Genomic DNA, 57,408 nt, shown 5'->3' with positions numbered 1-57,408 from the left:
GTTGTCGGCGGTCGCGGAGGCGTTGCGATAGGCGGAGATCTGCTCGGCGGCCGCGACGCCGAGCAGAGCGAGCAGGACCGCGAGGGCGAGGACCAGAATCCTCAGCAGCCTGGTGCGGATGCTGGTGGTCGCTTTTGTTGTGACGTCCACTGAAGTGCCTTAAATGGGTGGCGAAATGGTTCTTCTGCCACCCAACGAGGCTCACAGCACGCCGGTCACCGGATCATGTTTTTGTTTTACCGCGCCGAAACACGGGCTGACCGGACGTGCGGGTCGGCGCCGCTCCTCAAGGCGCCCGTATACAACGATGGTGACCGACCGTCACAGCCCGCAGTCGCAGCACGACAGACATTCACAGCACTCGCAGCACTCACAGGCGTCACAGCACGAGCAGTCACAACCGGAACAGCACCCCTCGCGCCGCCGCCGCGACCACGGCCCCTCGAACTCGTCGGCGCAGCACACCTTGCAGGTGCAGCACAGCCCGAGGGCGACGGCGCATCCGGCCCAGAAGCCGCGCTTGTCGGGTCGCGGGGGCTCCCCGCCGTAGGGATTGCCGCCGTGCTGCGGATCGCCCGGCAGGTACGGAGTCTGCGGCGGTCCGAAGGCGGCCTCAGGTCCGGAGCCGTGTCCGGGTCCGTGTCCGCAGGACTGGGTGCCGAAGGCCCGGTCCACCGAGCGGCCGAGTTCGTGCGCGAGGAGCAGATGCGCGAGCTTCCCGTCCGCGAACTCTGCCTCCCGCAGCGCGAGCCGTATCCCGTGCAGCGCGTCGTCGGCCAGTCGCCGGGCCTCCGTCAGCGAGGTGCCGGTCGCGGTGAGCGGGTTCCAGGCGCCCGCCGCGGCGTCGGACTCCCGATCCTCCACGGCGTCCAGGAGATGCGCGAGCCGCCCGAAGAGGCGTCCGGCCTCGGCGAGTGGTGCCGCGTTGCCGGGGCGGCCGGCCAGGATCGCGGTGTGCGCGAAGGCGGCGGCGGTGGCGGTCTCGGTCGGTTCGGTGACGGTCAGGATCGGTGTGCCGAGCCCGGCGAGTGTCTCGATGCCGAGCTGCCGGTCCACCGCGTCGACGAGTATCCCCGCGTCGAACCCGACGGCGGAACCCGTCCGCGCCCCGGCCCGCCCCCAACTCCCCGCGACCCGCCGCGCGGCCAGCGCCACCGGCCTGCGGGCCAGCAGCCCGTCCCGGTCGGCGACATGGTCACGCACCTTGGCCGAGGCGAGCACCAGCGAGACGGCCGCCGCGAGCCGCGCGCCCTCGCCCTGTGCGACGGACGCGGTCCGCATCCCGCGCAGGGGGCAGGGCCCGGCCGTACGCCGCCATCCGCCGCCCGCCGACTCGACCTGAGCCTCCGTCAGGACCGAGAGCAGCAGCCCGTCGTAATTGGTGACAATCCTCGCGAACTGCCCATGATCCCCGCGCAGTGCGAGACACAGCCCGCACAGATGCGCCATCCACTGGCTCTTGAGGCTCTCACCGAGCCTGTGACTGCAAGGCCGAACCATTCCGAACACGACAACCCCCCGTGGCGTGAACGACAACTGACAGGGCATTCGGAGTTCGACATGGCATCTGACCGGGCGTTGAGCAGCCGCGTTCCATCGACCACCCCGTTCACCCGTACGCACCAGCCGTCACCCGGACGCCGGGAAGAATCATATTTCACTCTCAGTCAGCAGCCGTGTCCAGCAACACCCTTGATACACGGGGGCCCTCGACGTATTGGCTGTGCACCAGTAGCGTCACAAACCCCCCGCGCGGCGTCTATCCACTTGGCGCGCGATCCGCATCATGGATGACCATAGGGATGCGGATAGCAATAAAGACCGCTGTGAGAGGAGGCGTCCATGGGATCGGTACGCAAGGCGAGTGCCTGGCTTGGGCTCGTTGACGACAACGATGACGAGCGCTACTACGACGACGACTACTCCGAAGGGACCGAGCAGCCCGGGGATGCCTGGGTGACGGACCCGCGAGTGAAGGTGGCCTCGGACGTCGCCGAGGTGAAGGGCCGTCGGATCGGCACGGTCACCCCGGACAGCTTCCGGGACGCCCGGGCCATCGGCGAGCTGTTCCGGGAAGGGGTTCCGGTGATCGTGAACCTCACGGCGATGGAGGCGACCGACGCCAAGCGCGTGGTCGACTTCGCGGCCGGCCTGACCTTCGGCCTGCGCGGCACGATCGAGCGGGTCGCCAACCGTGTCTTCCTGCTGACCCCCGCCAACACCGAGATCGTCAGCGGCGACCCGGCCGCACGCCGTGAGGACGGCTTCTTCAACCAGAGCTGAGGCAGGGCTGCTTACCGGCCCTGCCTCCCGCAGGGTTGAACAGAGGTCTTCCTACCGGAAGGCGTCGAGTCCGGTGAGCGCCTTGCCCAGCACGAGCTGGTGCATCTCGACGGTGCCCTCGTACGTGAGCACCGACTCCAGGTTCGTCGCGTGCCGCATCACCGGGTACTCCAGCGAGATCCCGTTGGCACCGAGGATCGTCCGTGCCGTACGGCAGATCTCGATGGCCTCTCGTACGTTGTTCAGCTTGCCGAAGCTGACCTGCTCGGGACGCAGGCGCCCGGCGTCCATGCGCCGCCCCAGATGGTGGGCGAGCAGAATCCCCTTGTGCAGTTCGACCGCCATGTCGGCGAGCTTGGCCTGGGTGAGCTGGAAGCCACCGATGGGCCGCCCGAACTGCTCCCGCGTCTTCGCGTACTCGACGGCCGACTCGAAGGATGCGCGTGCCGCGCCCATCGCGCCCCACACGATTCCGTAACGGGCGTGCGACAGACAGCTCAGCGGCCCCTTCAGTCCGACGACCTCCGGCAGCACGGCATCGGCCGGCAACCGTACGTCGTCGAGGACGAGTTCACTGGTGACGGATGCCCGCAGTGACCACTTGTGCTTGATCTCCGGCGCGGAGAACCCGGCGCCGGCGGTGGGTACGACGAACCCGCGGATCCCGTCGTCGGTCTGCGCCCACACGACGGCGACCCCGGCCACCGACCCGTTCGTGATCCACATCTTCCGCCCGTTGAGGACCCAGTCCCCGCCGTCGCGCTTGGCGTAGGTCCGCATGGCGCCGGGGTCGGACCCGTGGTCGGGTTCGGTGAGCCCGAAGCAGCCGATGACGTCACCGGAGGCCATGCGCGGCAGCCAGGTCTGCTTCTGCTCCTCGCTCCCGAAGCGGTGGATGGCGTACATGGCCAGGGAGCCCTGCACGGACACGAGCGACCGAATCCCCGAGTCGGCGGCCTCCAACTCCAGGCAGGCGAGCCCGTATTGCACGGCCGAGGCACCGGCACACCCGTACCCGTCGAGCGACATACCAAGGGCCCCGATGCCACCGAGTTCACGAGCGAGCTCCCGGATCCCGGGCAACTCGCCCTTCTCGTACCACTCGGCGACATACGGCAGCACCCGATCCGCCGCCCAGTCCCGCACGGTGTCCCGGATCGCCAGGTCCTCGGGGTCGAGCAGGTCGTCGATGCCGAGGGGGTCGGCGGGGTCGAAGGGGGGCAACTTCGAGGACATGGGCAGGGCCTCCGGGATCCAAGAAAACTACCAGCGCTAGTTACGATAACGCGGACGGATAGCCGCCGACGGCGAAGTACCCGGTACGGACAACGCCCACTTCCCAGCCGACCGCCACGGGCGGTGCGTGGGTGGGAGAGCGTGGTTCAGGCGGAGACGCGGGACTGTGTGACTTCCCTAGGGGCAGGCACCGCAGCCAGCGGAGCCTCGCCGCACTGCATGATGCGCGGCAACCGCAACGCCATCACCGCCCCCAGCAACAGCAACCCCGCGCTGACGAGCAAGGTGACATGCAGCCCGTGCACGAAGGCATGCCGAGCCGCGTCGCGCAGGGCGGCACCACGCACCCCGCCGAGCCGCGCGGCGACGTCATAGGCCTCCCCCAGCGAATGCCCCGCCGAGGCCGACGCGGACGCCGGTACACCGGGAACGGAGGACAGCCCGGGCGCGTAGGCCGCGTTCATGACGCTGCCGAGGAGCGCGATGCCGATGCCGGCGCCGAGTTGGTAGGAGGTCTCGCCGATCGCCGCCGCGCCGCCAGCCTGGGCCGGTGGTGCCTCGCTCAGCATCGACTCGTAGGCCCCGAAGAGCGTCATCTCCAGGCCGAAGCCCAGCAGCAGGAACCCGAAGAGCAGCAGCCCGGTGTTGTCCCGCCCGCCCATCGCGGTCAGCGTCAGCACCGAGAGCGCGGTCAGGCAGAAGCCGGTGCACACCATCCGGCGCGGGCCGAAACGCCGGAGCATCCGCGCCCCGAACAGCCCGGCTGCCATCGCCGCGAACGTCAGCGGCAGCAGCCGTAGACCGGTCTGCAGCGGCGAGAGCCCCAGTACCAGTTGCAGATACTGGGCCGCGATCAGCTCCAGGCCGACCAGTGCCAGCATCGCCAGCACGATGCAGCCGACGGAGGTGCTGAACGCCGGCCTGCGGAACATCCCCAGGTCCACCAGCGGATGCGTACGGCGCCGCTGCCGTCGTACGAAAAGAACCATCAGCACCGCGCCCACGAGCAACGGGACCACGGTCCACGCGCTCTCCACCGGCTCCCCGCCGCCGAGCCGCTTCACGCCCAGGACGACGCCGAAGAGTCCGCCGGCGGCCATCAGCGCGCCGACGACGTCCCACGGGCCGTCGCGGTCGCCGCGGGACTCGGGGAGCAGGAGGCGGCCGATCGGCAGGCTGATCAGCATCAGGGGGATGTTGACGAGGAAGACCGAGCCCCACCAGAAGTGTTCGAGGAGGAAGCCGCCGAGGAGGGGGCCCACCGCCGCGCCGACCGCCGCCACCGCGCTCCACACGCCGATCGCCACCGCGCGCTCGCGCCGGTCGGGGAAGACCTGGCGGAGGATCGACAGGGTCGCGGGCATGATCATCGCGCCGCCGACGCCGAGCAGCGCCCGCGCGAGGATCAGGACCTGCGCGTCATGGGCGAGGGCGGCCAGACCGGAGGCGATGCCGAACAGGCCGTAGCCGAGGAGCAGGATTCGTCTGCGGCCCACCCGGTCGCCGAGCGTGCCGAAGAGGATCAGGAGCGAGGCGCAGACCAGCGGATAGACGTCGACGATCCAGAGCAGCTCTATCGCGCCGGGTTTGAGGTCCTCGGTGACGGCGGGCACCGCGACATGGAGCACGGTGGCGTCGAGCGCGACGAGGAGCAGGCTCACGCAGAGGACGACGAGGACGACCCAGCGGTTCGCACCGGCCCCGGCCGCCCGACGGCGCAGCGCTGCGGCGGCCGTGGTCGTCCCGGACATGTACTACCTCCCAGATGTTCCCTCGCGTTCGGCGGGCTCACGGGGTGGGGGACTCCCCGTGACTGCGGCCGGAGAGGAGCGGTGTCTCCGACCCGCGCAAACGAAGGCGAGTGAGCGGCCAGCGTACGCGAATTCACGCCAATGCCACGTGGCGGACCTCTCACACTCTCCGGAGAACACGTGTGGCGTACACCACTCGCCCTCCTGTCGCCCCTGTCCGGACCACGCCCCGCCGGGGATACCGGTTCCGCGCGCCCTCGATAATCGAGCCCGTGACCGATCTTGAAGCACCTCTGCGCCGGGCGGCCCCGGCCCTCCTCGGGTACGCCGCCGTCCGGGCCCTGGGGCTGGTGGTGCTCGCGGTGTGGAGCGCGGCGCGCGGGAAGAGCGCGCACACCCTGCTGACGGCCCGCTGGGACGCCCTCTGGTACACCCGGGTCGCCGACCTCGGTTACGGCTACGAGATACGTCTCCCGAACGGCGACGTCCACTCGAATCTCGCCTTCTTCCCGCTGCTGCCCTGGCTGGAAAGGCTCATGCACGCGGTTACCCCGCTGCCGTACGCCGACGGCGGTCTCGCGGTGAGCCTGCTCGCCTCGCTCGCCGCGGCCTGGGGGATCTTCGCGGTCGCGGAGCAGGTGTACGGGCGCAGGGCGGGCGTGTGTGCCGTCCTGCTGTGGGCCGTGCTGCCGGTGGGGATCGTGCAGTCGATGGCGTACAGCGAGTCCCTCTTCACCGCGCTCGCCGCCTGGTCGCTGTACGCCGTGCTGACCGGTCGCTGGGTGACGGCGGGCGCCCTCGCCCTGCTGGCCGGGCTGACGCGACCCGTGGGGCTCGCGGTGGTCGCCGCGGTGTGGGTCGCGGCGATCGCCTCTCTCGTGCGGGAGCGCACCTCTTTCACGGGGGACGGCACCTCTTCCGTGCGGGACGGCACCTCTTTCGTGCGGGATCGCAGCACGGCGCCCGCGCCCGGCGCGCGGATATGGCCGCGCGCCCTCGGCATGGCGCTCGCGCCCTTGGGTGCCGCCGGGTACGTCCTGTGGGTCGGCCACCGCACCGGCAAGGGCCCGCTGGGCTATCTCGACGTCCAGGCCGGCTGGCGCAACGGTTTCGACGGGGGCGCGGCCTTCGCCCGTTTCATCGGCGAAAAGTTCACTTCGTTCCCCTCGGCCCTGGCCGGGGTGGGGCTGATCGTCGGGGTCGGGCTGGTGGTCTGGCTGTACGTCGTGGGGGTGCGGCAGGGGCAGCCGCTCCCTCTGCTGGTGTACACGGGGGTCGTCACCGCGCTGGCGCTGTGCGCGTCGAGCTACTTCGGCTCGAAACCGCGCCTGCTGACGCCCGCCTTCCCCCTGTTGCTCCCCCTCGCACTCGCCCTGGCGAGGCTGCGTACCTCCAGGTCAGCGTGGGTGGTGGGCGGTGTCGCGGTGGCCTCGGCGGTGTACGGCGCGTTCTGGCTGAACGGCTCCGGTCCACCATGATCCGCACGGAGACACTCGGTGAGCGTCCGGCCAATTCCACCCCAGCATTTGGTGAACTAATTCATAAGCGCCATAAAACTCGACCCGGCATGATCAAAGGAATTGAAGGACGGAGCCACGCTGGATTGCGGAATCCTCGGAAATAAACCTGCCCCTGAGAGCTTTCCCACATCACATCGTCATCACAAAGCCGCTGATTCGCCGGGGATCCACACTCACTCGCTGTAACGTCGATTGGGTGCGTACCGAACGAAACCTCACCCGTCTGGACCGGGTGTTCGCGAGGCTGGACCGTGAACCCGAACGGCCGGCCAACATCGATGTGCCGAAGATGAGCCGGCACAGGGTCGTGCTGTTGGCGGCGACCCTGGCCTTCTATCTCGCCATCGTGTGGCTTGTCGTGACCACTTCCTGGCTGGTCCGGTTCGACTGGCAGGTCATGTTCTTCCGGCCGTACCAGCAGTGGGCGGGCATCCACTGGTTCGTCGACTACTACGTGGTGCTGGGCCAGCGCGGCCCGACCGCGGTGATGGTCGCGGCCTGGCTGGCCTGGCGCTCGTGGCGGCAGCACACCCTGCGCCCGCTGCTGACCCTGGGCACCTTGCTGCTGCTGCTGAACATCACGGTCGGCGCCGCCAAGCTCGGCATGGGCCGCCTCGGCCCGCACTACGCGACCGTCATCGGCTCGAACGAGATGGGCCTGGGCGGCGATATATTTCCCAGCGGCCACACCGCCAACGCGGTCGTGACCTGGGGAATCCTGGCATATCTGGCCTCCACTCCGGCCGCCCGCCGCTGGCTGTCCGCCGCGTCCGCGGTGACCTCGCTCGGCGTCGGTCTCGCCACGGTCTACCTGGGCACGCACTGGCTGAGCGACGTACTGCTCGGCTGGGCCGCCGGTCTGCTGGTGCTGCTCGCCCTCCCCTGGTGCGAGCCGCTGATCGCCCGCGCCGAGACCTGGATCTTCGACCTGCGCGACCGCTGGCGCGCCCGCCGCAAGGCTCCCGCGACCGCGACTGCGCCCGTGCCGGCCCCGGTCACCGCACCCGTGCGGCTCAAGCCGCGCACCTCCTCCTCGGGCGACGAGGTCCCGGCGGCCCGCGAGACGGTCACCGCGAGCCGCTCGGCCCGGCCGCCCGCCCATCTCGCGCCGGGCCCGCACACGACCCGCTCGGAGCGCACCCCGGTCACCCCGATCGGCAGCCGCCGCCCGCCCCACCCGGAGCGGGTGGCACGTGGCACCGCCTCGTCGGCGGCCCGCCCGGCGACGGGCGGCTGACCCCCACAAGACCGCGGGGCCGGTACGCACACTCCCGCCCCGCACCGAGAAGGCCCCGGTTCCACTGACGGAACCGGGGCCTTCGTCATGTATGCGTCCGGCCCGTCAGCCCTTCCAGGCGCGCGCCACCGTGCCGTCCCTGACCTCGAAGTTGATCCGTCCCGCGCGGAACTCCATGGTGATGATCGCCCCCGGCGGCAGCGCCCGCACGGTCGACCATCCGCGCTCCCGCGCGAGCCGCTCGGCCTGGGCGGCGTCGAGGCCGACATAGGCGTTCGGACTGTCCTGGGGCTCTGCCGGTGGAGTCGGAATGGATGCCATGCCGCCACGCTAGGCCCCATCCCGCGGGCACGGAAGTCCGGCCCTCTCACCGACTCACTCATCCGTCCGCGGTCACACTTCTGTCACAGGATCACGACGGGCGACATTTTCCGGCCGCGTCACACGTATGAGCGGTTCCGTACGCCTTCCGCAGGCATTCGAACGTAATTCCCGCATGTCGGTCCGGGCGGTCGAATAGCCGGGCGGAAAGCTTCGTGAGAACAGGTCCGGCGCCCCATTCCATTCGGATTCCGTGCGGCACGGCGTGAGCTGACGCCGCATAAGAGATTCACCGTTCCAGCACAGAATCGCCGTGGGGACCAGGCACCTGCCGGTCCAGCGCGCGGGACAGCCGGTCGCGGGAGGTCCTGATCCGCTCGATCAGTTCGGCGGGCTCCAGGACCTCGAACTCGAAGCCCGTCATCATCACGTGGATCACCATCACGTCGAGGTTCGGGGCCCCGGTCCGCAGCAGGCAGGCGGCCGGTCCGTCCGCCTCCAGGGTCCCGGCGGACGGTGAGATCCGCTCGACCGCCTCCCGGAGGGGCACCAGCAGCCGGACGACGGCGTGCGAGGCGTAAGCGCGCGTGGAGACCCCTTTCGAGACGTACGCGGCGAGGTCCTCGGCCGGTGGTGTGCGCGGGGTGAAGCGCGGACCGTGCGGCGGTCTGGGCGTGATGCGGTCGACGCGGAAGGTGCGCCAGTCCGCGCGGTCCAGGTCCCATGCGACCAGGTACCAGCGGCGCTCGGTGCACACCAGGCGGTGCGGTTCGACGCTGCGCCGGGTGGCCGTGCCGTCATGGCTCTCGTACGCGAAGCGCAGCCGCTCGGCGTCCCGGCACAGGGCGGCCAGTTCGGTCAGTACGGCGGGGTCGACGGCGGACGGCGCGGTGGTGCGCAGCATCGGCACGGTGAACGCGTTGAGGGCGCCCACCCGGCGGCGCAGCCGGTGCGGCAGGACCTGTTCGAGCTTGGTGAGGGCGCGCACGGAGGTCTCGCCGATGCCCTCGATGCCCTGACCGGCGGCGGTGCGCAGGCCGACGGCCACGGCGACCGCCTCCTCGTCGTCCAGCAGCAGCGGCGGCAACTCGGCGCCCGCGCCGAGCTGGTAGCCGCCGCCCGTGCCGGGGCTGGCGTTCACGGGGTAGCCCAGCTCGCGCAGCCGGTCGACGTCCCGGCGCACGGTGCGCGGGGTGACCCCGAGCCGGTCCGCCAGGTCGGCGCCGGACCACTCGCGGTGGGCCTGGAGCAGCGAGAGCAGGCGCAGGAGTCGTGCCGAGGTCTCCAACATGGTCAGAGTCTGTATCAGGTGCCGTAGGGCAGTTATCAAGGGCTGTACGGCAGTTGGGGCACCGTGAAGCAGGTGCTGTCCATGTCCCCCTGCGGGACCCACCCCCTGCCGTCCTGCCACCGGGCGACCGACAGACACGTCCTGCGGGTCGCCGGCGGTACGGCGAGCCGCTCGAAGGAGACGGGAAGCAGCAGGCCGTCGGCGGTGTAGTCCTCGCTGCGGTTCAGGAACTCGTCGACGCACGCGCGCGTGACGCCCGTTCTCGCGCATGACTTCGCCGCGTCCGTGAACCACATCGCCGCCGCCCAGCCCTCCAACTGCCACTGGGAATGCGTCTTCAGCCCCTTGGTCGCGTCCCGGAACTCCCGTACGGCGGGCTGCGAGGTGTCGTCGAAGTCGCGGCTGGACCCGGTCGCCCACAGCGCGTTGCGGCAGCGCGGGGAGTCCTTGTAGTCCTCGGGGACGGTCGACGTCCAGTTCTGTACGTTCGTCACCTTGGCGACGACCTTCGCGCCGACCTGGTCCATCGCCTCGCACAACTGGACGTTCCCGTGCGTGTCGAGGGCGTCGAAAACAAGGTCGGCGCCCTGCTGCTTCAGATCGGCCGCCGCCGCACGGAAGTTGGGCAGCGCGAAGTCCACCTGCTCGGTGACCACCTGGTAGCCCTCGGCCTTCAGCCCCTGCTCGACGAGCCGGGCGTAGGCGGCGGACGCGGCCTGGTTGTACGACACGACGGCGGCGGTACGGGCGCCCCGCTCGCGCTTGAAGTACCGGTAGACCTCCGTGCCGCCGTACAGCTTCCCGCCCCAGCCCGGGGTGCCGGCGCGGGGCGCGAGGCTGCCGTAGACGCCGTACAGGTGCGGCCAGGTGTCGTAGGCCGCGCCGATGGGCTGGCCGCCGATGTCGGGCACGCGCGCGTGGGAGACGCGCGGGGCGCCCGCGTAGTCGAGGGCGGTGGTGGCGACCAGGGCGACCACGGCGTCCCCATCGGCCCCGTCGATCAGTTTGCGCACGCACGCGTTGTTGCCGACCCCGCTGCCGCCGTCGTCGCACTCCCGCACCTCCACGGGGTGGCCGTCGATGCCCCCGCGCGCGTCGAGGCGGTCGAAGTACGCCTTGGCGCCGTCGCGGGGGCCGGTGAACGCGTCGCCGCCGACCGGGCTGGTCGCGCTGGTGATGATGCCGACCCGGATCGGCGCGTCGCCGCCCGGCGCGGGCGTACGGGTGCCGTGCTCGAAGTCGCTCTCCGGGAGGCGGCTGCCGCAGGCCGTGCCCGCCAGGAGCAGCAGCACCGCGGCGGCGGCCTCAGCAGCCCGCCGCGGGCGACTGCGAGGCATCGCCGCTCAACGCCACCAGCGCGCACAGGGTGTTGACGGACACCTTCCAGGTGCCGTCCTGTTCGACGCTCGTCCCGGAGGCGTTCGGGAGGGCGGTGGCGCCGTTGAGGGTCAGGCTGTACGTCACGGTCGCCCCGGTCGCCGAGGTGAACTCGACCTTCTGGACGGCCGCTTGGACCTGTCCGCCGCGTTTGTCGCCGCTGAAGGCCTTCAGGACGGGTGCCATCTGGTCGCCGTTCTCCAGGACGGCCTGTTTGTCCTCGGTGGAGGTGGCCGGGTCGAAGAACTTCTTCCAGTTCGCCTTGATCTCCGTCGTGGCGGCGGCCGGGTCCGCGGGCGCTGTCGCCGGTGCGCTCGTGGTCCGTTCCACGGACGGGGTCGGCGGTGGTGCGCTGCTCCCGCCTCCGCTGTCGTCGCTGCAGGCCGCCAGGGCCGGGCCGAGCACGAGGACGAACGCGGCCGCGACGAGCGTGCCCCGCCGCCCTGTTCCCCTTGTGTTCCTTCGCCTGAGGTCGCTCCCGAGAACCATCTGGCTCACCGCCGGGTGTCGGTCCGGGCCGTGCGCGCCCGGTGTTTTCAGGTCAGGTGTCAGAAGGCATAGTGCAAGCCATTGGCTGGCATGGACAGACACATGACATGTGGGAGCCGGAAATGCGGACAGCCCGACTGCGGACCGTGCACCCCGCCCTGTGGGCCGGCTGGGCCGCCTTCGCCGCGGGCGCGGTCCTGTGCGTGATCGGCTGGTACGGCGTCTCCGGCGAGCGCTACGCGGAACGCCAACTCCCCTACCTGGCCTCCTGCACGATCCCCGGCGCCGCGCTGATCGTCGCCGGCGCGGTCCTGTTCGCGCACGGCCGCAGCGTCCTCGCCACCGCGCGCGTGGAGGAGCTGTACGCCCTTCTCGTGGCCGCCGGGACGGCCGACGTCGAGGAGCCCGCGCAGCTCGCCGCCGCGCCCCTCGCGGTCGGCGAGGACCTGCTGATGGTGCCCGGCGGCACGCTGTGGCACCGCGCGGACTGCCCGTTGGTCGCCGGGAAGGCGGAGGCTGTGCCGGTGGATTCCAAGCTCGTGGCGAACGGCGAGTTGAGCCCCTGCCCGATCTGTGAGCCCGCCGAGGCCGACGACTGACGGCCCCGGTGTCCTCCCTGACGTACGACCTCACCCTCGCCGGCCTCTCGGTCGGCGCCGCCGCCGCGCTCACCGGGATCGGCCTGATCGTGACGTACCGGGCGACCGGCGTGCTCAACTTCGCGCACGGCGCGGTCGCGATGGTCTGCGCGTACGTGCTGCGGCAGTGCGTGGTCGGGTGGGGCTGGCCGTTGTGGCCGGCCGCGGTGGTCACGCTGCTGTTCCTCGCGCCCGGTGTCGGGGTGCTGCTGGAACGGTTCGTCTTCCGACCGCTCTCCCTCCAGGGCGGCGACCCGGCGCGGACCCTGGTCGCGTCCATCGGGGTGTTCGTGCTGCTGGTCGGCGGGGCGGCGCTGGTGTGGGGGCAGGGGGCGCGCGACGACGCGCCGGAGCTGATGTCGGCCGATCCCTGGGGCCAGTTGGCGGTGGTGTCGGTCCTCGCGGCGGGCGTCTCGGCCGTGATCCGCTGGACGCGGTTCGGGCGGGAGCTGCGGGCCGTGGTGGACGACCGGGGGCTCGCGGTACTGGCCGGCGTGGACGCGGACCGGGTGGCGGCGGCGGGCTGGGCGTTCGGGTCCTTCACGGCGGGCCTGACGGGCGTCCTCCTCGCCCCTTACGTCCGCCTGGACCCGTACGGTCTGCCGCTGCTCGTCATGGAGGTGGTGGCGGTCGCGGTGGCCGCGCGGATGCGGAGCCTGCCGGTGGCCGTGGTGGTCGCCCTGGGGATCGGGATCGCGCAGAGCCAGTCGACGAGGCTCCATCCGCCCGGCTGGAGCGGGCAGTTGGTGCAGACGGTGGGCGCGAACCTGTTCGTCGTGGTGCTTCTGGTGACGGCCCTGGTCCTCCCGGGGCTGGGCTCGCGGGACGCCCTCCCCCGAACGGCGACGTCGCACGTCACGACACCTCCCGCTGCCTGGATCGTGGCTGCGGTGCTCTTCCTCCTCCCCCTCGGCTTCGCGGGCTCGGACCTGCACACGTCGGTACAAGTACCGGCCCTGGGCGTGGTGTTGCTGTCGCTGGTGGTGGTCAGCGGGCGCGGCGGCCAGATCTCGCTGGGGCAGGCGGCGTACGCGGGCCTGGGCGCCCTGTTCACGGCGCTGCTGGCGGCGGGCCGCTTCCCGGGCCTGCCCCGCCTGCCCGAACTGGCCGCGCTCGCGGTCGCGGTACTCCTGGTGGCTCCCCTGGGCCTGCTCACCGGCTGGCCCGCGATCGGCCGCCACGGCCTGGCCCTCGCCCTCGCGACCTTCGCGGTCGGCGTCGGCGTCAGCCGCTTCGTCTTCACCCAGCCGTACGCCACATCGGGCCTGACTCTGGACCGCCCGTCCGGCTTCGACGGAGACCGCGCGTACTACGTCCTCGAACTCTCCCTCCTGTCCGTCGCGTTGCTGGCGACCCACGCCCTGCGCCGGGGCCGCACGGGCCGCGCCCTCGCGGCCCTACGGGACCACGAGCAGGGCGCGGCCGCGGCGGGCGTCCGGGTCCCCGCCCTGAAACTCCTGGCCTTCGTCGCGGGCGCCGCCCTGGCCGCCCTCGGCGGCAGCATGCTCGGCATGGGCCTGCGCGCCTTCGACCCCTCGGCCTACGACCCCGTCCGCGGCCTCCTCTGGTTCGCCGCGGCGGTCGTCCTGGGCGCCGACAGCACACTCGGCGCGTTGACGGCCGCGGCTCTCCTGGTGGGACTGGACGCGGGCACACGGGGCGGGGTCGCGGCGGCAGTAATCGGGGTGCTGGCGGTGTGCGTGGGGCGGTTCCCCGGGGGGCCGTACGAGGCGGTGCGCGGGGCGGCGGGACGGCTACGACTCCGGGGCGGCGAAGCTCGGCTCACGCCGGTGGGGGTGCGGGTTCGGGGGAGGTTGCGGCCCGCGGGCACACCCGCCGCCGTCGAGGCGGGTGCCAGGCGCCGGACGGCGCCCTCCGACCGACCGCGTCCTCCCCTGCGCACGCCGGCGAGCCCAGCCGTCCTCACCGCCCAGGCCCTGTACGCCCGTTACGACGGCTTCGCCGCCCTCGACGGTGTCGATCTCGTCGTGCGGGCCGGTCAGGTCACCGCCGTCGTCGGGCCCAACGGGGCAGGGAAAAGTACCCTGTTCCACTGTCTGGCCGGGACGGTGCGGCCCGTGCGGGGGCGGGTTCGGTTCGGGGGGCGGGACATCACGGGACTCGCCGCGCATGCGCGGACCCGGCTCGGGATCGGGCGGACTTTTCAACAACTCGCCGTCTTCCCCTCGTTGACCGTCGCCGAGAACGTGCGCGTTGGTGCCGAGCAGGGGCGGGCCGCCGAACCGGCCGCCGTAGAGCGGGCGTTGCGGCTGTTCGGGCTGGACGGGGACGTGCGGTCGCTGTCCGCCGCCGGGCTGCCCACCGGGACGCTGCGCCGGGTCGAGCTGGCGAGGGCGTTCGCGGGGAGCCCGCGTGTGCTGCTGCTGGACGAGCCCGCCGCCGGACTCGACACCGCCGAAGTGGCCGCGCTGACCCTGGTGTTGAGGGCGCTGGCCGCCGAGGGCACCGCCCTGCTCGTCGTGGAGCACGACCTCGATCTGGTCGCGGACCTCGCCCATGTGGTCCATGTGATGGCGGCGGGCCGCATCGTCGCCTCCGGCCCGCCGGACCGCGTCCTGGACGTACCCGGCACATGACCATCTCCCTGCGCCACGCGCGCGTGCGCTACGGCCCCCTCGAAGCCCTGCACGGCATCACCCTCGCCGCCCCCACCCACGGCCTCACCGTCCTGCTGGGCCGCAACGGCTCCGGCCGTACGACCGCCCTGCGCGCCCTCGCCGGTACGGTTGCCCTCTCGGGCGGTGCGGTGGTGTGGGACGGCGTCGACGTGACCCGCGTGCCCGCCCACGAGAGGGCTCGCCGGGGACTGTGTCTGGTGCCGGAACGGCAAGCCGTGTTCGGGTCCCTCACCGTCCACGAGAACCTCGAACTCGCCGCGGTCGCGCGGGACTACTCCACGGCCCTCGACGCGTACCCGCGCCTGAAGACCCTGCTCCCCCGCCGGGCAGGCACCCTCTCCGGCGGCGAGCAGCGCATGCTGGCCCTCTCCCGCGCCCTGCTGGCCCGCGCACGCGTGGTGCTCGTCGACGAACCGGCGCAGGACATGTCCCCCGCGGTAGCGGCCCACACGTACGACCTGCTGGCCGGGCTCGACGCCTGTGTGGTGATCGCCGAGCAGCGGCTGCCGCCCGTGCTGCGCGGCCGGGCCGCCCTCGTGTACGAACTGCGGCGCGGGACGGTCGCGTTCGGCGGTGAGGCGGCCGAACTGGAGTGACGGCCGCGCCCCCGCCCGGTCGACGGACCGGGCGGGGGCGGGCGACGGGTGCGGCTCGGCTCAGAGGTCGAGCTGCTGCCCGGGGACGATCAGATCGGGGTCACCGCCGATGACGGACTTGTTGGCGGCGTAGATCTTCCGCCAGGTGGTCCCGTGCTCGGCCGCGATGACGCTCAGCGTGTCGCCCTGGCGGACCGTGTAGTCGCCGCGGGACGTGCCGCGCGAGACGCTGTTCGTCCCGCGCTCCGACGTCGTCGCCGACTTCGACGGAGCGGACTGCGTGGTCGACTTCTTCGTCGAGGAGTTGGACTCGGTGGTCGACTTCTTCGTCGACTTCTCGGTGACCGTGCCGGAGGAGGCGGCGGGTGCGCTGCCCGACGCTCCGGCCCGTACCGAACAGACCGGCCAGGCACCCCAACCCTGGGCGTGCTGGACCTTGGTGGCCACGGCGATCTGCGCGGACCGGGAGGCCTGGTCGGCGGTGGCCGCGTAGGCCGAACCGCCGTAGGCGCGCCAGGTACCGGCGGAGAACTGGAGTCCTCCGTAGTAGCCGTTGCCGGTGTTGATGTGCCAGTTGCCGCCGCTCTCGCACTGGGCGATGCGGTCCCACACCCCGCTGTCGGACGCCGCGGCGTTACCGGTGGCGGCCAGCAGTCCCAGCGGGGCGAGCAGAACAGCCCCGGCGAGGACCGCCGTCGTACGCGCTTGACCCTTGTGGGCCTTGGGTGCGTTCTCGCGAGTGGTATCGGCACAGTCGGACATGTAGTTCCCTCTCCAACAACCCGGGGTCCCCCAAGGCGGTTCGCGGCTCCCACGCATCGGCGTGGTCCTCGCGCTCCTCCCCGTCCGCCGGAGGCTGTGCTGTTGAGCTGGCTTTGTTCGGCCGGCGGACGTGTCCCGAGCGGTGCTCGTTGCACACGGCGGAGGAATGTACGGATGTTGTCGCGCCGATGTCGACCAACTGGCCGTTGTGCCAGGCCAGTTGACTGTTACCCCGGGTAGCGGCATTTTCCGGCCACCCACTAGATTCCCTCTTTTCCTGATTTGTCGACCATCACCCCCCACGATCTGTGACTCGGTTCACGCAACCAACTCCCTTGCATTTCCCTCCAGTTGACAGGGAGTGTCCAATTCCGTACTCGGTGTGACACTGCGCGTCGGTTGGTTTGATTCGGTTCGCTCCGAAGCGTGACTCCCGCCACAGCTCTTCCGTTGTCTTCTTCATGAGCCCGGGACCCACCGGGCACCGCATTCCGAGGGAGCCACCCGTGCCGCGCATGCTCGACGTCAGCGACGACGTACGCGCCGAGATCGGCGACGAAGAAGCCGACCGGCTGCTCGCCGGAGACAACGCCCCGGGCAGTTACGACTGCACGTCCTGCCGCACCCAGGGCGACTCCGAACAGGAGCGCACCAGCACCGTCCTGTTCATCGGCGACGAGACCGCCGTCCTCGCCTTCGCCCACGCCACCTGCCTGCCCTCGCAGGTCGTCCAGGTCACCGAGGAGCAGTTGCAGGGCGCCGTCCGCTCCATCAGCGGCAACGCGCACGCCCCGGCCGGCGAACCGGACAGGGCCGTACCCGAGCAGGCCGTGCTCGGCGTGACCAGCGGACTCGTCCTGATCTCCGGGGAGTTGCACCCCGCCCTGGTCGTCGAGCCGACCGCGCCCATTGTGCGGCCCGGCTCCACCGGCGTCGGCGACGACTTCCTGCCGCTGCTGATCGAGCAGGGCTTCATGCCGCTCAGCGAGATCACCACCGTGCCGCCCGTGCTGCACGGCTGGTCGGTGCTGCTCGCCGCGGGCCAACTGCACGCCGTGCTCCAGCCGAGCGCCAACGGCGGTTCCCCGGTGGCCTGGTGGCAGGCCCACCAGCCGCTCCAGGTCACCGACAGTTGGCGGGCCGCCGCCAACAAGCACCAGCAGGTGCTGATGTTCGCCGCCCCGGTGGGCTCGATCGGACGGCAACCCCGCGAGGACCTGCTGCGCGGCGCACTCGACAAGGCCGCGGCGAACGGCCAGTTGGTCGGCTCCGCGCTGCCGCTCGCGGGCACCTGAGCCGCATCCCTTCAGGTCACGCGTCGTTTGGACATACGTGTACGCATACGACGTTCCCCGCAGCCGGCCCTACCAGCCGATCCCGTCCGCGCGATCGGACCGGGACAGCCCCGGCGGCGCATCGGCCACGCCGATCTACGACCGGCTCTATTCCGAGTGGGTCAAGACCTTCCGCTCGCTGCCGGGCGACCGCAGCGGCGAGGAGGAGCTGGGCTTCACCGCCTTCGGGCACAGCCCGCACAGCACGGGCACCTTCGGCGGCGGTTCGTTCGGCGGGGGCTCGTACAGCGCGTACAGCGCGGGGGCCTACAGCGCCCGGCAGCAGTCGCAGTGGCAGCGCGTCGGGCAGCTCGGCCAGCAGCACGCCCACACCGGGATGCACCACGTCCCGGCGGCCCTGCCACCCGGCCCGCGCCGCGGCATCTGACGCGGCACGCACGACGGAGAGGGCGGCCCCTGTGTGAAACAGGGGCCGCCCTCTCCGTCGTAGAACCGAACGTACGGAACCGAACGTACGGCTACTTCTTCTTGCCGCGCTTCTCGCGCACCCGTACCGAGATATGGATCGGGGTGCCCTCGAAGCTGAACTCCTCGCGCAGGCGGCGCTCGATGAAGCGGCGGTAGCCCGCCTCGATGAAGCCGGAGGCGAAGAGGACGAAGCGCGGAGGCTTGGTGCCGGCCTGGGTGCCGAAGAGGATGCGGGGCTGCTTGCCGCCGCGGACCGGATGCGGGTGGGCGGCGACCAGCTCGCCGAGGAAGGCGTTCAGCCGGCCCGTCGGGACGCGGGTCTCCCAGCCGGCCAGGGCGGTCTCGATGCCCGGGACCAGCTTCTCCATGTGGCGGCCGGTGCGCGCCGAGATGTTCACCCGGGGCGCCCACGCGACCTGGGCCAGCTCGGTCTCGATCTCGCGCTCCAGGTAGTAGCGGCGCTCCTCGTCGAGGGTGTCCCACTTGTTGAAGGCGAGGACGATGGCACGGCCCGCCTCGACGGCCATGGTGACGATCCGCTGGTCCTGCACCGAGATGGACTCCGACGCGTCGATCAGGATGACCGCGACCTCGGCCTTCTCGACGGCGGCGGCGGTGCGCAGCGAGGCGTAGTAGTCGGCGCCCTGCTGGAGGTGGACGCGCTTGCGGATACCGGCGGTATCGACGAACTTCCATGTCACGCCGCCGAGTTCGATGAGCTCGTCGACCGGGTCGCGGGTGGTGCCCGCGATCTCGTTGACGACGACGCGCTCCTCGCCCGCCACCTTGTTCAGCAGTGAGGACTTGCCGACGTTCGGGCGGCCGATCAGGGCGATCCGGCGGGGCCCGCCGACCGCGGTGCCGAAGGTCTGCTCGGGCGCCTCGGGCAGCGCCTCCAGGACGGCGTCCAGCATGTCGCCGGTGCCGCGGCCGTGCAGCGCGGAGACGGGGTGCGGCTCGCCGAGGCCCAGGGACCACAGGTAGGCGGCGTCGGACTCCCCGCTCAGACCGTCGACCTTGTTGGCGGCCAGCACGACCGGCTTGCCGGCCTTGCGCAGCAGCCGTACGACCGCCTCGTCGGTGTCGGTGGCGCCGACCTTGGCGTCGACGACGAAGACGACCGCGTCGGCGGCCTCGATGGCGTACTCGGCCTGGGCGGCCACGGAGGCGTCGATGCCGAGGACGTCCTGCTCCCAGCCGCCGGTGTCGACGACCTTGAAGCGCCGGCCGGCCCACTCGGCCTCGTACGTGACGCGGTCGCGGGTGACGCCGGGCTTGTCCTCTACGACGGCCTCGCGGCGGCCGATGATGCGGTTGACGAGAGTCGACTTGCCGACGTTCGGCCGGCCGACGACGGCGAGCACGGGCAGCGGCCCGTGTCCGGCCTCCTCGATGGCCCCCTCGACGTCCTCGACGTCGAAGCCCTCTACGGCGGCGAGCTCCATGAACTCCGCGTACTCGGCGTCGCCGAGCGCCCCGTGGTCGTGCTCCTCGCCGGAGCCGTCGGGCTGGATCTGGTCGTTCATGAAGTCCGTACCTCGTTCATCGTGGTGATCGGTGGAACCCCCGGATTTCGGGTGATCCACTACTCAAGTCTCAAGTGTCTCTTAGCGCCCGGTGAGGCGCCTGGCGTTGTCCAGGTGGGCGGCGAGCTGCTTCTGGATGCGCTCGGTCGCCTCGTCCAGTGCTTTGCGTGTACGGCGGCCGGAGCCGTCGCCCGCTTCGAACGGGTCGCCGAAGACGACGTCGACGCGGGAGCGCAGCGGGGGCAGCGCCTTTATCAGTCGTCCGTTCTTCTCTGCGGTGCCCAGCACGGCCACCGGCACGATCGGGGCGCCGCTGCGGACGGCGAAGTAGGCGAGCCCGGCCCGCAGCGAGGCGAAGTCGCCCTCGCCACGGGTGCCCTCGGGGAAGATACCGAGGACGCCGCCGGCCGACAGGACGTCCAGCGCCCGGGTGATCGCCGTGCGGTCGGCGATCGAGCGGTCCACCTTCAGTTGGCCGATGCGGAGCAGGAAGGGGTCCAGTGGGCCGATGAACGCCTCCTTCTTGATCAGGAAGTGCGTCGGCCGCGGTGCCACGCCCATGACCATGGGGCCGTCGACGCCGTGCGAGTGGTTGACGGCGAGGATCACCGGGCCGGAGGCGGGAACCCTCCAGGAGCCCAGCACGCGCGGCTTCCACAGCCCGTACATCAGGCCGACGCCGATGCGCCGGCCGACCTCGGCGCCCCGCTCGGATGCTGCGGTCACTTGGCGGCCCGCTTCTCCCCGACGAGGGTGACGACGCACTCGATGACCTGCTGGAGCGTGAGGTCGGAGGTGTCCACCTCGACCGCGTCGTCCGCCTTGGCGAGCGGCGAGGTCTTGCGCGAGGTGTCGGCCGCGTCCCGCTTCAGCAGCGCCTCGCGGGTGGCCTGCACGTCGGCGCCCTTCAGCTCACCGCTGCGACGGGCGGCACGTGCCTCCGGGGAGGCCGTGAGGAAGATCTTCAGGTCGGCGTCGGGCAGCACGGTCGTCCCGATGTCCCGCCCCTCCACCACGATCCCGTGCTCCGCGTCGGCGGCCAGCGACCGCTGCAGCTCGGTGATCCGGGCCCGCACCTCGGGCACCGCGCTGACCGCGCTGACCTTGGAGGTGACCTCCTGGGTGCGGATCGGGCCGGACACGTCCACGCCGTCGACGACGATCGTCGGGTTCGCCGGGTCCGTACCGGAGATGATCTCCGCCTTGCCCGCCACGGCGGCGATCTCGCTGGGGTCGTTGATGTCGACCCCGTTGTTCACCATCCACCAGGTGATCGCCCGGTACTGGGCGCCGGTGTCCAGATAGCTCAGCCCGAGCTGCGATGCCACGGCCTTCGACGTGCTCGACTTGCCCGTGCCGGAGGGGCCGTCGATGGCGACAATCACTGCCGGGGCGGTCCGGGCGGCGCCGTTTTCCACGGGAGGACACCTTCCTGGTGAAGGGTGGTGAGCGGGGTGGGGACGCGAGTGCGCCCCGGACAAGGTTACTGGGTGCGAGTCACTCGTCCGGCCGCGCCTTGTCGTCACCGGTCCAGCGCGATCAGCCCGCGTCGGGCGCCTTTCCCACGAGGGCGGCCATCATTCAGCCCGTCGGGCGCCTATCCCACAAGGGCGGCCATCATTCAGCCCGTCGGGCGCCTATCCCACAAGGGCGGCCATCATCCAGCCGGTCCGGCGCCTATCCCACAAGGGCCCGCATCATCCAGCCCGTCCGGCGCCTATCCCACAAGGGCCCGCATCATCCAGCCCGTCCGGCGTTTGAGGACGAGGCCCCTTCAGGGCCGAAGCGGGGGTCTGGGGGCGCAGCCCCCAGGGACGGCACCACCAGCGCAGGGCACCTACGGCCGCAACGCCCACCCTCGCTCCCGCAACGACGCCGTCAGCACGGCCGCAGCCTTCGGCTCCACCATGAGCTGCACATGCCCCGCCTGCTGCCCCGTCGCGTGCTCGATGCGTACGTCCTCGATGTTGACCCCCGCCATCCCCGCGTCCGCGAAGATCCGGGCCAACTGTCCGGGCTGGTCGTCGATGAGCACGGCCACGACCTCGTAGACCCGCGGAGCGGACCCGTGCTTGCCGGGGACGCGGACCTGCCCGGCGTTGCCGCGGCGCAGTACGTCCTCGATGCCGGCGGCGCCCTCGCCCCGCTTGACGTCGTCGGAGGACTGCAGGGCTCGCAGCGCCCGTACGGTCTCGTCCAGGTCGGCGGAGACGTCCGAGAGGAGGTCGGCGACCGGCCCCGGGTTCGCGGACAGGATGTCGATCCACATGCGGGGGTCGGACGCGGCGATCCGGGTCACGTCCCGGATGCCCTGCCCGCACAGCCGTACGGCGGCCTCCTCGGCGTTCTCCAGCCGCGCGGCGACCATGCTGGACACCAGATGGGGCATGTGGGAGACGAGGGCGACCGCGCGGTCGTGGGCGTCGGCGTCCATGACGACCGGCACGGCACGGCAGTGCGAGACCAGCTCCAGGGCGAGGTTCAGCACCTCGGTGTCCGTGTCCCGGGTGGGCGTGAGCACCCAGGGGCGCCCCTCGAAGAGGTCGGCGGTCGCGGCGAGCGGACCCGACTTCTCGCGCCCGGACATGGGGTGCGAGCCGATGTACGACGACAGGTCGAGGCCGAGCGCCTCCAGCTCGCGACGCGGACCGCCCTTGACGCTGGCCACGTCCAGGTAGCCGCGGGCCACGCCCCGGCGCATCGCGTCGGCGAGCACCCCGGCCACCAGCGCGGGCGGGGCGGCGACGATCGCGAGGTCGACCGGGCCGTCCGGCGCCTCGTCGGTGCCGGCGCCGAGCGCGGCGGCCGTACGGGCCTGCTCGGGGTCGTGGTCGGTGAGGTGGACGACGACGCCGCGTGCGGCGAGGGCGAGCGCGGCGGACGTACCGATGAGTCCGGTGCCGATGACGAGCGCGGTCCTCACTGGGCGATGTCCTTGCGCAGGGCCGCGGCGGCACCGAGGTACACGTGCGCGATGTCGGCGCGGGGCTTGTCCGACTCGATGTGCGCGAGTATGCGGACCACGCGGGGCATCGCGCCCGCGATGTCGAGTTCCTGGGCGCAGATCAGCGGCACATCGGAGAAGCCTTCGCCGAGCTTGCGGGCGGCGGCCGCCGGGAAGTCGCTGTGCAGATCGGGCGTGGCCGTGAACCAGACACTGATCAGGTCGTCCGCGCTGAGGCCGTTCCGCTCCAGGACGGCGGTGAGCAGCGCTCCGACCTGCTCGTCCATGTGGCCGGCCTCGTCCCTGTCCAGTTGGACGGCACCCCGGACCGCTCGTACCGCCACGGCTTGGCTCCTCGCTGATCTACGTCTCTGATGTACGGCTCCTGCTGCATCCAGCCTAGTCAGCCCGTCCGGTGGGGGCGCGCGGCGCCCGCACGCTGAGACGGTCACCGATCGGGGTGAGATCATCCCGGTATGCCTCTTTACGCATGCCTCCGAGTCCGCTCTCATGGGCTGGTAGCCCGCCTCGGGGGAGGCCCACTTTGAAGCGTCCAGGACCCTTGCTCACACTTCTGACGGGCCTGTTGCTGGGCCTGTTCATGCTCACGCTCAACGCGACGTCCGGGACGAAGACGGTCTCGTCGACGAAAACAGACCCGTCACCAGCACAGTCGGTCTCCACGTCACCCACACCCACACCGACCGTGACACCCAGCCCGACCCCCTCCAAGACCCCTGTGCCGAACGCCAGTTACGCCGGCCGCACCGACGACGACGCGGCCTCGGTCGCCGTGTCGATCCGGAACGGCAGGGCGGTCGCCTACTTCTGCGACGGCCGCTACAAGGAGGCCTGGCTGCGGGGCCCGGTCGAGGACGACGGCACGATGCGGCTCACCGCCAAGAACGGCGCCGTACTCGACGGCAAGCTCCAGCAGGGCACGAAGATCCGCGGCACCGTCAAGGACGAGGGCCGGTCCTACGCGTTCACCGCCGCCAAGGCCGTCAAGCCGTCCGGGCTGTGGCGGGCCACCGCCAAGGTGCGCGGCGCCAAGATCGACGGCGGCTGGATCGTGCTGCCCAACGGCCGCCAGACCGGCATCGTCACCCGCGACGGCAAGGCCACCGCGGCACCCCGTATCGACCCCGGGACCGGTGCGGTCACGGTCGACGGACAGCAGCTCACGGCCCAACCCGTCACCCCCTGACCCACCGTCCGCCTCAGGGAGCCGATCATGACCGCCGACCCGAACGCCGCCACTCAGTCCTACCCCCCGCCCCCGCGCCACCGCGACAGCCCCGCCCGCTATCTGGTGCCAGCGCTGGTGGCCGCGGCCGTCGCCGTAGGACTCGGCGTCTACGGCAAGGTCCACGATCCGGCGGGCACCGCCTTCAACCTCGCCGGCTTCAGCAGCACAGGCGCGGTGAAGTCCTGGCTCGCGACGACCGCGTTCTTCTTCGCCCTCGTCCAGGTCGTCTCCGCCTTCATGGTCTACGGCAGGCTGCCGGGACCGAGCTGGTCGGCGACCCTGCACCGCTGGTCGGGGCGGATCGCGTTCCTGGTGGCGGTCCCGGTCGCGGTGCACTGCCTCTACGCCTTCGGCTATCAGACGTACTCGACACGCGTGATGTGGCATTCCGTCCTGGGTTGCCTGTTCTTCGGTGCCTTCAGTGCCAAGATGCTGCTGCTCCGCTCGGAGCGCCTGCCCAACTGGCTGCTACCGCTGATCGGCGGGCTGGTCTTCACGGCCCTCACGTTGATCTGGCTGACATCCGCCCTCTGGTTCTTCCGCACCTTCGGAGTGACTACATGACCGACAGCTCGACGCGCCGCACGGTTCTCGCCACGGGTGCGGCCGCCGCGCTCGCCGCGGGATGCAGCAAGTACGGCGACGGCAACGACTCCTCGGGCTCGTCGTCCGTGCGGGCCACCGGTGGCCAGGAGTTGGCGAAGACGTCCGAGATCCCGGTCGGCGGCGGCAAGATCTTCAAGGACAAGAAGATCGTGGTGACCCAGCCGACGAAGGACGAGTTCAAGGCCTTCTCGGCGATCTGCACCCACCAGGGCTGCACGGTGAGCACCGTCGCGAACGGCACCATCGACTGCCCCTGCCACGGCAGCAAGTACCGCGTCGCGGACGGCTCGGTGGAGGCAGGACCGGCCCCGAAACCGCTGCCGGTGGAGCAGATCAAGGTGGAGGGAAATTCGATCCGCCTGGCGTGAGACGCGACGTACGCTCCGGGCATGCAACCGTTGCACCCCGAGGCCCTGGTCCGCGACCACACGATCTACGCCTGCGTGATGGGTTCCCGCGCCTTCGGCCTGGCGACGGACACAAGCGACACGGACCGCCGAGGCGTGTACGTCGCCCCGACTCCCCTGTTCTGGCGCTTCGACAAGCCGCCGACGCATGTGGAGGGCCCGGCGGAGGAGCAGTTCAGTTGGGAGCTGGAGCGCTTCTGCGAACTGGCCCTGCGCGCGAACCCCAACATCCTGGAGTGCCTCCACTCCCCCCTCGTCGAGCACGCCGACGCCACCGGCCGTGAACTCCTCGCCCTGCGCGGCGCGTTCCTCTCCCGCCGGGTCCACGAGACGTTCACGCGCTACGCGCTCAGCCAGCGAAAGAAGCTGGAGGCCGACGTCCGCCTGCACGGAGCACCCCGCTGGAAACACGCGATGCATCTGCTCCGCCTCCTGACGAGCGCCCGCGACCTGCTCCGCACCGGCACCCTCACGATCGAGGTAGGAGACCAGCGCGCCCGCCTCCTCACCGTCAAACACGGCGAAGTCCCCTGGCCCGAGGTCGAGTCCTGGATGACCCGCCTGGCAACGGAGACGGACGAGGCAGCCACCCACACCCCACTCCGACCGGAACCGGACCGAGCTCGCGTGGAGGACTTCCTGACCCGGGTCCGCCGGGCGTCAGCCCTCCAGTGAGCCACTGCCCGCACGCGGCTCGGCGACCAACGTCCGGACCCCCGACCAAACCAAAGCGGCCGGCCCGGACCCCCGGAACCGGCCGCCCACAACCACCGCTTCTACAGATCGACTTCCTGCATCAGCATGCCGACCTCGGTGTTCGACAGCCGTCGCAGCCAGCCCGACTTCTGGTCGCCCAGGGTGATCGGGCCGAAGGAGACGCGGACCAGCTTGTCGACCGGGAAGCCGGCCTCCGCGAGCATGCGGCGGACGATGTGCTTGCGGCCCTCGTGGAGGGTCACCTCGACCAGGTAGTTCTTGCCGGTCTGCTCGACGACCCGGAAGTGGTCCGCGCGTGCGTACCCGTCCTCCAGTTGGATGCCGTCCTTGAGCTGCTTGCCCAGATCGCGCGGGATCGGGCCCACGATGTGCGCGAGGTAGGTCTTCTTCACGCCGTACTTGGGGTGGGTCAGCCGGTGCGCCAGCTCGCCGTGGTTGGTGAGCAGGATCACACCCTCGGTCTCGGTGTCGAGCCGGCCGACGTGGAAGAGCCGGGTCTCCCGGTTGGTGACGTAGTCGCCGAGGCACTGCCGGCCCTCGGGGTCCTCCATCGTGGCGACGACACCGGCGGGCTTGTTCAACGAGAAGAACTGGTACGACTGCGTCGCCACCGTCAGCCCGTCGACCTTGATCTCGTCGTGCTCCGGGTCGACCCGCAGCCCCTGCTCGACCACGATCTCGCCGTTGACCTCGACCCGGGACTGCTCGATCAGCTCCTCGCAGGAGCGCCGGGAGCCGTAGCCCGCGCGCGCGAGGACCTTCTGGAGCCGCTCGCCCTCCTGCTCGGCGCCCGGGAAGGTCTTGGGCGGCTTGATGTCCTTCTTGCCCGCGTACCGCTCCCGGTTGCGCTCCTCGGCCCGCGCGTCGTACTCACGCGAGGTCGCCGGCACCGAACGCCCGCGTCCGGTGCCCTGGCCCTGTTTGGGGCCGCCCTTGGCACCGCCGCGCGCGGAGGCGCCGCGCCCGGTCTTGGGGCCCTCGTGGGACCCCGTGGGGCCTACGTCGTAGCGGCGCTCCTCGGGACGCGGCTTTCCGGCGCGCTTGGGCCGGTCGTCGCGCCCGCCCGCGCCCCTGGGCTGGGACCCACCGGAACCCCGGGAGCCGCCACCTCCACCGGAACCGCGGGGATTGCCGCCCCCGCCGGTCCCGCGGGGGTTGCCACGCCCGCCGCTTCGGCCATTGCCGCCGCCACTGCCACTGCCACTGCTTCGCATCAAAGTTCCGTCGTCGTCGTGTCGTCTGCATCTGCATCCGGTGCATCCGGATCGAACGACGGGACTCCTTCCAGCGTCTCCGCCTCGATCGCCTCGGCCTCAGGGAGGAAGGGCGCGAGTTCCGGTAGCTCGTCCAGGCCGCGCAGGCCCATCCGCTCCAGAAAGTAGTTCGTCGTCGTGTACAGGATCGCACCTGTTTCGGGTTCCGTGCCCGCCTCCTCGACCAGACCGCGCTGCAACAGGGTGCGCATCACCCCGTCGCAGTTGACTCCGCGGACCATCGAGACCCTGCTGCGGCTGACCGGCTGGCGGTACGCGACCACCGCCAACGTCTCCAGAGCCGCCTGGGTGAGCCGGGCCTGCTGCCCGTCCAGGACGAAGCCCTCGACGGCCGGCGCGAACTCGGGCCGGGAGTAGAAACGCCAGCCCCCGGCGATCAGCCGCAGCTCGAAACCGCGCCCCTGGACGGTGTACTCGTCGGCCAGCTCGCGCAGCGCGTCCGCGATCCGCCGCTTGGGCCGCTGGAGTATTTTCGCGAGGTGTTCCTCGGTCGCGGGCTCGTCCACGACCATGAGGACGGCCTCCAGGGCCGGCTTGAGGTCGAGCTCCGCGACGGCGGGCCCGCCCGCGGGCACTCCGGTGGTCTCCTCGCTCACGCCTTCTCCTCCTTGGCGGGACCATCCTTGATCGGCTCGTCCTTGATCGGCTCAGGCGGCCGGTCGAACTCATCGGTGACCATGGGCTCGGCCGCCTCCCCACCGGTCCAGCGGACGAGCAGATCGCCGAGCGCGGTCTCCTGGTCCAGGGCCACGGCCTTCTCTCGGTACAGCTCCAGCAGGGCCAGGAACCTCGCCACGACGGTCAGGGTGTCGTCGACGTCCTCGACCAGCGTGCGGAAGCTGGCCTCGCCGAGCTCCCGCAGCCGCGCCACCACGATCCCCGCCTGCTCCTGCACGCTCACCAGCGGCGCGTGGATGTGGTCGACGTACACCTGCGGCTTGGGCCTTGGCTGCATCGCCTTCACGGCGAGCTTGGCGAAGCCCTCCGGGCCGATCCGGATGACCACCTCGGGCAGCAGCTCGGCGTGGTGCGGTTCGAGGCCGACGGTACGGGGGTAGCGCCGGGCCTCCTCGTCGAGGCGGCGGTTGAAGATGTCGGCGATCTGCTTGTACGCCCGGTACTGGAGCAGCCGGGCGAAGAGCAGATCACGCGCTTCGAGCAGCGCGAGGTCGGCCTCGTCCTCCACCTCGGCGGCGGGCAGCAGCCGCGCCGCCTTCAGGTCGAGCAAGGTCGCCGCGACGACGAGGAACTCGGTCGTCTGGTCGAGATCCCAGTCAGGACCCATCGCCCTGATGTGCGCCATGAACTCGTCGGTGACCTTGGACAGCGCCACCTCGGTGACATCGAGCTTGTGCTTCGAGATCAGTTGGAGGAGAAGATCGAAGGGCCCCTCGAAGTTGGCGAGCCGCACCTTGAAGACACCGTCGTCGGGTTCCTCCGCGGCTTCTTCTACGACAGCTTCTTCTACGACAGCTTCTTCTACGACTTCCTCAACGACCACTTCTTCTACGACGGCCTCGGGCTCCGGAGCCGAACCCGGCCCCTTGCCCAGCGCACGCCGACGTCCGGCGGGTGCGCCGGCGGCGGGAGCATCGTTCGAGGTCATGGCCCCCGCAGGCTACCGCTACCGCCCGCGGAGCCGGCGGACGAGAATGCTCGCGTCCCCGCGGGACTCCAGATCGGCCAGGACGACGGCGACCGCCTCGCGCACGATCCGCCCGCGGTCGATCGCGAGGCCGTGCTCGCCCCGGAGCACCAGACGGGCGTGCTCCAGGTCCATCAGCTCCTCGGCGGAGACGTACACGGTGATCTTCTCGTCGTGCCGCTCCCGCCCGCTGGGACGCCGCTGGGCGGGCTGTCGGCCGCGCTTGCGGGGCTGCCCGGCGGCAGAACCTTCCTGCGCCTCCTGGCGTCGTACGGAGCCCTCAGCGGCCCGGCTGCGGGACTCGCCCGCGTCCGCGTCGGCCGCGACGTGCTCCGCGCCCTCGCCGTCACCGCCCTGGGCGGGTACGGACTGCGGGGCGTCTTCCCCGGCGGCGGCACCGTCGCTCTCCCCCGCCGGAGCCGGTACCCGCGCCTCGCCGTTGGACTGGCGCCTGGGGCTGGAGGCCTGGAGCGCCATCCCCCCTGTCGTACGGAACAGTTCGTCGGCCCCCGGCAGACTCACTCGGCGTGACACCGGGCGAGCACCTCCCTGGCGAGCTGGCGATAGGCGGCGGCACCGACGGAGTTGGAGGCGTACGTGGTGATCGGCTCACCGGCGACCGTGGTCTCCGGGAAGCGCACCGTGCGCCCGATGACCGTGTGGTAGACGTGATCGTCGAACGCCTCGACCACGCGGGCCAGCACCTCACGGCTGTGCACGGTCCGGGAGTCGTACATCGTGGCGAGGATGCCGTCGAGCTCCAGCTCGGGGTTGAGCCGCTCCTGGACCTTCTCGATGGTCTCGGTCAGCAGCGCGACACCGCGCAGCGCGAAGAACTCGCACTCCAGCGGCACGATCACCTTGTGGGCCGCCGTCAGGGCGTTCACGGTGAGCAGGCCGAGGGAGGGCTGGCAGTCGATCACGATGTAGTCGTAGTCGGCCATCAGCGGCTTCAACGCCCTTTGCAGGGTGGACTCGCGCGCGACCTCGCTCACCAACTGCACTTCGGCGGCGGAGAGATCGATGTTGCTGGGCAGCAGGTCCATGTTCGGGACCGCGGTCTTCAGGAGCACCTCGTCGGCCGACATGCCCCGCTCCATGAGCAGGTTGTAGACGGTGAGGTCCAACTCCATGGGATTCACGCCGAGTCCGACCGACAGCGCGCCCTGCGGGTCGAAGTCGACGAGCAGGACACGTCGTCCGTACTCGGCCAGCGCGGCACCCAGGTTGATGGTCGACGTGGTCTTGCCGACGCCGCCCTTCTGGTTGCACATCGCGATGATCGTCGCGGGGCCGTGACTGGTCAGCGGACCCGGGATCGGGAAGTACGGCAGCGGGCGTCCGGTCGGGCCCACGCGCTCACGGCGTTGGCGGGCCGCGTCGGGCGCGAGCGTGGCCGCGTACTCGGGATCGGGCTCGTACTCGGCGTCGGGGTCGTAGAAGTGCCCGTCGGGCAGTTCGTCGTAGTCGGCGAACTGGTTGCGGGGCGCGCCCCTTCCGTCGCCGGCCATGGCGTTCACGTGATGGCCATCCATGCTCTGGTGTGCTGGCTGAGTCACCCCTGGCTGCTGGTGACCCTGGTGGGCTGCGAAGGTGCGCACAGCGACGGAGCCGACAGCCTCGAACCCCGCGGGCTCCTGGCCCCTTGCCGGCATTCCTGGTTGACCACCCCCGGGAGAAAATGTCGACTCATTCACAAGTCGTCTTACCTCCTTGGTGACCAGGGAACTTCTCGATAGGTCAGCGTGGCACCATGCCGACGGTTGGCGACTCTATGGCGTGTCGGGCGTTCGCAGCAACACAATCCGCCTTACCCGGCCCGATGTGTCGGCAATGAAACATCCCTCTGTCAAGGGCGTACGGCAGTCGCACAGCAGGTTTCACCGGTGCACGAATCGGGTCAAGGGTTATGTTCGGCGCGAGTTGACCGAGTGCCGCAAAGTGACCATACACACATCCGGCCGGACCTTGTCGGGCAAGGTCCGGCCGGGCGCGCGGTGTTGACGACCTGTGTTGACGTATCGCCTTTTACCGAACGGTGACTTGGTCGGCGGCGTCAGCCGAGCAGCGACTCCAGCTCCACATGCTCCAGTCCGTGCGCCTCCGCGACCTCGCGGTAAATGACCTTGCCGTCATGGGTGTTGAGACCCTTGGCGAGAGCAGGATCACGTCGCAGCGCCTCGGCCCAGCCGCGGTTCGCGAGCTCCACGATGTACGGCAGCGTGGCGTTGGTGAGCGCGTAGGTGGAGGTGTTCGGCACCGCGCCGGGCATGTTGGCGACGCAGTAGAAGACCGAGTTGTGGACCGGGAAGGTCGGCTCGGCGTGGGTGGTGGGACGCGAGTCCTCGAAGCAGCCGCCCTGGTCGATCGCGATGTCGACAAGCACACTTCCGGGCTTCATCCGCGCCACGAGTTCGTTGGTGACCAGCTTCGGGGCCTTGGCGCCCGGGATGAGCACCGCGCCGATGACGAGGTCGGCGTCCAGGACGGCCTTCTCCAGCTCGAAGGAGTTGGACATGATCGCCCGGACCTTGGTGCCGAAGACCTTGTCGGCCTCGCGGAGCTTGTTGATGTCGCGGTCGAGCAGCGTGACGTGGAAGCCCATGCCGACGGCGATCTGCGTCGCGTTCCAGCCGGAGACACCGCCGCCGATGACGACGGCCCGCGCGGGCTGGGTGCCGGGGACGCCGCCGGGCAGCACACCGCGGCCGCCGACCGAGCGCATCAGGTGGTAGGCGCCGACCTGCGGGGCCAGCCGGCCGGCGACCTCCGACATCGGGGCGAGCAGCGGCAGGGCGCGGCCCGGCAGCTCGACGGTCTCGTAGGCGATCGCGGTGGTGCCGGACTCGATGAGCGCGTCGGTGCACTCCTTGGAGGCGGCCAGGTGCAGATACGTGAAGAGGGTCTGGTCCTTGCGGAGGCGGTGGTACTCCTCGGCGATGGGCTCCTTGACCTTGAGCAGCAGGTCTGCGGCGGCCCAGACCTCGTCGGCGGTGGCGAGGATCGTCGCGCCCGCCGCCACGTACTCGACGTCCGGGATCGAGGAGCCGACACCGGCGTTCTGCTCGATGAGGACCTGGTGGCCGTGGCGCACCAGCTCGTGCACGCCGGCGGGGGTGATGGCCACCCGGAACTCGTTGTTCTTGACCTCGCGGGGGATGCCGACCTTCACGTCGATCACGGTCCTTGGCTCAGAGGGTGTGGGGCAATACATCTCATACCCGGACATGCGTGAGCGCACCGGGAGACCGCAGGAGAAGGTGCGGCAGAGCCAGTTTAATGAAGGCGTTCTCGCTGTCTAGCCTTTCAATGCATCAATCTTCGCCAGGTGTACTACGGATTTCGCAGGCGTTAGCGTCATGTTCCAGGGATTCGGGGGCCGGATCGCCCTCCTGGAGCTCCTCGCCGAGCATCCGCTCGGCGGTCCCGCGGTGCAGCGCGGCGGACGCCGGGTCGCCGAGCCGGTCGAGCGTGTCGGCCAGCCGCAACTGCAGTGCAGCCTGCAGCCGTACGTCCTCCGCGCGGCGGGCCCACTCGATGGCCTCGTGGCAGGTGAGCAGCGACTCCTCGGGGCGGCCCGCGTACTCCTGGACCCGGGCCAGCTCGCTCAACGCCCGTGCCTGGGCAGGCGCGTCGCCGTTCTTGCGGTACCCGGCGACGGCCGCCCGCCAGTTCCTGAGCGCCTCGCCGTAACGGCCCGCGTAGGTGTGCGCGGCGGCGATCCGGCCGTACAGCCGGGCGGCCTCCGCGCGCTCGTCCCGGGCGAGCCGCTGGGCCAGCGCGCGGCCGAACCAGTCGGCGGCCCGGTCGTGGTCCCCCAGCTCCTGATGCGCGCCGCCTACGGATTCCATCGCGCGACCGGTCGCGTACGGGTCATTTGCCTCGCGTCCGGCGTCCAGCGCGGCCCGGTAACGAGCCAGCGCCTCGGTCGTACGGCCGGTCTGCGCGTCGAGATCGGCGAGGTTCAGCAGCGCGGCGGCCTTCTCGCGGGGCAGCTTCCGCCGCTCGGCCACGTCGAGGACCAGGCGGTGGATGCCGTAGAGCTCGGGCGCGGCGGCCTGGGTGCCGAAGTGGGCGACCATCGCCCGCACGAGCTGGGCCATCAACCGGCGGGCCAGGGTGTCGAGTTCACCGTCGGCGACCGCGAGCCGGGCGCAGGCCAGCAGGGCGGGCTGGCTGACGCGCAGCCAGTCGGCGGCGGCCCGAGGGGTCGGGAAGCGCAGCGAGCGGGGTGTGCCCAGGAGTTTCTCGCGGGCCTGGGGGCTGTCGGTCTCGGTGATGGCGCGGCAGGACTGGAGCAGCCGTACGATCCGCTCCAGCATGCGGGCGCGGGCCAGTTGGATCTCGGCCGGGCGGTCCTGCCTGTCGGCGAGGGCGCGCAGCAGGGGGTGCAGGCATCCGGGGACCTCGTACTGCGGCTGTGGCGAGTCCACGGCGTGCAGCAGGCCCGCGGTGACGAAGTCGTCCAGGGTGGCGCGGGCGCCGTTGACCGAGCAGCCGGCCAGCGCGGAGGCGGTCTGCGGGTCGACCAGGCCGGCCGGGGCGAGGGAGAGCAGTCGCAGTATCCGGGCGGCGGGGCTGGGCAGCGAGCCGTAGACGAGCCGGAAGACGCGGCTGAGGGGGGTGCCCTCGTCGCTCTCGGTGTTCAGGTGCTTGGCGAGGTCGGCGACGGCGGCCTGCGGCCGGGCGGCGAGCCAGCCGCCGGCCAGGGTCAGCGCGGCCGGCTCGGCCCGGCACACCTCGACCAGGCCCTCGGCGGCACGCGGGTCGACGGTGATGCGGACCGCGCCGGTGTAGCGGGTGAGGAGTTCCAGCGCGGCCTTGGTGTCGAGGCCGCCCAGGGTGCACGGGCGGACGTCCGCGATACCGGTCAGCGGGCCGCCGGAGACGGCGACGACCAAGCAGTCCGGGGTGTCCGGCAGCAGGGCGTCGACCTGCTCGGCGTCGGCCGCGTCGTCGAGCAGGAGCAGCGCCCGCCGGTCGGCGAGGGCCGCGCGCAGGATGTCCGACAGGTCGTCCTCGGAGGCGCCGGCCGGGGTGGGCAGTTCCAGGGCGTTGAGCAGTTCGCGGGCGGTGCGCTCGGTGGGGACGGGGGTGCCGTCGGGTTCGCTGAGCCGGGCCCGGAGCACACCGTGGTCGTAACGGTCAGCGACCTGTCGGACGAGTTCCTCGGCGAGGGCGGTGCGGCCGGAACCGGGCTTGCCCGCGATGAGGAGGACGCGCGCGCGAGGGGCCTTGCGGCCGGCGATCGTATCCAGGCCCGCGCGCTCGATGTCGGCGCGCAGCTCCTTCAACTCTCTTGCGCGGCCCAGGAATTGGCCCTCGCTGGAAATGTCCTCCGACAGCTTCACGTCGCCTGCGTCCACCGCCTGATCCGTCACGGGCCACACTCCCGTCCCACTGCACACGCATAGCCCGCCGGGACTCCGGTTCGGGTGTTTCCAGAGCCTAGTTCACGCTCTGCGACGAATCGTGCGGAGCACGGCGGGCACATCCCCCGATCGGATCAGCCGATCGTCACACCAAAGGGCCGACGGAGGGGAAGGGTTGGGTTCAGGACTCGAAGGGACGCGCGGGCCACGGTGCGTCGGCGGGGCGCAGTGCGTCGAGGCCGTTGCCGTGCCGGGCGGCGACCACCGAGAGGACGCCGACGACGAGGCAGTTGTTGTGCAGGTCCCCCGCGAGCACCCCGCGGACCAGGTCGTCGAGGGGCACGCGCGCGTGCTCCATGTCGGCCTCCTCGTCCTCTACCTCGAAGCGCTGTCCGTCGGCCTCGGACAGATCGCGGGCCAGGAAGATCCGGATGGCCTCGTCGCAGCCGCCGGGGGTGGTGTAGACGTCGGTCAGCACCCGCCAGTCCTCGGCCTTGACGTGCGCCTCCTCGTACAGCTCGCGCTGGGCGGCGTGCAGCGGGTTCTCGCCGGGGACGTCGAGCAGTCCGGCCGGGATCTCCCACAGCTTCTGCCGTACGGGGTGGCGGTACTGCTTGATGAGCAGCACCCGGTCCGCCTCGTCGAGGGCGAGGACGGCCACCGAGCCGGGGTGGACCTGGTAGTCGCGGTGCACGACCGCGCCGCCGGGCATGACCACGTCGTCGGTGCGCACGGAGGTCTTGTTGCCCACGAAGGGGGTCACCGTCGCCCGGATCTCCCACTCCTCCGGAGTGTCCTTGATCGTCATGCGCTGTCCCTCCACCTGTACCCGAACGAACGGCCGGGGTGCGCACCTCTTGAAGGCGCGCACCCCGGTCACCGTACAACTTCTGTACTACTTGCCTGTCTTGCGTGCTACGGCGGCCTTGACCAGGCCCGCGAAGAGCGGGTGCGGCCGGGTCGGGCGGGAGCGCAGCTCGGGGTGCGCCTGGGTGGCGACCAGGTAGGGGTGCGCCTCGCGCGGGTACTCCACGTACTCGACCAGCTTGCCGTCCGGGGACGTGCCGGAGAACTGCAGTCCGGCCTTCTTCTCCAGCTCGGCGCGGTAGGAGTTGTTCACCTCGTAGCGGTGACGGTGCCGCTCCTCGACGTACTCCTTGCCGTCGTACACCTCGCGCACGATGGAGCCCTCGGCAAGCTTGGCCGGGTACATGCCCAGGCGCATGGTGCCGCCCATGTCGCCCTCGCCGGCGACGATGTCGAGCTGCTCGGCCATGGTGGAGATGACGGGGTGGCCGGTGGCCGCGTCGAACTCGGTGGAGTTGGCGTCCTCGATGCCGGCCAGGTTGCGCGCGGCCTCGATCACGATGCACTGGAGGCCCAGGCACAGGCCGAGCAGCGGGATCTTGTGCTCGCGGGCGTACTGGATGGCGCCGACCTTGCCGGAGACACCGCGGTCGCCGAAGCCGCCGGGGATGCAGATCGCGTCCACGTCACCGAGCTGCTTGGCGGCGCCCGCCGGGGTCTTGCAGTCGTCCGAGGTGACCCACTTGATCTTCACCCGGGCCTTGTTGGCGAAGCCGCCGGCGCGCAGCGCCTCGGTGACCGAGAGATAGGCGTCGGGCAGGTCGATGTACTTGCCGACCAGCGCGAGGTTGATCTCGTGCAGCGGGTTGTGGACGCGGTCGAGCAGGTCGTCCCAGGTCCGCCAGTCCACATCGCGGAACGGCAGGTCCAGCTTGCGGACGACATAGGCGTCCAGGCCCTCGCTGTGCACGGTCTTCGGGATGTCGTAGATCGAGCGGGCGTCGGGACAGGCCACCACGGCGGCCTCGTCGACGTCGCACATCAGCGAGATCTTGCGCTTGATCGCGGTGGGCACCTCGCGGTCGGAGCGCAGCACGATCGCGTCCGGCTGGATACCGATGTTCCGGAGGGCCGCAACCGAGTGCTGGGTCGGCTTCGTCTTCAGCTCTCCCGAGGGGCCGATGTACGGCAGGAGCGAGATGTGGACCACGAACACATTGTCCCGGCCGACCTCGTGGCGGACCTGGCGGACCGTCTCCAGGAAGGGCAGCGACTCGATGTCGCCGACCGTACCGCCGACCTCGGTGATGACGACGTCGACCTCGTCGGTCGCCATGCGCCGGATGCGGTGCTTGATCTCGTTGGTGATGTGCGGGATGACCTGCACGGTGTCGCCGAGGTACTCGCCGCGCCGCTCCTTGGCGATGACCGTCGAGTAGACCTGGCCGGTGGTGACGTTGGCGCTGCCGTCCAGGTCGCGGTCGAGGAAACGCTCGTAGTGGCCGATGTCCAGGTCGGTCTCGGCGCCGTCGTTGGTGACGAAGACCTCACCGTGCTGGAAGGGGTTCATCGTGCCGGGGTCGACGTTCAGATACGGGTCGAGCTTCTGCATCACGACGCGCAGGCCCCGCGCCTTGAGGAGCATGCCGAGGCTGGAGGCGGTGAGGCCCTTGCCGAGCGAGGAGGCGACACCCCCGGTGACGAAGATGTGCTTGGTCGTCGTGGCTGTGTTGCTTCGGAAAGCAGCGGGCGGCATGGCCAAGAGGGGGCTCCCGTGGTCGCGGTTCGAGTTGCGGTCGGGGGATTTGCGCCCACCGGTCCACGGGCTACCAGGGTATCAGCGCCTGGAGGAGATGGCTTCCGGCCACGCTCCGCACCCACGTCGCCACAGACGCGCTCCGGTTACCTGCTTCTCACCCGGTGCTCACCCGTTCGGCCCAGCTCCGTTGCCAAGAGCGGCACACAGATCATCTACGTGCGTCGTATCCTGCTCGGACACTCGCTGCCGAGCCGGTCCGGAACACGGCACCACCCCCGCCCGTAATTCCCGGAAAAACGAGAGCTTGTCAGCCCCGTTGAGCAACGACCTCCGTTTGCTTCATCGCTCAACGACGCACTACAAACGATCCCTTGACCGCACACAGCGACCGCCCCTGTTCTGGGGGGCGACGTGGCCGTTCGACTGGAGTTGCACGTGGCCGGGCGCATCGAAGATTACGCACTCATCGGAGACATGCAGACCGCAGCGTTGGTCTGCCGGGACGGCACAGTGGACTGGCTGTGCCTGCCCCGCTTCGACTCGCATGCCGTCTTCGCCGGTCTGCTGGGCACGGAGGAACACGGGTTCTGGCGGCTGGGCCCCGCCCACGCGTCCGACGCCCAGCCACCGACGGCGGCCCGGCGCGGCTACCGCGGCGACTCGCTCATCCTGGAATCCGAGTGGGACACCCCGCGCGGCACGGTCCGCGTGACCGATTTCATGCCCCCTCGCGACGGCGCCCCCCAACTGATCCGCATCGTGGAAGGCGTCTCCGGCCGCGTCCCGATGCGCTCGACCCTCCGGATGCGTTTCTCCTACGGCCGGGTCGTCCCCTGGGTGCACCGGCACGAGGGCCGCACGGTCGCCGTCGCAGGGCCCGACTCCGTGTGGTTCGACACATCCGCCGAGACCTACGGCAAGCAGCTCACGACGTACTCCGACTTCACCGTCGCGCCGGGTGACCGGATCGCGTTCACCATCTCCTGGGAGCCCTCGCACAAGCAGCCGCCGGCGCTCCCGGAGCCGGAGCAGTCGCTGGAGGCCACGGAGGACTTCTGGCGCGACTGGGTCGAGCAGTGCACGTACCACGGCCCGTACCGCGAGGCGGTGGTCCGCTCGCTGATCACGCTGAAGGCGCTGACCTACGCCCCCACGGGCGGCATCGTCGCCGCGCCCACCACATCCCTCCCGGAGGAGATCGGCGGCGTCCGCAACTGGGACTACCGCTACACCTGGCTCCGCGACGCGGCCATCACCCTCTCCTCACTCCTGCGCACCGGCTACCGCGAGGAGGCCCGCGCCTGGCGCGAGTGGCTGCTGCGCGCGGTGGCAGGCGACCCGGAGAACCTCCAGATCATGTACGGCATCGCCGGTGAGCGCGAGCTGGGCGAGGCCGAGCTGGACTGGCTGCCGGGCTACGAGAACTCCGGCCCGGTCCGGGTCGGCAACGGCGCCGCGCACCAGCTCCAGCTCGATGTCTACGGCGAGGTCACCGAGGCCCTGCACCTGGCCCACATGACCGGCCTGGCCCGCAACGACTACGCCTCCCTGCTCCAGCTCAAGCTGATCCGCTACCTGGAGAAGCACTGGGACGAGCCGGACGAGGGCATCTGGGAGGTGCGCGGCCCGCGCCGCCACTTCGTGCACTCCAAGGTGATGGCCTGGGTCGCCGTCGACCGGACGATCAAGCTGATCGAGTCGGGCGACGCGGACGGCCCGCTGGAGAAGTGGCGCGAACTGCGCGACGACATCCACCGGGACGTCTGCGAGCGCGGCTACGACAAGGAGCGCAACACCTTCACCCAGTCCTACGGCTCGAAGGAGCTGGACGCCTCGCTGCTGCTGATCCCGCAGATGGGCTTCCTGCCGCCCGACGACAAGCGTGTGATCGGCACGATCGAGGCGATCCAGCGCGAGCTGTCCACGCCGGACGGCTTCATCCTGCGCTACCCCACCTCGGGCACCGACGAGGGCGTCGACGGCCTCCCCGGCGACGAGGGCGCCTTCCTGGCCTGCTCGTTCTGGATGGCGGACGACCTCGCGATGATCGGCCGGGTGGACGAGGCCCGCAAGCTCTTCGAGAAGCTGCTGTCCCTGCGCAACGACCTGGGCCTGCTGGCCGAGGAGTGGGACCCGCGCCTGCAACGCCAGGTCGGCAACTTCCCGCAGGCCTTCAGCCACGTCCCCCTGATCGACACGGCACTGCGGCTGACGGCTTCGGGGGCGTACGGCGGCTGAGCACGACGGACGCGGGCCCGCCGGATCGACTCCCGATCCGGCGGGCCCGCGCCGTGCTGCTTCTGTCCCGGCCTACTCAATGAAGCGGACCGCGTCGGCCACGACGTATCCGTTGGCGTCGTCGGACAGTTCGACGACGGCCGGGGTTCCGGCGGTGAACGGGAAACTGCCCAACGACACCCATCGGCTGCCCCGGCCGGTCTGATCGACGCGGACGACGGTGGAGCCGCCCGCGTACCTGACGGTGGAGGCGGCGTTGGTCGCGCGGTTGGGATCGTCCGTGTACCAGACGGCCACGTCGTACATCCCGCTCGCCGGCAGGTCCGACCGCCAGCGCACGACCGACGTCCCGGTGCCTGCCGCGCGGGTGCGGTAACTCGCCCCGTAGTAGCCCTTGATGCCCGATGCCGGGTTCCAGGTGCCGGAGACCACGCTGTACGCGCTGGGGTCGTCGTTGTCGGCGACCAGCCCCTGGGCCGTGATCCGCACGTGGAGCCCTTGGCGTCGGTGACGGTGTAGGGCGCGTTGTCCGCGCGGTTGGCGTTGTTGGTGTACCAGACGGCCACGTCGTAGGCCCCGGTCGTCGGTACGTCGGTCTGCCAGCGCACGGCCGAAGTGACTGTACCGGCGGCTATGACCTTGGAATCCGCGCTGTCAGTGCCATGTCAGAGGCGGCTCGGTGAACCCACGGCGCGACTGCCGGGCCGAGCACACCTACGCTGGAAACACCACATTTGCCCCTTGATGAAAGCGGGCGGTCATGGCTTCCCCATCGAAGGCGGGCGCGGCCCTCGCCGCGCTGCGCGAGGATCTGGTCGGCGACGTGTTCGCCCCGGGGGATCAGGGTTACGACGACGCCCGGCGCGTCTTCAACGCGATGATCGACCGGCGTCCCGCCGTGATCGCGCAGTGCGTGGACCAGGCCGATGTCGTACGGGCCGTACGTTTCGGACGTGAGCTCGATCTGCCGATCGCGGTGCGCGGCGGCGGGCACAGTGTCGCGGGGATGGCGCTGGGCGACGGGGCGCTGGTCGTGGACCTGCGCCGTATGCGCGAGGTGACCGTGCATCCGGCGGCCAAGGCGGTACGTATCGCGGGCGGGGCCACCATGAGCGAGCTGGACGGCGCGACCCAGGAGCACGGCCTCGCGACCACCGGTGGCCGGGCCTCCACGACCGGGGTCGGCGGCTTCGTGCTGGGCGGCGGCACCGGCTGGCTGGACCGCGCCTTCGGTCTCGCCATCGACAACCTGCTCGGCGTCGAGCTGGTGACCGCCGACGCGAGGGCGGTGCACGCGAGCGCCGAGGAGAACCCGGACCTGTTCTGGGCGCTGCACGGCGGCGGCGGCAATTTCGGCATCGCCACCGCACTCACCCTGAGACTGCACGAACTGCCGGAGTTCTCCATCGCCATGGTGATGTACGAGCCCGAGCACGGCCGGGACGTGGTCCGCACCTACCGCGAGATCATCGAGACCGGCCCGCAGGAGGCGGGCGGCGCCGTCATCTATCTGACCGCCCCGCCCGAGGAGTTCATCCCCGAGCACTTGGTCGGCAAGCGACTGTGCGGCGCCTTGATCACCTACGCGGGCGCCGAGGAGGACATGCGCAAACTCGCCCAGCCGCTGCTGGCCCTGCCGCACGAGGTCGAGATCGTCACCGCCCTGCCCTACGCCCAGGTCCAGACGATGTTCGACGATCCGGCGGACATGCGGAACCACTGGTCGGCGGAGTATCTGACCGGCGCGCCGGACGAGTTCGTGGACGTCTACTGCGCCCTCGGCGAGAGCCTCCCCTCCCCCACCGGCACGCAGCACGTGCTGTTCCCGCAGGGCGGCGCCATCGCCTCGGGCCCCGCCGAGTTCCCGGTGCCGTACCGGGACGCGCCCTGGGCCGTGCACCCCTTCGGCATCTGGGAGGACCCGGCCGACGACGAGCGCTGCGTCGCGTGGGTCAAGGAGGTCCGAGCCAAGGTCCAGCCCTGGAGCACCGGAGCCGTCTACCTCAACTTCATCGGCGACGAGGGCACCGACCGCGTGACCGCGGGCCTCGGCGCCGAGAACGTCCGGCGCCTCGCGGCCGTGAAGCGGGAGTACGACCCCGACAACGTCTTCCGCTTCAACCACAACATCACGCCCACGTAGTGAAGCGGCGTCCGCGCAGGTAGCGTCCGCCCCATGGACAGCCGTACCGACAGCACATTCGACAGCCAGGGCGCCGGGATCACCGTTCAACGGGCGCTGGAGCTGCCCGGGCTGCGCAGTGGGCTGCCGGAGATCCTGGCGGGCGCCGACCGGCTGCAGCGGACCGTGCGGTGGGTGCACACGGGCGAGGTCCCGAACATCGCCTCCCTCCTCAAGGGCGGCGAACTGCTCCTGACCACGGGCTACGGCCTCGGCACCCGCCCGGCGGAACTGCGCGCCTTCGTCCGGACCCTCGCCGAGCGGGGCATCGCGGCCCTGGTCGTCGAACTCGGCCCGCGGTTCACCCGGCTGCCCGCCACCCTCGTCGAGACGGCCCGGGCGACCGGGCTCCCGCTGGTCCAGTTGCACCGCGAGGTGCCGTTCGTCGCGGTCACCGAGGAGATCCACACCGAGATCGTCAACGGCCACTACGCGCTGCTCCAGCAGGCCGAGGAGGTCCACCGGCGCTGCACGGAGGCCCTGCTCGGCGGCGGTGGAATCCCCCAAGTCCTGGGCATCCTGGCCGACTTCAGTGGCAACCCGGTCTTCCTGGAGACCCCGGACGGCCAACTCCTGTACGCCGCCGGGGCCGGCCCCGAGGGCGCCGACCCGCTCCAGGTGTGGGAGGGACTGCGCGGCCAGCACAAGGACGCCTCGCCGCCCGCCGGTTCGGTGCTGGTGGACGTGCCCGGCGGTGGTCCCGGTACGGGTTCGGTGCGGGCGCGGATCGTCCTGCTTCCGGTACGGGCGCCGCTCGCCCCCGTGCACCGCATCGCCGCCGAACGGGCCGCGGGCAGCCTCGCCGTCGTGCTGATGCAGGCCCGCCAGGAGGAGGAGCTGGCGGCGCGCGGACGCGGCGACTTCCTCACCGATCTCGCCGAGGGCCGGATCACCGCCGAGGACGCCCCGGCGCAGGCACGGGTGCTGGGCTTCAAGCCCGGCAGCAGTCCGCTGCTGCCCGTGGTGATGCGTCTTGGCGACGCGTTGTCCGCGCCGGGTGGCGGCTGGGCGGTCCTGGCCCGCGCGGTCGCCGAGGAACTGGCGTCGGTGGGGGTTCCGGTCCTGCTGGGCGTACGGCCGGTCGAGGGCCGGGTCCCGCTGCTGCTGGGCCTGCGCTCGGAGTCGGAGCGGGCGGCGGTCGCGGACCGGGTCTCGGCGGCGCTGCGGGCGGGAGTGGAGCGGGCCGGGATGCAACGCCCCGGCGCACAGCCGCCGATCGTGGTCGTCGGGGTGACCGGCGGCTGGGCGGCCGCGTCGGCCGGGCTGCGGCACGCGGCCGAGACGGCGACGGCGGCACAGGGCCTGTCCGACCGCCGTTGGTACGACGCCCGGCGCCTGGACATCGAGCTGTTGCTGTGGCGGCTGCGCGACCATCCCGACCTGGCGGCCTTCGTGGACCGGGCGATCGGCCCGCTCCGGGACCACGACAACCGCTCCAAACCGCCTCTTCTCCCCACCCTGGAGACGTACTTGGCGCATGCGGGCCGCAAGGCGGAGACGGCCCGCGAACTGCACCTCAACCGGCAGACCCTCTACAACCGGCTGGCCCGGATAGGGGAGTTGCTGGGCACGGACCTCGAAGACCCGCAGACGGTACTGGCGTTGAGCCTGGCGCTACGGGCACGCAGGCTGGTGCCGTGAGTCTGTGTCTCTCTGGTCCGGCTCACGTCAGTGGCAGGGGCTGGGTCAACTCGTCGTAGACGCTGAGGACTTGGGCGACCGTCTCGTCCTCGGTGGGCCAGGTGGCCGCCTGCCGGGCGCCCTTCTCCCGCAGTCGCTCCCGCCGTTCGGGGTCGCGCAGCAGTCCGGTGACCGCGTCGGCCAGGGCCTTCGCGTCGCCGTACGGCACGAGTTCGGCGGCGTCTCCGACGAGTTCGGGGATGCCTCCGACGGCGGTCGCGACCAGTGGCACGCGGGCGTGGAGGGCCTCCTGGGCGATCACCGAGCGGGACTCCCAACTGCTGGGCAGCAGCGCGACATCGGCGGCGGCGAGCAGTTCGCCCACGTCGTCGCGGAACCCGATGAGCCGGACCGGCAGCTCCTCGCCCTCGATCCGCCGCTGCAACTCGCCCCGCAGCGGCCCCTCCCCCGCGATCACGACCAGCGGCGTCGGATCGAGACGGCACCATCCGCGCGAGGCATCCAGGATCGTGTCGTAGCCCCGCTGCCGGTCGAGCGAGCCGACGGCGACGAGCAACGGGCGGTCGGTGGCGCCGAGTTCGGCCCGGAGCTTGGGGCGCAGCCGGTCCGGGTCCTCGTGTTCCACGGTCCGGCGCGGGCCGGGCAGCGCGACGGCGGCGAGCCGGGCGTCCCGGGCGCCGGTCCGCCGGGCCCGGTCGACGAGGTCGGACGTGGTGCCGAGGACGACGGCGGCGGCTTTCACGACCCGCCGCTCCAGCAGCCGCAGCAGGTGCGCCCGCGCGCCTTCGGTGTGGGCGCGGTCGTGCCAGGTCACGACGAGCGGGGTACGGCGGCCGCTGAGCGCGAGGGCGGCGCGGAAGGAGGCGTGCAGCCCGTGCGCGTGCACCAGGTCGGCGTCGGCGCAGGCCGCCCGCAGCGCGGCCACGGAGGCGGGGTCGCTGCTGCGCGGCACATGCACGTGGTCGGCACCGGCGCCCGTGAAGTCGTAGGCGTGATCGGCCTCGACAGGGGCGCACACCGTCACCCGCACGCCCCGCGCGACGAGCCCGGAGGCCAGGGAGCGCACATGCGCGCTGCTGGCGGCGTTGCCCCCGCCGAGCACCTGCACGGTGCGCAGCGGCGACTGGCCGTGCGGTGAGTGGCTGCTCACGGGGGTCACGTGGCCGGGGCTCCTGGTTCGGCGACGGGCGGTCACGAAGAACGTACAGAAGGATCGGGCGGTGGGGGTGTACCGCACGCTTCCTACGCGTTCCGACTCAAGGATGCCAGCACGTACGGGTGTTCCGGCAACACCGGAGGGTCCGGGGGCGGCGCGGAAGGGCAACAGGGGCGGGGGTGTCACCCGTACGAGTGAGGGAGGACGCGCTTCAGACTGAGCGCGCCAGACCGCTCACCTTGTCGCCGTACACTGCGGCGGCCACCACGGCGGCGGCGTGCGCCACCAGTCCCGCCCGGCCGTTGGAGGCGACCACGGCCGCGCCGAGCGCCGCGCCCAGGGCGTGCGCCCCCGCGTCGCCGAGCATTGTCAACTCCCCGAAGTCGTCTGGCAGTACGGCACCGGCGGCGCCGAGCGCGGCGGCGGCCAGTTCCGCTCCGGGGCCTCGGCGCAGCAGCCCCGGCGCCCCCAGGGCGAGCACCGCGCCGACGGCCCGACCAGGCCGCACGTCCACGAGGTTGACGAAGTGGGCCGCACCGGCGATCACCACACCCGCGAGAACCTTGTCGACCGGCCGCTCCTTGAGCAGCGCCCCGGCGACAAGCCCCGCCGCCGAAATCCCGAACAACTTGACGGCCCCACTGGTCACTTCACCGTCCCCGAGCGCCGAGAGATGCGCCCGGAATCCACGCCGAGGATCCCCCGCCCCCACAACATCGTCGTAGCCACCACAGACCCCGGCCACCAACACCACGAACCCGGCAACCGGCCGAACCCGCACGGCGGCAAGCGCGGCACCAGCGACAACGGCCGGCGCCGCATACAGGTCGACGGTCCGCCCGGCATGGTTCTTCCGCTCCCAGCGACCACCAAGTCCCTTGGCCCGCAAGCCGATCAGAGTCGAGCGGGTGACGGCAGCGGCGAGGGCGAAGGAGACGGCACGAGGCATACGCACGATCATCCGGCCACGGTACGCCGAGCGCGCCCTACCCGTCCGCCCGAGCCGTCGCCAACTCCTCCACCGGTCGGCCTCGGACGCACAGCGTGCGCCACCCGTCCGCCCAAGCCGTTACCAACAACTCCTCCGCGCGTGCCCAAGCCATCCCCCGAGCCCTCCTGGCCAGTCGGTATCCGAGACAACCCCCCGGACCCATTCCCCGAATCCGACCAGCCCTCCGTACGCGCAACGCGCCCTACCCGTCCGCCCGAACCGGCGCCAGCAGCCCCTCCGCGTGCGCCCGAACCGTCCCGAGGCCCCCCGGCCGAGCCGGCATCGGCGGCACCTCCCGCACCCGCTCCCCGCCTCCGGCCGGCCTCGGACGCACAGCGTGCGCCACCCGTCCGCCCAAGCCGCGGCCAACAGCTCCTCCGCGCGTGCCGAGGCCGTCCAGCCGGTATCCGAGGCAACTCCCGGACCTACCCCCCGAATCCGACCAGCCCCCGGTACACGCAACCCGCCCTACCCGACCGCCCAAGCGCCATTGGCTATCAGCTCCACCGCGCGCGCCCAGGCCATACCCCGACTCCCTGGCCAGCCCGTACCCGAGACACCCCCGGCCCCACCCCCGAGTCCGGCCCGCCCCCCGTACGCGGGGAACGCCCTACCCGTCCGCCCGAGCCGTAGCCAACAACTCCTCCGCATGCGCCCGAGCCGTCTCCGAGTCCTCCTGGCCCGCCAGCATGCGGGACAGCTCGCGGACCCGGTCCTCGCCTTCGAGGACCTTCACGCCCGAGCGGGTGACCGAGCCGTCGTTGGTCTTCTCGACCAGGAGTTGGCGGTCGGCGAAGGCGGCTACCTGGGGGAGGTGGGTGACGACGACGACCTGGGCGGTCTTCGCGAGCTTCGCGAGGCGTCGGCCGATCTCGACCGCCGCCTTGCCGCCGACGCCGGCGTCGACCTCGTCGAAGAGGTAGGTCGGTACGGGGTCCGTGCCCGCGAAGACGACCTCGACGGCGAGCATCACCCGGGACAGTTCGCCGCCGGACGCGCCCTTGGCGATGGGGCGCGGTGGAGCGCCGGGGTGGGGGGCCAGGAGGAGTTCGACCTCGTCGACGCCCGAGGGGCCGTAGGCGACCGGTCGGCCGCCGACCTCGACGCCCTCCGGGTCCTCGGTCTGCCGGATCTCGAACGACACGCGCGCGTGCGGCATCGCGAGGGAGGCCAGCTCGGCGGTCACCGCGGCGGCGAAGCGCGCGGCGGCCTCGGTCCGGGCGTCGGTCAACGCCTGTGCCAGTCCGCCCAGTTCGGCCCGCAGCGCGTCCCGTTCGGCGGTCAGCTCGTCGATGCGCTCGTCGTCGCCGTCGAGTTCGGTCAGCCGCGCTGCGCCCTCCTCGGCGTACGCGAGCACGGCGGTGATGTTCTCGCCGTACTTCCGCGTCAACCCAGTGAGCGCGGCCCGGCGTTCCTCGACGGCGGCCAGCCGCAGCGGATCGGCGTCGAGGTCGTCGGCGTAACCCGCCAACTCCCCCGCCACATCGCCCAGCAGGATGCCGATCTCACCGATCCGGTCGGTGAGCGAGGCCAGCGCCGAGTCGTGCGACCGCACGGCCTCCAAGGCCCGCTGCGCACCCGCGACGAGGGTCGCCGCGTCGATGCCCTCGGGGTCCTCGGGGTTCCCGGCGAGCGCCGCGTGGGCGACCGTCGCGGCGGACGCCAACGCCTCGGCGTGCCCCAGCCGTTCGGCCTCGGCAGCGAGTTCCACGTCCTCACCGGCGCGCGGCTCCACGGCCGCGATCTCGTCGAGTCCGTAGCGCAGCATGTCGGCTTCCTGGGCCCGTTCACGCGCGCGCGTGGTGATCTCGTCCAGCTCCACGGTGATGGCCCGCAGCCGCCGGTACGCCTCGCCGTACTTCGCCAGCGGCCCGGCGACGGCGTCCCCGGCGTACCGGTCGAGCGCCTGCCGCTGCCGGGACAGCTTCAGCAGCCCCTGCTGATCGGTCTGCCCGTGCACGGCCACGAGGTCGTCGGCCAGCTCGGCGAGCAGCCCCACCGGCACGGAACGCCCGCCCAGGTGCGCCCGGGAGCGCCCTTCGGCGGAAACGGTACGGCTGATGAGCAGCGTCCCGTCCTCCAGCTCGGCGCCGGCCTCCTCGGCCCGCAGGACGGCCGAGGCGCCCGGAGGGACGGCGATCCGCCCCTCCACCACCGCGTTCTTCGCCCCGATCCGCACCAGCGCCGGGTCCGCCCGGCCACCGAGCAGCAGCCCGAGACTGGTGACGACCATGGTCTTGCCTGCACCCGTCTCACCCGTGACGGCGGTGAACCCCGGCGACAGCTCGACGACTGCGTCGTCGATGACTCCGAGCGACCGTATCCGCATCTCTTCCAGCACGGTGAAGACCTTACGAGGTAGGGCACGAGAAGCGCGAGGCACCCTGTCACCCGGGCGAGGGAAGGACCCCGCGCCCGCGCCTAGTGAGGAGCGCCCCGCCACCCGGAAACAGGCAACGCGAACTTCGCGACGAGCCGGTCCGTGAACGACGCGTGATGCAGCCGGGCCAACCGCACCGGCACGGCCCCCCGCCGCACCTCGACCCGCGCCCCGGGCGGCAGCTCGACCGTCCGCCGCCCGTCGCACCACAGCACCCCCGGCGGAATGTGCGGCAGCACCTCCACCGCCAGCACCGAGTCCGGCGAGGTCACCAACGGCTTCGCGAACAGCGCGTGCGCGCTGATCGGCACCATCAGCAGCGCCTCCACCTCGGGCCACACCACGGGCCCGCCCGCGGAGAACGCGTACGCCGTCGACCCGGTGGGCGTCGCACACACGATCCCGTCGCAGCCGAACCCCGTCACCGGCCGCCCGTCGATCTCCAGCACGACTTCGAGCAGCTTCTCGGCGCCGGCCTTCTGCACCGCCGCCTCGTTGAGCGCCCAGTCGGTGTGCACGATGTTGCCGTTCTTGTGCACGACGACATCGACGGTCATCCGCTCCTCGACCTCATAGGCGCGAGTGACCACCCGGTCCACGACCTTGTCGAGATCGTCCCGCTCGGCCTCCGCGAGGAACCCCACGCTGCCGAGGTTGACGCCGAGCATCGGCACCCCGGACGCGCGCGCGAACTCGGCACCGCGCAGCAGCGTGCCGTCGCCTCCGAGGACGATGAGCAGCTCGCAGCCCTCGAGGCACTGCGGGGTGGCCTCGGTGACCGTCTCCACCTCGTCGGGCAACGGCAGGTCACGTGCCTCGTACTCCAGGACGCGCACTCCGATGCCGGACTGCAACAGCCCCTTGACGACCAGTTCGGCACTCCGGATGGCCGCGGGACGGCCCGTGTGCGCGAGCAGGAAAACAGTACGAGCTCGGTTCTGTGTCAACGCGGCCCCTCCGCCACTGCACGGTCAACATCGGCCGGGTCCAGTTCGGGTGCCCCGGCCCGCAGCCACAGAAAGTACTCGACATTCCCGGACGGCCCGGGCAGCGGGCTCGCGGTGACCCCCCGCACCCCGAGCCCCAGTTCGGCGGCCCGCCGGGCCACACCGCGCACGGCCTCGGCCCGTAGCTCCGGGCTGCGCACGACACCCCCGCTCCCCAGCCGTTCCTTCCCCACCTCGAACTGCGGCTTGACCATCATCACCAGGTCCCCGTCCGGCTTCGTGCACCGCACCAGGGCGGGCAGCACCAGCCCGAGCGGGATGAAGGACAGATCCCCCACGACAAGATCCACAGGCTCCCCATCGATCGCTTCAAGCGTCAACTCGCGTACGTTCGTACGGTCCTTGACGGTGACGCGTTCATCGCTCTGAAGAGACCACGCAAGTTGCCCGTACCCGACGTCGACCGCCACGACCTGCGCGGCACCGGCCCGCAGCAGCACGTCGGTGAAGCCCCCGGTGGACGCGCCGGCGTCCAGCGCCCGCCGTCCCTCGACCGCGAGCCCCTGCGGCCCGAAGACCTCCAGCGCGCCCGCGAGCTTGTGCCCGCCTCGCGACACGTAGTCGGGGTCGCCGTCGTCCGGCACGACGACGATCGCCGCCGCCGTCTCCACCTGGGTGGCGGGCTTGGTCGCGACGGTCTTGCCCACGCTGACCCGGCCGGCCGCGATCAACTGGCTCGCGTGCTCCCGCGAGCGCGCGAGCTTCCGCCGCACCAGCTCGGCGTCGAGACGGCGGCGTGCCACTCCTGCCACGTTCGGTTCAGCTCCTGCGGTCGTACGACGATGGGGGCGCCGGAGGTCCCGGGCGGGCGTCGAGCGCGGTGAGCGCGTCGCGCAGCCCCCGGTGTACATCCTCGTACACCTCGACGTGTCCGTCCGTGGCGAGGTGGTCGGCGTCGGCCAGCCGCCCGAGCTGGGCGTCGACGTCGGCGTTGCCGCTCGGGGTGCGGTCCACGTTCAGCGGGGCGGGGGCGGCGGGGTCGTAGCTGGGCTCCGCCTCCGCCACGGCCTCGGTCACAGCTTCGGCCTCGGCCTCGGGAACTGAGTCGCTCATGCCCAGACGCTACCCCGAAGGCCTGGGGTACCGTCGATCACGATGGCAACGATCGAGGAGTGCCGCGCCGCACTCGAAAAGCTCTCGGACAACATGCAGCAGGCGGAGGGGAATGTCCGCGCCGCCGCGGCCATGGACCGCTCGGTGAGCTGCCGGATCACCGACCTCGACATCACCTTCGTCGGCCGGCTGACCGGCGGCCGGATCGTGGTGGACGAGACCGTGCGGGGCCTTCCACCGGAGAAGGCCCAGATCAGGCTGACCATGGCCGGCGACGACCTGGTGGCCATGGTGAACGGCGGCCTGAACTTCGCGAAGGCCTGGGGCTCGGGCCGGGTGAAGCTGGAGGCCAACGTGTTCGACCTGTTCCGCCTCAGGAAGCTTCTGTAGCAGCCACCTTGTCGAGATCGGTCCGCGCCTGCGTACGTGCCTTGCGCGCGGCCGGCACCACCAGCGGCGTCCCCGTCTCCGGGTCGTCGATGACCTGGCAGCGCAGCCCGAAGACCTCCTCGACCAGTTCGGCCGTGACGATGTCGCTCGGGGCACCCTCCGCGATGACCGCGCCCTCCCGCAGCGCGATGAGGTGGGTGGCGTACCGGGCGGCGTGGTTGAGGTCGTGCAGCACCGCGACCAGGGTGCGGCCCTGCTCCTCGTGCAGTTCGGCGCAGAGGTCGAGGACGTCTATCTGGTGCTGGATGTCCAGGTAGGTGGTCGGCTCGTCGAGCAGCAGCAGGGGCGTCTGCTGGGCGAGCGCCATCGCGATCCACACCCGCTGCCGCTGCCCGCCGGACAGTTCGTCGACATAGCGATCGGCGAGTTCGGCGACACCGGTCTGCGCCATCGACTCCTGTACGACCCGCTCGTCCTCGGAGGACCACTGGCGCAGGATGCCCTGGTGCGGGTACCGGCCGCGGCCCACTAGGTCGCCGACGGTGATCCCGTCGGGCGCGATGGACGACTGCGGCAGCAGGCCCAGGGTGCTGGCGACCTTCTTGGCGGGCATCGACTGGATGACCTGCCCGTCGAGCAGCACCCGGCCCTCGTTCGGCTTCAGCATCCGCGACAGCGCCCGCAGCAGCGTGGACTTGCCGCACGCGTTGGGGCCGACGATCACCGTGAAGGAGTTGTCGGGGATCTCCACCGACAACTGGCGTGCGATGACGCGCTGGTCGTAGGCGAGGGTGACGTTCTCGGCGGACAGGCGGTTCACGGTGCTCCTTCGATTGTTCAGCCCGCTGCTGTGGCCGCTCTGGTTGCTCATATCCGGCCCGCCTTGCGCTCGGTGACCAGCAGCCACAGCAGGTAGACCCCGCCGAGGACTCCGGTGACCACGCCCACGGGCAACTGGTCGGCTCCGAAGGCCCGTTGGGAGGCCCAGTCGGCGGTGACCAGCAGGGTGGCGCCCATGCAGAGCGAGGGCACCAGGTTGGGACCCGGCGAGCGGGTCAGGCGCCGGGCGAGTTGCGGCGCGGTGAGGGCGACGAAGCCGACGGGGCCGGCCGCTGCGGTGGCGGCCGAGGTGAGCAGCACGGCGGCCACCATCAGCAGCAGCCGTACGCGTTCGACGCGCACCCCGAGGGCGTACGACACGTCGTCGCCCATCTCCATCATCCGCAGCCCGCGCGCGTTGGCGAGGACCAGCGGCAGCAGGACGGCGCACAGCCCGAGCAACGGCCAGACCTGGGTCCAGTCACGGCCATTGAGGGATCCGGTCATCCAGACGACCGCGCGGGCCGCGTCGACGAGGTCGGCCTTGGTGAGCAGATAGCCGTTGACGGCGGTGACGACGGCGGAGACGCCGATGCCGACCAGGACCAGCCGGTACCCGTGCACCCCCTGCTTCCAGGCGAGCAGATAGATCGCGAGCCCGGTCACGAGCCCGCCGGCCAGCGCCCCGAGGGTGACGGCGGTCGCGCTCCCGGAGAACAGCACGATCATGACGAGCGCCCCGGCCGTCGACCCCTGCGAGAGGCCGAGGACGTCCGGACTGCCCAGCGGATTGCGGGAGATGGACTGGAACAGCGCACCGCCGAGCCCGAGCGAGGCACCGACCAGCAGCCCGACGAGGACCCGTGGCAGCCGCAGTTCGTTGACGATGAACTCCTGGCCCGGATCACCGCCCCCGAACAGCGTCTTGAGGACGTCACCGGCCGGGATCGGGAAGTCGCCGGTACCGATCAGCACGACACTCGCGGCGACCGCACAGACCAGGAGGAGGACGACGACCGTGAGGGCTCGGAGATCGAACCGGACGGAGAGGCCGCCGGTCCGTACCGTCGTAGCTGTCGTACGAGAGACATTCACAGTTGGGTCGTCCTCCGGCGCCGCACGAGATAGATGAAGACCGGACCGCCGAGGATCGCGGTGACGATGCCGACCTGGAGCTCAGCGGGCCGCGCGATCATCCGCCCGAGCACGTCCGCGCCGAGCAGCAGCACGGGCGACAGGATCGTGGCGTACGGCAGGATCCAGCGCAGGTCGGGCCCGGTGAAGGAGCGCACCACGTGCGGCACCATCAGGCCGACAAACACGATCGGACCGCAGGCAGCGGTCGCCGCCCCGCACAGCACGGTCGCGCTGAGCATGGCGAGCGCCCGGGTGCGGTTGAGGTTGGCGCCGAGGGCGCGGGCGGTGTCGTCGCCCATCGCCACCGCGTTCAACGGCCGGGCGAGCAGCAGCGCGACGACCGTACCGACCGCGAGGAACGGCGCGACCTGGGCGATCGTCGAGCCGGTGGCCGAGGCCAGTGAACCGACCGTCCAGAAGCGCATCTTGGAGAGTGCCGCGTCGTCCATGATCATGACGGCCTGGAGATAGCCGTAGAGCGCGGCACTGATCGCGGTGCCGGCGAGCGCGAGACGCACGGGTGTGGCACCCCGGCTGCCGCCGAGGAACCAGACCAGCGCCCCTACGGCCGCCGCGCCCGCGAAGGCGAACCAGACATAGCCGCTCAGGCTCGTGACCCCGAAGTAGGTGATAGCGGTGACGACGGCCGCGGAGGCACCGGCGTTGATGCCGAGCAGTCCGGGGTCCGCGAGGGGGTTGCGGGTGAGCGCCTGGAGGACGGCTCCGGAGAGGCCGAGCGCGGCACCGGCGAGCAGCCCGAGGACCGTACGGGAGATCCGGTCGTCGACCACGACGTCCGCGTACGTCCCCGAGTCATGGAACAGGCCGTGCCACACATCCCCCAACGGCAGCGATTTCGCGCCGATCGCGATGCTCGCCAGGGCGACGAGCACCAGGAGCGCCACGGCGGCAAAGAGCCCAAGGACACGTACCGCCCGGCGGGTTGGGGGCGCGGGGGCGGTCTCCGCGCGCTGTTCTGGGGGACTGTCGACCAACACGAGGTTAGGTTAGCCTACCCTCGCACGCGGTCCGGAGGGCGAGTCCCTCTTCAGAGCCCGAGTCGTGCCAGCGCCTTCTCCCCGTCCAGCGCGCATGTCCCGTCCCCGGCCACCGTCCAGGCCGCCGCGCAGAGCGCCCGCAGCCCGTCCAACGGCTCCCCCTCACCGTCGAGTTCCAGCCGCTCGCGGCCCGCCGTCGCGGTCCAACCCCCGCACCGGAAGCCCTCTCCCGCCTCGGTGACCTCGGGCTGCCCGGTGAGCATGCCCCGCAGATCGGCGTCGACGTACGTCGGCCGGTGCTGCGGAGGCGCGGCGAGCAACTGCGCGCCGTCCGTCACGCCCGTCAGCACGAGCAGCGAATCGACATCCCCGTTGAACGCCCCCTCGATGTCCGTGTCCAGCCGGTCGCCCACCACCAACGGCCGCTCGGCGCCCGTCCGCAGGATCGTCTCCTTGTGCATGGGCGGCAACGGCTTCCCCGCCACCTGCGGCTCGGCCCCGGTCGCTATCCGTACGACCTCCACCGCCGCGCCGTTGCCCGGCGCGATCCCGCGCGCGCTCGGGATCGTCAGGTCGGTGTTGGACGCGAACCACGGCACCCCGCGCGCGATCGCGTAACAGGCCTCCGCGAACCGGGACCACATCAAGTCGGGGCCGCCGTAGCCCTGCACGACCGCCGCCGGATCGTCCTCGGCCGAGTCGGCGGGCTCAAGTCCGCGCTCGCGCAACGCGACCCGCAGCCCCTCCCCGCCGATCACCAGCACCCGCGCGCCCGCCGGCACCTGCTCGCTGATCAGCCGGGCGACGGCCTGCGCGGAGGTGATGACGTCGTCCGCCCCGGTCGGAATGCCCAGCTCGGTGAGGTGCTCGGCCACCGCGTCCGGCGTCCGCAGCGCGTTGTTGGTGACATAGGCGAGCCTCATACCGCCCCCGCGCGCGGTGGCGAGCGAATCGACCGCGTGGACGATCGCGTTGCCCCCCGCGTACACCACCCCGTCGAGGTCGAGCAGCGCCGTGTCGTACGCCTCGTTCAGGGCCTGCCCACTGCCCTCGGGCTTCGTCCTGACGCTCTGGCTCATTCCACATCGCTCCTCGTTCGATCGCTTTCACCCGATCATCGCGCATGCCACTGACACACGTACGATGCCGGGATGAACACCGCAGGTCACTCGGAAGCAACGGAGCGCCGAGGCCTGGAACTCACCCCGTTCCGAGGCCTTCGCTACGACCCCGACCTGGTCGGCAGCCTGGCCGCCGTGACGTCCCCACCGTACGACGTCGTCGTACGCCCCGACGGCCTGCACCATCTCCAGGACTCCGACCCGCACAACATCGTCCGGCTGATCCTCCCGCAGGCCACCACCCCCAGCGCCCGCAACGAACAGGCCGCCGACACCCTGCACCGCTGGCTCGCCGAGGGAGTCCTCACCACCGACCCCGAGCCCGGCCTCTACGTCTACGAGCAGAGCGACGGCAACGGCCTGCTGCAACGCGGCATCATCGGCGCTCTGCGCCTGTCGGACCCGTCGGAGGGCGTGGTCCTGCCGCACGAGGACGTCATGCCCCATGTGGTCGCGGACCGCGCGGCCCTCATGCGCGCCACCTCCGCCAACCTCGAACCCCTGCTGCTGACCTACCGCGGCAACGGTTCACCGGCCGACACAGCCACCGTCGTCGAGCATGTCGCCGCGCGCCCCCCGCTCCTGGCGACGACCACGGAGGACGGCTACAGCCACCGCCTCTGGTCGGTCACCGATCCCACCGACCTGGCCCGCATCCAACGGGACCTGACCCATCACCAGGCCCTGATCGCCGACGGCCACCACCGCTGGGCGACCTACCGACGTCTACGCGCGGAGCACCCCTCCCCCAGCCCCTGGGACTACGGCCTGGTCCTCCTCGTCGACACGGCCCGCTACCCGCTCCGCGTCCGCGCGATCCACCGCCTCCTGCACGGCGTCCCGGTGTCCGACGCGTTGGCATCCCTGGAGGGCCTGTTCCACATACGGCACCTGGAGGTCCCCCTCCCGGAAGCCCTGGAGGCCCTCGCCGACGCCGCCTGCGCGGGCAACGCCTTCCTCCTCGCCGGCGACGGCGCCTTCCACCTGGTCGACCGCCCCGACCCGGACCTCCTGGCCCGTACGATCCCCGCCGACCGCCCAGCCGCCTGGCGCACCCTGGACGCCACGGTCCTGCACGCCACGCTCCTGGCCCACGTCTGGCACATCCCCGAGGACTCCCCGGCGCACATCGCCTACATCCACGACACCGCCGCCACCGTCCGCAAGGCGGAACGCGACGGCGGTACGGCCGTACTCATGCACCCCGTCCGCGAGGAGGTCGTACGGGACCTGGCCCGCCAGGGCGTCACGATGCCCCGCAAGTCGACGTCCTTCGGCCCGAAGCCGGCGTCGGGCCTGGTACTGCGCACGCTGGAACCCTGAGACACCGGAAACACGAAAGGGCGGGACCCCGGTGTCGGGGTCCCGCCCTTGTCGTCACCGGCGGATGTTGCCGTCAGTCCTTGTCGTCGTCCTTGGCCTCGACCACGGGCTCGACTTCGTCGTCGTCGAGGTCGTCGTCCTCAACGTCGACATCGTCCTCGTCGTCGTCGATCTCACTGTCGGTATCGGCCTCAGCGTCGGTGTTGTCCTCGTCCTCGACGAACGCGTCGACGAACGCGACACCGTCCATCTCGGCGAGGCGGTCCGACGCGTCCGTGCTGCCGTCCTTGTCGGACTCCACGGCCTTGGCGAACCACTCCCGCGCCTCGTCCTCACGCCCGGCGGCGAGCAGGGCGTCGGCGTAGGCGTACCGCAGTCGCGCGGTCCACGGCTGCACGGTGTTCGAGGCCAACTCCGGGCTCTGCAACGTGACGATGGCCGCGTCGAGCTGGTCCATGTCACGCCGGGCACCGGCCGCGACGAGCCGCATCTCGACCTGCCCGGCCTTGTCGAGCTTGTGCACCTCGGGGGCACCGGCCATCTCCAGCGCCTTCTCGGGCCGCCCGAGCCCACGCTCGCAGTCGGCCATCACAGGCCACAGCTCCACGCTGCCGGTCATCCGACGCGCGGCCCGGAACTCGGCCAGCGCCTCGCTGTACTTCTGATTCGCGTACGCGGCGAACCCGGCCGCCTCTCGTACGGCGGCGACGCGAGAAGCCAGCCTCAGCGCGATCTTGGAGTAGGCGTAGGCGCCCTCGGGGTCCTCGTCGATGAGCCGGGCAACCATCACCAGGTTCTTCGAGACGTCCTCCGCGAGCCCCTTCGGCAGACTCAGCAACTCCTGGCGTACGTCCTGGTCGATCTCCTCGCCCGTGACGTCCTCGGGGATCGGCAGCCGCCTGATCGGCTCGCGGTCGCGGTCACGCTCCCGCTCATCACGGAACCGGCCACCACCACGCCGGTCGTCGCCGCGCCGGTCATCACGCCGGTCGTCACGACGGGGGTAGCCACCACGGTCGTCGTCACGCCGGAAGGCGGGACGGTCACCACGGCTGTCGTCACGCCGGAAGCCACCGGGACGTCCGCCGCGATCGCCGCCACGGTCATCACGACGAGGGCCTGCGGGCCGGTCGTCACGACGCGGCGCGGCAGAACGGTCATCACGCCCACGGGAACCACCACGGTCACCACGGTTGTCGCGGTCGTCACGGCGGAAGGGCGGACGCTGCTCACCACGATTGTCGCGGTCATCGCGACGGAAGGCCGGCCGCTCGCCACGGCTGTCGTCACGCCGGAAAGGCGGACGCTCACCACGGTTGTCGCGGTCGTCACGGCGGAAGGCCGGCCGCTCACCACGGCTGTCGTCACGCCGGAAAGGCGGACGCTCACCACGGTTGTCATCACGACGGGGCCCCGAAGGGCGGTCGTCACGGCGGGGGTATCCGCCCCGGTCGCCACGGTTGTCATCCCGCCGGAAGGCAGGACGGTCACCCTCACGACGATCGTCCCTGCGGTCATCGCGACGGAAGGGCGGACGCTCACCACGGCTGTCACGGTCATCACGCCGGAACGCGGGTCGCTCGCCACGGCTGTCGTCACGCCGGAAAGGCGGACGCTCACCACGGTTGTCATCACGACGCGGACCCGAGGGGCGGTCGTCCCGCCCACGGAAGCCACCACGATCGGCACTGCCACGGTCGTCGCTACGGCGGTCATCGCGTCGGTCGTCGCGACGCGGGTATCCGCCCCGGTCACCACGGTTGTCATCCCGCCGGAAGGCAGGACGGTCACCCTCACGACGATCGTCCCTACGGTCATCGCGACGGAAGGGCGGACGCTCGCCACGACTGTCATCTCGCCGGAAACCACCGCGATCACCGCGGTTGTCGTCGCGGCGGTCACCCCGGTTGTCGCCGCGGTCGTCACGGCGGAACGCGGGTCGCTCACCACGGTTGTCATCGCGCCGGAAGCCACCACGCTCACCGCCACGGTCATCACGGCGAGGGCCGGCGGGCCGGTCGTCACGACGCGGACCGGCGGAACGGTCATCACGACGCGGACCGGCGGAACGGTCATCACGCCCACGGAAACCACCGCGATCGCCGCCACCGCTACGGTCGTCACGGCGAGGGGCGCCGCCACGGTTGTCGTCACGGCGGACATAGCCGCCACGACCACCACCGCTGCTGCCGCCGCGGTCGTTCCCTCGATCGTTGCTACGGCTCGGGCCTCCGCGGTACCCGCCACGGTCACCGCGGTCACCACTGTCCCGTCGCCGCTCGTCGCGCTCCGGTCGATCCTCGGGAGAGTTGGTGGACATCGGTGACTCCTGTCTTCGGTACCGCAAGTCATTCTCGCGCAGCCAGCTACTCGGCGCGCTCCGGGCTGTGCTTGTGCTCAAAACGAGAAAAAGAAAAGGACCCCTGGTCCCAGCGTGAACGCTGGGACCAGGGGTCCTCCAAAGATTGTTCGGCGGCGTCCTACTCTCCCACAGGGTCCCCCCTGCAGTACCATCGGCGCTGTAAGGCTTAGCTTCCGGGTTCGAAATGTAACCGGGCGTTTCCCTCACGCTATGACCACCGAAACCCTAATGGTTTCGAGCGAACAAGCACACTTTTCTTTTGTGTGGTTCAAGCTCTAGCCGACAACTGTTCGTTGTCTCAGAACTAACACAGTGGACGCGAGCAACTGAGGACAAGCCCTCGGCCTATTAGTACCGGTCACCTCCACCCCTTACGGGGCTTCCAGATCCGGCCTATCAAC

At 71.2% G+C, this 57,408-nt stretch carries 51 protein-coding genes, 1 rRNA gene and 2 pseudogenes (1 of these 54 only partly in view); 17 read left to right on the top strand and 37 right to left on the bottom strand.

Going from position 1 to position 57,408, the window contains the following annotated elements; genetic code table 11:
- Positions 1-150, bottom strand: the 5' end (the start) of a protein-coding gene (locus tag ABZT04_RS37350; RefSeq protein ID WP_356062677.1) for a nitrate- and nitrite sensing domain-containing protein. The gene continues 2,085 nt to the left of window position 1, outside the view; 150 of the gene's 2,235 nt are visible here — the first part of the coding sequence; it begins with the start codon at positions 148-150; its stop codon lies off the left edge, out of view.
- Positions 151-321: 171 nt separating this feature from the next.
- Positions 322-1,509 carry a DUF5685 family protein gene (locus tag ABZT04_RS37345; RefSeq protein ID WP_356062674.1) on the bottom strand — a complete coding sequence of 396 codons (1,188 nt, stop codon included), beginning with the start codon at positions 1,507-1,509 and terminating at the stop codon, positions 322-324.
- 333 nt (positions 1,510-1,842) lie between these two features.
- Between ABZT04_RS37345 and ABZT04_RS37340 the strand changes: the two genes are divergently transcribed.
- Entirely contained in the window at positions 1,843-2,283 is a 441-nt protein-coding gene (locus ABZT04_RS37340) for a cell division protein SepF (protein WP_356062671.1), read from the top strand.
- Between the two features lie 51 nt (positions 2,284-2,334).
- On the opposite strand, the gene ABZT04_RS37335 is transcribed toward ABZT04_RS37340, so the two are convergent.
- On the bottom strand, positions 2,335-3,525 hold the full coding sequence (locus ABZT04_RS37335; RefSeq protein ID WP_356062726.1) for an acyl-CoA dehydrogenase family protein: 1,191 nt from the start codon (positions 3,523-3,525) through the stop codon (positions 2,335-2,337).
- A gap of 140 nt (positions 3,526-3,665) precedes the next feature.
- Entirely contained in the window at positions 3,666-5,270 is a 1,605-nt protein-coding gene (locus tag ABZT04_RS37330) for an MFS transporter (protein WP_356062668.1), read from the bottom strand.
- A 272-nt stretch (positions 5,271-5,542) separates the two neighbouring features.
- Between ABZT04_RS37330 and ABZT04_RS37325 the strand changes: the two genes are divergently transcribed.
- A complete protein-coding gene (locus ABZT04_RS37325; protein WP_356062665.1) occupies positions 5,543-6,748 on the top strand; it encodes a glycosyltransferase family 39 protein in 1,206 nt (401 codons plus the stop codon).
- Between the two features lie 238 nt (positions 6,749-6,986).
- Entirely contained in the window at positions 6,987-8,027 is a 1,041-nt protein-coding gene (locus ABZT04_RS37320; protein WP_356062662.1) for a phosphatase PAP2 family protein, read from the top strand.
- A 105-nt stretch (positions 8,028-8,132) separates the two neighbouring features.
- On the opposite strand, the gene ABZT04_RS37315 is transcribed toward ABZT04_RS37320, so the two are convergent.
- The 4 genes and pseudogenes from ABZT04_RS37315 to ABZT04_RS37300 form a co-directional block, all read right to left on the bottom strand.
- Positions 8,133-8,348 (bottom strand): I78 family peptidase inhibitor, encoded by a 216-nt coding sequence (locus ABZT04_RS37315; RefSeq protein ID WP_356062659.1) that lies wholly within the window; start codon positions 8,346-8,348, stop codon positions 8,133-8,135.
- Between the two features lie 337 nt (positions 8,349-8,685).
- Positions 8,686-9,639, bottom strand: a pseudogene (locus tag ABZT04_RS37310) (YafY family protein); the annotation flags it as partial.
- Positions 9,640-9,674: 35 nt separating this feature from the next.
- Positions 9,675-10,976, bottom strand: coding sequence for an ABC transporter substrate-binding protein (locus ABZT04_RS37305; protein ID WP_356062657.1), 1,302 nt, complete (start codon positions 10,974-10,976; stop codon positions 9,675-9,677).
- Positions 10,945-11,505: a hypothetical protein gene (locus ABZT04_RS37300; RefSeq protein WP_356062654.1), complete on the bottom strand. Its 561-nt coding sequence runs from the start codon at positions 11,503-11,505 to the stop codon at positions 10,945-10,947. Before ABZT04_RS37300 ends, ABZT04_RS37305 begins: the two co-directional genes overlap by 32 nt.
- A 122-nt stretch (positions 11,506-11,627) precedes the next feature.
- On the opposite strand from ABZT04_RS37300, the gene ABZT04_RS37295 reads away from it, so the two are divergent.
- From ABZT04_RS37295 to ABZT04_RS37285, 3 genes are read left to right on the top strand one after another with little or no spacing between them, the layout of a single operon-like run.
- Entirely contained in the window at positions 11,628-12,104 is a 477-nt protein-coding gene (locus tag ABZT04_RS37295; RefSeq protein WP_356062651.1) for a hypothetical protein, read from the top strand.
- An 8-nt stretch (positions 12,105-12,112) separates the two neighbouring features.
- Positions 12,113-14,740 carry an ATP-binding cassette domain-containing protein gene (locus ABZT04_RS37290; RefSeq protein WP_356062648.1) on the top strand — a complete coding sequence of 876 codons (2,628 nt, stop codon included), beginning with the start codon at positions 12,113-12,115 and terminating at the stop codon, positions 14,738-14,740.
- Positions 14,737-15,378, top strand: a complete 642-nt coding sequence (locus tag ABZT04_RS37285) for an ATP-binding cassette domain-containing protein (RefSeq protein WP_356062645.1) — start codon at positions 14,737-14,739, stop codon at positions 15,376-15,378. Before ABZT04_RS37290 ends, ABZT04_RS37285 begins: the two co-directional genes overlap by 4 nt.
- A 60-nt stretch (positions 15,379-15,438) precedes the next feature.
- On the opposite strand, the gene ABZT04_RS37280 is transcribed toward ABZT04_RS37285, so the two are convergent.
- Complete coding sequence (locus ABZT04_RS37280; RefSeq protein ID WP_356062642.1) at positions 15,439-16,140, bottom strand: transglycosylase family protein; 702 nt, start codon at positions 16,138-16,140, stop codon at positions 15,439-15,441.
- Between the two features lie 506 nt (positions 16,141-16,646).
- On the opposite strand from ABZT04_RS37280, the gene ABZT04_RS37275 reads away from it, so the two are divergent.
- A complete protein-coding gene (locus ABZT04_RS37275; RefSeq protein ID WP_356062640.1) occupies positions 16,647-17,435 on the top strand; it encodes a hypothetical protein in 789 nt (262 codons plus the stop codon).
- A 37-nt stretch (positions 17,436-17,472) separates the two neighbouring features.
- A complete protein-coding gene (locus ABZT04_RS37270) occupies positions 17,473-17,862 on the top strand; it encodes a hypothetical protein (protein WP_356062637.1) in 390 nt (129 codons plus the stop codon).
- Between the two features lie 91 nt (positions 17,863-17,953).
- Here ABZT04_RS37270 and der read toward each other — a convergent pair whose 3' ends face one another.
- The 5 genes from der to aroH form a co-directional block, all read right to left on the bottom strand.
- Complete coding sequence (gene der / locus ABZT04_RS37265; protein ID WP_356062634.1) at positions 17,954-19,429, bottom strand: ribosome biogenesis GTPase Der; 1,476 nt, start codon at positions 19,427-19,429, stop codon at positions 17,954-17,956.
- Positions 19,430-19,510: 81 nt separating this feature from the next.
- Complete coding sequence (locus ABZT04_RS37260) at positions 19,511-20,098, bottom strand: lysophospholipid acyltransferase family protein (protein WP_356062724.1); 588 nt, start codon at positions 20,096-20,098, stop codon at positions 19,511-19,513.
- A 53-nt stretch (positions 20,099-20,151) separates the two neighbouring features.
- Positions 20,152-20,847, bottom strand: a complete 696-nt coding sequence (gene cmk / locus ABZT04_RS37255; protein ID WP_356062632.1) for a (d)CMP kinase — start codon at positions 20,845-20,847, stop codon at positions 20,152-20,154.
- A 419-nt stretch (positions 20,848-21,266) separates the two neighbouring features.
- Positions 21,267-22,352, bottom strand: a complete 1,086-nt coding sequence (locus ABZT04_RS37250; RefSeq protein WP_356062629.1) for a prephenate dehydrogenase — start codon at positions 22,350-22,352, stop codon at positions 21,267-21,269.
- Entirely contained in the window at positions 22,349-22,717 is a 369-nt protein-coding gene (gene aroH, locus ABZT04_RS37245; protein ID WP_356062626.1) for a chorismate mutase, read from the bottom strand. Before aroH ends, ABZT04_RS37250 begins: the two co-directional genes overlap by 4 nt.
- A 200-nt stretch (positions 22,718-22,917) precedes the next feature.
- Here aroH and ABZT04_RS37240 point away from each other — a divergent pair, with 200 nt between their 5' ends.
- From ABZT04_RS37240 to ABZT04_RS37225, 4 genes are read left to right on the top strand one after another with little or no spacing between them, the layout of a single operon-like run.
- The gene (locus ABZT04_RS37240) at positions 22,918-23,580 is read left to right on the top strand and encodes a hypothetical protein (protein WP_356062623.1); all 663 of its coding nucleotides are present in this window, start codon (positions 22,918-22,920) and stop codon (positions 23,578-23,580) included.
- 27 nt (positions 23,581-23,607) lie between these two features.
- On the top strand, positions 23,608-24,186 hold the full coding sequence (locus ABZT04_RS37235; RefSeq protein ID WP_356062620.1) for a DUF6529 family protein: 579 nt from the start codon (positions 23,608-23,610) through the stop codon (positions 24,184-24,186).
- Entirely contained in the window at positions 24,183-24,596 is a 414-nt protein-coding gene (locus ABZT04_RS37230; RefSeq protein WP_356062618.1) for a Rieske (2Fe-2S) protein, read from the top strand. Before ABZT04_RS37235 ends, ABZT04_RS37230 begins: the two co-directional genes overlap by 4 nt.
- Before the next feature lie 30 nt (positions 24,597-24,626).
- Complete coding sequence (locus ABZT04_RS37225) at positions 24,627-25,310, top strand: nucleotidyltransferase domain-containing protein (protein WP_356062722.1); 684 nt, start codon at positions 24,627-24,629, stop codon at positions 25,308-25,310.
- 101 nt (positions 25,311-25,411) lie between these two features.
- On the opposite strand, the gene ABZT04_RS37220 is transcribed toward ABZT04_RS37225, so the two are convergent.
- From ABZT04_RS37220 to ABZT04_RS37180, 9 genes are all read right to left on the bottom strand, one after another.
- The gene (locus ABZT04_RS37220) at positions 25,412-26,566 is read right to left on the bottom strand and encodes a pseudouridine synthase (protein ID WP_356062615.1); all 1,155 of its coding nucleotides are present in this window, start codon (positions 26,564-26,566) and stop codon (positions 25,412-25,414) included.
- On the bottom strand, positions 26,566-27,222 hold the full coding sequence (scpB, locus tag ABZT04_RS37215; protein WP_356062612.1) for an SMC-Scp complex subunit ScpB: 657 nt from the start codon (positions 27,220-27,222) through the stop codon (positions 26,566-26,568). Before scpB ends, ABZT04_RS37220 begins: the two co-directional genes overlap by 1 nt.
- Positions 27,219-28,232 (bottom strand): segregation/condensation protein A, encoded by a 1,014-nt coding sequence (locus ABZT04_RS37210; protein ID WP_356062609.1) that lies wholly within the window; start codon positions 28,230-28,232, stop codon positions 27,219-27,221. Before ABZT04_RS37210 ends, scpB begins: the two co-directional genes overlap by 4 nt.
- Before the next feature lie 18 nt (positions 28,233-28,250).
- Positions 28,251-28,805 (bottom strand): hypothetical protein, encoded by a 555-nt coding sequence (locus ABZT04_RS37205; RefSeq protein ID WP_356062607.1) that lies wholly within the window; start codon positions 28,803-28,805, stop codon positions 28,251-28,253.
- On the bottom strand, positions 28,790-29,926 hold the full coding sequence (locus ABZT04_RS37200) for a ParA family protein (protein WP_356062603.1): 1,137 nt from the start codon (positions 29,924-29,926) through the stop codon (positions 28,790-28,792). The genes ABZT04_RS37205 and ABZT04_RS37200 overlap by 16 nt, the downstream gene beginning before the upstream one ends.
- Before the next feature lie 401 nt (positions 29,927-30,327).
- Positions 30,328-31,443: an alanine dehydrogenase gene (gene ald, locus ABZT04_RS37195; protein WP_356062720.1), complete on the bottom strand. Its 1,116-nt coding sequence runs from the start codon at positions 31,441-31,443 to the stop codon at positions 30,328-30,330.
- Between the two features lie 142 nt (positions 31,444-31,585).
- Positions 31,586-33,652 (bottom strand): tetratricopeptide repeat protein, encoded by a 2,067-nt coding sequence (locus ABZT04_RS37190; RefSeq protein ID WP_356062600.1) that lies wholly within the window; start codon positions 33,650-33,652, stop codon positions 31,586-31,588.
- Between the two features lie 172 nt (positions 33,653-33,824).
- Positions 33,825-34,451, bottom strand: a complete 627-nt coding sequence (locus tag ABZT04_RS37185; RefSeq protein ID WP_356062597.1) for an NUDIX hydrolase — start codon at positions 34,449-34,451, stop codon at positions 33,825-33,827.
- Between the two features lie 87 nt (positions 34,452-34,538).
- The gene (locus ABZT04_RS37180) at positions 34,539-36,206 is read right to left on the bottom strand and encodes a CTP synthase (RefSeq protein ID WP_355921605.1); all 1,668 of its coding nucleotides are present in this window, start codon (positions 36,204-36,206) and stop codon (positions 34,539-34,541) included.
- Between the two features lie 438 nt (positions 36,207-36,644).
- Here ABZT04_RS37180 and ABZT04_RS37175 point away from each other — a divergent pair, with 438 nt between their 5' ends.
- Positions 36,645-38,447 carry a glycoside hydrolase family 15 protein gene (locus tag ABZT04_RS37175; RefSeq protein WP_356062718.1) on the top strand — a complete coding sequence of 601 codons (1,803 nt, stop codon included), beginning with the start codon at positions 36,645-36,647 and terminating at the stop codon, positions 38,445-38,447.
- A gap of 72 nt (positions 38,448-38,519) precedes the next feature.
- Here the strand turns inward: ABZT04_RS37175 and ABZT04_RS37170 are convergent, their stop codons facing one another.
- Positions 38,520-38,936 (bottom strand): hypothetical protein, encoded by a 417-nt coding sequence (locus ABZT04_RS37170; protein ID WP_356062594.1) that lies wholly within the window; start codon positions 38,934-38,936, stop codon positions 38,520-38,522.
- Between the two features lie 271 nt (positions 38,937-39,207).
- Here ABZT04_RS37170 and ABZT04_RS37165 point away from each other — a divergent pair, with 271 nt between their 5' ends.
- Together ABZT04_RS37165 and ABZT04_RS37160 are read left to right on the top strand one after the other, a co-directional pair.
- The gene (locus tag ABZT04_RS37165; protein WP_356062591.1) at positions 39,208-40,590 is read left to right on the top strand and encodes an FAD-binding oxidoreductase; all 1,383 of its coding nucleotides are present in this window, start codon (positions 39,208-39,210) and stop codon (positions 40,588-40,590) included.
- Between the two features lie 33 nt (positions 40,591-40,623).
- Positions 40,624-42,270, top strand: a complete 1,647-nt coding sequence (locus tag ABZT04_RS37160; RefSeq protein WP_356062589.1) for a PucR family transcriptional regulator — start codon at positions 40,624-40,626, stop codon at positions 42,268-42,270.
- A gap of 22 nt (positions 42,271-42,292) precedes the next feature.
- Here the strand turns inward: ABZT04_RS37160 and ABZT04_RS37155 are convergent, their stop codons facing one another.
- The 6 genes from ABZT04_RS37155 to ABZT04_RS37130 form a co-directional block, all read right to left on the bottom strand.
- On the bottom strand, positions 42,293-43,429 hold the full coding sequence (locus ABZT04_RS37155) for a glycosyltransferase family 4 protein (protein ID WP_356062586.1): 1,137 nt from the start codon (positions 43,427-43,429) through the stop codon (positions 42,293-42,295).
- Positions 43,430-43,637: 208 nt separating this feature from the next.
- On the bottom strand, positions 43,638-44,387 hold the full coding sequence (locus ABZT04_RS37150; protein ID WP_356062583.1) for a hypothetical protein: 750 nt from the start codon (positions 44,385-44,387) through the stop codon (positions 43,638-43,640).
- Positions 44,388-45,027: 640 nt separating this feature from the next.
- A complete protein-coding gene (gene recN, locus ABZT04_RS37145) occupies positions 45,028-46,746 on the bottom strand; it encodes a DNA repair protein RecN (protein ID WP_356062716.1) in 1,719 nt (572 codons plus the stop codon).
- 92 nt (positions 46,747-46,838) lie between these two features.
- A complete protein-coding gene (locus ABZT04_RS37140) occupies positions 46,839-47,744 on the bottom strand; it encodes an NAD kinase (RefSeq protein ID WP_355921587.1) in 906 nt (301 codons plus the stop codon).
- Positions 47,741-48,556, bottom strand: a complete 816-nt coding sequence (locus ABZT04_RS37135) for a TlyA family RNA methyltransferase (RefSeq protein WP_356062581.1) — start codon at positions 48,554-48,556, stop codon at positions 47,741-47,743. The genes ABZT04_RS37140 and ABZT04_RS37135 overlap by 4 nt, the downstream gene beginning before the upstream one ends.
- A 7-nt stretch (positions 48,557-48,563) precedes the next feature.
- Entirely contained in the window at positions 48,564-48,857 is a 294-nt protein-coding gene (locus tag ABZT04_RS37130) for a hypothetical protein (protein WP_356062578.1), read from the bottom strand.
- Positions 48,858-48,899: 42 nt separating this feature from the next.
- Here ABZT04_RS37130 and ABZT04_RS37125 point away from each other — a divergent pair, with 42 nt between their 5' ends.
- Entirely contained in the window at positions 48,900-49,247 is a 348-nt protein-coding gene (locus ABZT04_RS37125) for an SCP2 sterol-binding domain-containing protein (protein WP_356062575.1), read from the top strand.
- Here ABZT04_RS37125 and ABZT04_RS37120 read toward each other — a convergent pair.
- Genes ABZT04_RS37120 through ABZT04_RS37105 form a run of 4 tightly spaced genes read right to left on the bottom strand, consistent with a single transcriptional unit; the run spans position 49,231 to position 53,280 of the window.
- Positions 49,231-50,118 carry an ABC transporter ATP-binding protein gene (locus tag ABZT04_RS37120; RefSeq protein ID WP_356062572.1) on the bottom strand — a complete coding sequence of 296 codons (888 nt, stop codon included), beginning with the start codon at positions 50,116-50,118 and terminating at the stop codon, positions 49,231-49,233. The genes ABZT04_RS37125 and ABZT04_RS37120 overlap by 17 nt on opposite strands.
- A complete protein-coding gene (locus ABZT04_RS37115) occupies positions 50,115-51,161 on the bottom strand; it encodes an iron chelate uptake ABC transporter family permease subunit (RefSeq protein ID WP_356062569.1) in 1,047 nt (348 codons plus the stop codon). Before ABZT04_RS37115 ends, ABZT04_RS37120 begins: the two co-directional genes overlap by 4 nt.
- The gene (locus ABZT04_RS37110) at positions 51,158-52,201 is read right to left on the bottom strand and encodes an iron chelate uptake ABC transporter family permease subunit (protein ID WP_356062566.1); all 1,044 of its coding nucleotides are present in this window, start codon (positions 52,199-52,201) and stop codon (positions 51,158-51,160) included. The genes ABZT04_RS37115 and ABZT04_RS37110 overlap by 4 nt, the downstream gene beginning before the upstream one ends.
- A gap of 50 nt (positions 52,202-52,251) precedes the next feature.
- The gene (locus ABZT04_RS37105) at positions 52,252-53,280 is read right to left on the bottom strand and encodes an HAD hydrolase-like protein (protein ID WP_356062563.1); all 1,029 of its coding nucleotides are present in this window, start codon (positions 53,278-53,280) and stop codon (positions 52,252-52,254) included.
- A gap of 72 nt (positions 53,281-53,352) precedes the next feature.
- On the opposite strand from ABZT04_RS37105, the gene ABZT04_RS37100 reads away from it, so the two are divergent.
- Entirely contained in the window at positions 53,353-54,645 is a 1,293-nt protein-coding gene (locus tag ABZT04_RS37100) for a DUF1015 domain-containing protein (RefSeq protein WP_356062560.1), read from the top strand.
- A gap of 73 nt (positions 54,646-54,718) precedes the next feature.
- On the opposite strand, the gene ABZT04_RS37095 is transcribed toward ABZT04_RS37100, so the two are convergent.
- The 3 genes and pseudogenes from ABZT04_RS37095 to rrf form a co-directional block, all read right to left on the bottom strand.
- Entirely contained in the window at positions 54,719-55,540 is an 822-nt protein-coding gene (locus tag ABZT04_RS37095) for a hypothetical protein (protein ID WP_356062713.1), read from the bottom strand.
- A 150-nt stretch (positions 55,541-55,690) separates the two neighbouring features.
- A pseudogene (locus ABZT04_RS37090) lies at positions 55,691-56,992 on the bottom strand (hypothetical protein); the annotation flags it as partial.
- A gap of 120 nt (positions 56,993-57,112) precedes the next feature.
- Positions 57,113-57,229: ribosomal RNA gene (rrf, locus tag ABZT04_RS37085) — 5S ribosomal RNA — on the bottom strand.
- Positions 57,230-57,408 lie beyond the last annotated feature (179 nt).

Source organism: Streptomyces sp. NPDC005492, from assembly GCF_040605995.1.
In the GTDB taxonomy this organism is placed as follows: Bacteria; Actinomycetota; Actinomycetes; order Streptomycetales; family Streptomycetaceae; genus Streptomyces.
This window is presented reverse-complemented; position numbering and strand designations above follow the sequence as displayed.

Coding starts and splice junctions, on each gene's coding strand:
- ABZT04_RS37150 (WP_356062583.1), bottom strand. CDS start 44,387: ATGATCGTGCGTATGCCTCGTGCCGTCTCCTTCGCCCTCGCCGCTGCC.
- ABZT04_RS37210 (WP_356062609.1), bottom strand. CDS start 28,232: ATGACCTCGAACGATGCTCCCGCCGCCGGCGCACCCGCCGGACGTCGG.
- ABZT04_RS37235 (WP_356062620.1), top strand. CDS start 23,608: ATGACCGCCGACCCGAACGCCGCCACTCAGTCCTACCCCCCGCCCCCG.
- ABZT04_RS37100 (WP_356062560.1), top strand. CDS start 53,353: ATGAACACCGCAGGTCACTCGGAAGCAACGGAGCGCCGAGGCCTGGAA.
- ABZT04_RS37105 (WP_356062563.1), bottom strand. CDS start 53,280: ATGAGCCAGAGCGTCAGGACGAAGCCCGAGGGCAGTGGGCAGGCCCTG.
- recN (WP_356062716.1), bottom strand. CDS start 46,746: ATGCGGATACGGTCGCTCGGAGTCATCGACGACGCAGTCGTCGAGCTG.
- ABZT04_RS37330 (WP_356062668.1), bottom strand. CDS start 5,270: ATGTCCGGGACGACCACGGCCGCCGCAGCGCTGCGCCGTCGGGCGGCC.
- ABZT04_RS37180 (WP_355921605.1), bottom strand. CDS start 36,206: ATGCCGCCCGCTGCTTTCCGAAGCAACACAGCCACGACGACCAAGCAC.
- der (WP_356062634.1), bottom strand. CDS start 19,429: ATGAACGACCAGATCCAGCCCGACGGCTCCGGCGAGGAGCACGACCAC.
- ABZT04_RS37185 (WP_356062597.1), bottom strand. CDS start 34,451: ATGACGATCAAGGACACTCCGGAGGAGTGGGAGATCCGGGCGACGGTG.
- ABZT04_RS37130 (WP_356062578.1), bottom strand. CDS start 48,857: ATGAGCGACTCAGTTCCCGAGGCCGAGGCCGAAGCTGTGACCGAGGCC.
- ABZT04_RS37300 (WP_356062654.1), bottom strand. CDS start 11,505: ATGGTTCTCGGGAGCGACCTCAGGCGAAGGAACACAAGGGGAACAGGG.
- ABZT04_RS37120 (WP_356062572.1), bottom strand. CDS start 50,118: ATGAGCAACCAGAGCGGCCACAGCAGCGGGCTGAACAATCGAAGGAGC.
- ABZT04_RS37125 (WP_356062575.1), top strand. CDS start 48,900: ATGGCAACGATCGAGGAGTGCCGCGCCGCACTCGAAAAGCTCTCGGAC.
- ABZT04_RS37340 (WP_356062671.1), top strand. CDS start 1,843: ATGGGATCGGTACGCAAGGCGAGTGCCTGGCTTGGGCTCGTTGACGAC.
- ABZT04_RS37315 (WP_356062659.1), bottom strand. CDS start 8,348: ATGGCATCCATTCCGACTCCACCGGCAGAGCCCCAGGACAGTCCGAAC.
- ABZT04_RS37230 (WP_356062618.1), top strand. CDS start 24,183: ATGACCGACAGCTCGACGCGCCGCACGGTTCTCGCCACGGGTGCGGCC.
- ABZT04_RS37220 (WP_356062615.1), bottom strand. CDS start 26,566: ATGCGAAGCAGTGGCAGTGGCAGTGGCGGCGGCAATGGCCGAAGCGGC.
- ABZT04_RS37200 (WP_356062603.1), bottom strand. CDS start 29,926: ATGCCGGCAAGGGGCCAGGAGCCCGCGGGGTTCGAGGCTGTCGGCTCC.
- ABZT04_RS37305 (WP_356062657.1), bottom strand. CDS start 10,976: ATGCCTCGCAGTCGCCCGCGGCGGGCTGCTGAGGCCGCCGCCGCGGTG.
- ABZT04_RS37160 (WP_356062589.1), top strand. CDS start 40,624: ATGGACAGCCGTACCGACAGCACATTCGACAGCCAGGGCGCCGGGATC.
- ABZT04_RS37280 (WP_356062642.1), bottom strand. CDS start 16,140: ATGTCCGACTGTGCCGATACCACTCGCGAGAACGCACCCAAGGCCCAC.
- ABZT04_RS37260 (WP_356062724.1), bottom strand. CDS start 20,098: ATGTACGGGCTGTGGAAGCCGCGCGTGCTGGGCTCCTGGAGGGTTCCC.
- ABZT04_RS37165 (WP_356062591.1), top strand. CDS start 39,208: ATGGCTTCCCCATCGAAGGCGGGCGCGGCCCTCGCCGCGCTGCGCGAG.
- ABZT04_RS37285 (WP_356062645.1), top strand. CDS start 14,737: ATGACCATCTCCCTGCGCCACGCGCGCGTGCGCTACGGCCCCCTCGAA.
- ABZT04_RS37295 (WP_356062651.1), top strand. CDS start 11,628: ATGCGGACAGCCCGACTGCGGACCGTGCACCCCGCCCTGTGGGCCGGC.